This window comes from Nocardia sp. NPDC055321 (assembly GCF_053645575.1).
Genome location: NZ_JBSHMS010000027.1, coordinates 1 through 57082, shown reverse-complemented (window position 1 = coordinate 57082; position 57082 = coordinate 1). Strand labels below are relative to the sequence as shown.

54 protein-coding genes and 1 pseudogene (1 of these 55 cut by a window edge) are annotated in these 57082 nt (G+C 67.8%); 15 read left to right on the top strand and 40 right to left on the bottom strand.

Annotated elements, in window-relative coordinates:
• The 6 genes from ACWIGI_RS33295 to ACWIGI_RS33270 form a co-directional block, all read right to left on the bottom strand.
• A protein-coding gene (locus ACWIGI_RS33295) for an MlaD family protein (protein WP_454207114.1) crosses the window boundary here: on the bottom strand, positions 1 to 323 show its beginning. 676 nt of this gene lie to the left of the window's left edge; 323 of the gene's 999 nt are visible here — the first part of the coding sequence; it begins with the start codon at positions 321 to 323; its stop codon lies beyond the left edge, outside the window.
• A complete protein-coding gene (locus tag ACWIGI_RS33290; RefSeq protein WP_454207112.1) occupies positions 320 to 1324 on the bottom strand; it encodes an MlaD family protein in 1005 nt (334 codons plus the stop codon). Before ACWIGI_RS33290 ends, ACWIGI_RS33295 begins: the two co-directional genes overlap by 4 nt.
• Complete coding sequence (locus tag ACWIGI_RS33285) at positions 1321 to 2376, bottom strand: MlaD family protein (protein ID WP_454207110.1); 1056 nt, start codon at positions 2374 to 2376, stop codon at positions 1321 to 1323. Before ACWIGI_RS33285 ends, ACWIGI_RS33290 begins: the two co-directional genes overlap by 4 nt.
• Positions 2373 to 3233 (bottom strand): ABC transporter permease, encoded by an 861-nt coding sequence (locus tag ACWIGI_RS33280; RefSeq protein WP_454207109.1) that lies wholly within the window; start codon positions 3231 to 3233, stop codon positions 2373 to 2375. The genes ACWIGI_RS33285 and ACWIGI_RS33280 overlap by 4 nt, the downstream gene beginning before the upstream one ends.
• The gene (locus ACWIGI_RS33275; protein ID WP_454207108.1) at positions 3233 to 4066 is read right to left on the bottom strand and encodes an MlaE family ABC transporter permease; all 834 of its coding nucleotides are present in this window, start codon (positions 4064 to 4066) and stop codon (positions 3233 to 3235) included. The genes ACWIGI_RS33280 and ACWIGI_RS33275 overlap by 1 nt, the downstream gene beginning before the upstream one ends.
• A 99-nt stretch (positions 4067 to 4165) precedes the next feature.
• Complete coding sequence (locus ACWIGI_RS33270; protein WP_454207193.1) at positions 4166 to 5818, bottom strand: AMP-binding protein; 1653 nt, start codon at positions 5816 to 5818, stop codon at positions 4166 to 4168.
• A 191-nt stretch (positions 5819 to 6009) separates the two neighbouring features.
• Between ACWIGI_RS33270 and ACWIGI_RS33265 the strand changes: the two genes are divergently transcribed.
• Positions 6010 to 6618, top strand: a complete 609-nt coding sequence (locus ACWIGI_RS33265) for a TetR/AcrR family transcriptional regulator (protein ID WP_454207106.1) — start codon at positions 6010 to 6012, stop codon at positions 6616 to 6618.
• Between the two features lie 108 nt (positions 6619 to 6726).
• On the opposite strand, the gene ACWIGI_RS33260 is transcribed toward ACWIGI_RS33265, so the two are convergent.
• The 3 genes from ACWIGI_RS33260 to ACWIGI_RS33250 all read right to left on the bottom strand — a co-directional run bounded on the left by ACWIGI_RS33260 (position 6727) and on the right by ACWIGI_RS33250 (position 10668).
• Positions 6727 to 8151 (bottom strand): aldehyde dehydrogenase family protein, encoded by a 1425-nt coding sequence (locus tag ACWIGI_RS33260; RefSeq protein ID WP_454207104.1) that lies wholly within the window; start codon positions 8149 to 8151, stop codon positions 6727 to 6729.
• Complete coding sequence (locus ACWIGI_RS33255; protein ID WP_454207102.1) at positions 8148 to 9692, bottom strand: flavin-containing monooxygenase; 1545 nt, start codon at positions 9690 to 9692, stop codon at positions 8148 to 8150. The genes ACWIGI_RS33260 and ACWIGI_RS33255 overlap by 4 nt, the downstream gene beginning before the upstream one ends.
• An 85-nt stretch (positions 9693 to 9777) precedes the next feature.
• The gene (locus tag ACWIGI_RS33250) at positions 9778 to 10668 is read right to left on the bottom strand and encodes a short-chain dehydrogenase/reductase (protein ID WP_454207100.1); all 891 of its coding nucleotides are present in this window, start codon (positions 10666 to 10668) and stop codon (positions 9778 to 9780) included.
• A gap of 368 nt (positions 10669 to 11036) precedes the next feature.
• Here ACWIGI_RS33250 and ACWIGI_RS33245 point away from each other — a divergent pair, with 368 nt between their 5' ends.
• From ACWIGI_RS33245 to ACWIGI_RS33225, 5 genes are all read left to right on the top strand, one after another.
• Positions 11037 to 11645: a TetR/AcrR family transcriptional regulator gene (locus tag ACWIGI_RS33245; protein WP_454207098.1), complete on the top strand. Its 609-nt coding sequence runs from the start codon at positions 11037 to 11039 to the stop codon at positions 11643 to 11645.
• A 205-nt stretch (positions 11646 to 11850) separates the two neighbouring features.
• Entirely contained in the window at positions 11851 to 13383 is a 1533-nt protein-coding gene (locus ACWIGI_RS33240) for a MorD protein (protein ID WP_454207096.1), read from the top strand.
• Complete coding sequence (locus ACWIGI_RS33235; RefSeq protein WP_454207094.1) at positions 13380 to 14186, top strand: AAA family ATPase; 807 nt, start codon at positions 13380 to 13382, stop codon at positions 14184 to 14186. The genes ACWIGI_RS33240 and ACWIGI_RS33235 overlap by 4 nt, the downstream gene beginning before the upstream one ends.
• A 136-nt stretch (positions 14187 to 14322) precedes the next feature.
• On the top strand, positions 14323 to 15066 hold the full coding sequence (locus ACWIGI_RS33230; protein ID WP_454207092.1) for a hypothetical protein: 744 nt from the start codon (positions 14323 to 14325) through the stop codon (positions 15064 to 15066).
• Positions 15067 to 15103: 37 nt separating this feature from the next.
• Positions 15104 to 15526, top strand: a complete 423-nt coding sequence (locus ACWIGI_RS33225) for a hypothetical protein (protein WP_454207090.1) — start codon at positions 15104 to 15106, stop codon at positions 15524 to 15526.
• 48 nt (positions 15527 to 15574) lie between these two features.
• On the opposite strand, the gene ACWIGI_RS33220 is transcribed toward ACWIGI_RS33225, so the two are convergent.
• Both ACWIGI_RS33220 and ACWIGI_RS33215 read right to left on the bottom strand, forming a co-directional pair.
• The gene (locus ACWIGI_RS33220; RefSeq protein WP_454207088.1) at positions 15575 to 16150 is read right to left on the bottom strand and encodes a TetR/AcrR family transcriptional regulator; all 576 of its coding nucleotides are present in this window, start codon (positions 16148 to 16150) and stop codon (positions 15575 to 15577) included.
• 66 nt (positions 16151 to 16216) lie between these two features.
• Positions 16217 to 17044: an SDR family oxidoreductase gene (locus ACWIGI_RS33215; protein ID WP_454207086.1), complete on the bottom strand. Its 828-nt coding sequence runs from the start codon at positions 17042 to 17044 to the stop codon at positions 16217 to 16219.
• Positions 17045 to 17153: 109 nt separating this feature from the next.
• Between ACWIGI_RS33215 and ACWIGI_RS33210 the strand changes: the two genes are divergently transcribed.
• The gene (locus tag ACWIGI_RS33210; protein WP_454207084.1) at positions 17154 to 17699 is read left to right on the top strand and encodes a helix-turn-helix domain-containing protein; all 546 of its coding nucleotides are present in this window, start codon (positions 17154 to 17156) and stop codon (positions 17697 to 17699) included.
• 133 nt (positions 17700 to 17832) lie between these two features.
• Here ACWIGI_RS33210 and ACWIGI_RS33205 read toward each other — a convergent pair whose 3' ends face one another.
• The 7 genes from ACWIGI_RS33205 to ACWIGI_RS33175 all read right to left on the bottom strand — a co-directional run bounded on the left by ACWIGI_RS33205 (position 17833) and on the right by ACWIGI_RS33175 (position 25293).
• Positions 17833 to 19455, bottom strand: coding sequence for an acyl-CoA synthetase (locus tag ACWIGI_RS33205; protein WP_454207082.1), 1623 nt, complete (start codon positions 19453 to 19455; stop codon positions 17833 to 17835).
• Between the two features lie 24 nt (positions 19456 to 19479).
• Positions 19480 to 20739 (bottom strand): hypothetical protein, encoded by a 1260-nt coding sequence (locus ACWIGI_RS33200; protein ID WP_454207080.1) that lies wholly within the window; start codon positions 20737 to 20739, stop codon positions 19480 to 19482.
• Complete coding sequence (locus ACWIGI_RS33195) at positions 20736 to 21287, bottom strand: nuclear transport factor 2 family protein (protein WP_454207078.1); 552 nt, start codon at positions 21285 to 21287, stop codon at positions 20736 to 20738. Before ACWIGI_RS33195 ends, ACWIGI_RS33200 begins: the two co-directional genes overlap by 4 nt.
• Positions 21288 to 21320: 33 nt before the next feature.
• Complete coding sequence (locus ACWIGI_RS33190; protein WP_454207077.1) at positions 21321 to 21521, bottom strand: ferredoxin; 201 nt, start codon at positions 21519 to 21521, stop codon at positions 21321 to 21323.
• On the bottom strand, positions 21518 to 22315 hold the full coding sequence (locus ACWIGI_RS33185) for an SDR family oxidoreductase (RefSeq protein ID WP_454207076.1): 798 nt from the start codon (positions 22313 to 22315) through the stop codon (positions 21518 to 21520). The genes ACWIGI_RS33190 and ACWIGI_RS33185 overlap by 4 nt, the downstream gene beginning before the upstream one ends.
• Positions 22315 to 23520: a cytochrome P450 gene (locus ACWIGI_RS33180; RefSeq protein WP_454207075.1), complete on the bottom strand. Its 1206-nt coding sequence runs from the start codon at positions 23518 to 23520 to the stop codon at positions 22315 to 22317. The genes ACWIGI_RS33185 and ACWIGI_RS33180 overlap by 1 nt, the downstream gene beginning before the upstream one ends.
• Positions 23521 to 23637: 117 nt before the next feature.
• Positions 23638 to 25293, bottom strand: coding sequence for an FAD-dependent oxidoreductase (locus ACWIGI_RS33175; RefSeq protein WP_454207074.1), 1656 nt, complete (start codon positions 25291 to 25293; stop codon positions 23638 to 23640).
• Between the two features lie 265 nt (positions 25294 to 25558).
• Between ACWIGI_RS33175 and ACWIGI_RS33170 the strand changes: the two genes are divergently transcribed.
• Complete coding sequence (locus ACWIGI_RS33170; protein ID WP_454207072.1) at positions 25559 to 26554, top strand: alpha/beta hydrolase; 996 nt, start codon at positions 25559 to 25561, stop codon at positions 26552 to 26554.
• A gap of 20 nt (positions 26555 to 26574) precedes the next feature.
• On the opposite strand, the gene ACWIGI_RS33165 is transcribed toward ACWIGI_RS33170, so the two are convergent.
• From ACWIGI_RS33165 to ACWIGI_RS33150, 4 genes are all read right to left on the bottom strand, one after another.
• A complete protein-coding gene (locus tag ACWIGI_RS33165) occupies positions 26575 to 27246 on the bottom strand; it encodes a hypothetical protein (RefSeq protein ID WP_454207070.1) in 672 nt (223 codons plus the stop codon).
• 126 nt (positions 27247 to 27372) lie between these two features.
• A complete protein-coding gene (locus tag ACWIGI_RS33160) occupies positions 27373 to 28089 on the bottom strand; it encodes an alpha/beta fold hydrolase (RefSeq protein WP_454207068.1) in 717 nt (238 codons plus the stop codon).
• A gap of 30 nt (positions 28090 to 28119) precedes the next feature.
• Complete coding sequence (locus tag ACWIGI_RS33155; RefSeq protein WP_454207066.1) at positions 28120 to 29085, bottom strand: alpha/beta hydrolase; 966 nt, start codon at positions 29083 to 29085, stop codon at positions 28120 to 28122.
• Positions 29086 to 29187: 102 nt separating this feature from the next.
• The gene (locus ACWIGI_RS33150; RefSeq protein ID WP_454207064.1) at positions 29188 to 30210 is read right to left on the bottom strand and encodes a GlxA family transcriptional regulator; all 1023 of its coding nucleotides are present in this window, start codon (positions 30208 to 30210) and stop codon (positions 29188 to 29190) included.
• Positions 30211 to 30287: 77 nt separating this feature from the next.
• Between ACWIGI_RS33150 and ACWIGI_RS33145 the strand changes: the two genes are divergently transcribed.
• A complete protein-coding gene (locus tag ACWIGI_RS33145; protein WP_454207063.1) occupies positions 30288 to 30884 on the top strand; it encodes a TetR/AcrR family transcriptional regulator in 597 nt (198 codons plus the stop codon).
• A 65-nt stretch (positions 30885 to 30949) separates the two neighbouring features.
• Here the strand turns inward: ACWIGI_RS33145 and ACWIGI_RS33140 are convergent, their stop codons facing one another.
• The 14 genes from ACWIGI_RS33140 to ACWIGI_RS33075 form a co-directional block, all read right to left on the bottom strand.
• Positions 30950 to 31810 carry an alpha/beta fold hydrolase gene (locus tag ACWIGI_RS33140; protein WP_454207061.1) on the bottom strand — a complete coding sequence of 287 codons (861 nt, stop codon included), beginning with the start codon at positions 31808 to 31810 and terminating at the stop codon, positions 30950 to 30952.
• Positions 31807 to 32592, bottom strand: a complete 786-nt coding sequence (locus tag ACWIGI_RS33135) for a hypothetical protein (protein WP_454207059.1) — start codon at positions 32590 to 32592, stop codon at positions 31807 to 31809. The genes ACWIGI_RS33140 and ACWIGI_RS33135 overlap by 4 nt, the downstream gene beginning before the upstream one ends.
• 41 nt (positions 32593 to 32633) lie before the next feature.
• Positions 32634 to 33590, bottom strand: a complete 957-nt coding sequence (locus tag ACWIGI_RS33130) for an MlaD family protein (protein WP_454207057.1) — start codon at positions 33588 to 33590, stop codon at positions 32634 to 32636.
• Positions 33587 to 34675: an MlaD family protein gene (locus ACWIGI_RS33125; protein WP_454207055.1), complete on the bottom strand. Its 1089-nt coding sequence runs from the start codon at positions 34673 to 34675 to the stop codon at positions 33587 to 33589. Before ACWIGI_RS33125 ends, ACWIGI_RS33130 begins: the two co-directional genes overlap by 4 nt.
• The gene (locus ACWIGI_RS33120; protein ID WP_454207053.1) at positions 34672 to 35775 is read right to left on the bottom strand and encodes an MlaD family protein; all 1104 of its coding nucleotides are present in this window, start codon (positions 35773 to 35775) and stop codon (positions 34672 to 34674) included. The genes ACWIGI_RS33125 and ACWIGI_RS33120 overlap by 4 nt, the downstream gene beginning before the upstream one ends.
• The gene (locus ACWIGI_RS33115; RefSeq protein ID WP_454207051.1) at positions 35775 to 36779 is read right to left on the bottom strand and encodes an MlaD family protein; all 1005 of its coding nucleotides are present in this window, start codon (positions 36777 to 36779) and stop codon (positions 35775 to 35777) included. Before ACWIGI_RS33115 ends, ACWIGI_RS33120 begins: the two co-directional genes overlap by 1 nt.
• On the bottom strand, positions 36767 to 37771 hold the full coding sequence (locus ACWIGI_RS33110) for an MlaD family protein (RefSeq protein ID WP_454207049.1): 1005 nt from the start codon (positions 37769 to 37771) through the stop codon (positions 36767 to 36769). Before ACWIGI_RS33110 ends, ACWIGI_RS33115 begins: the two co-directional genes overlap by 13 nt.
• Entirely contained in the window at positions 37768 to 38826 is a 1059-nt protein-coding gene (locus ACWIGI_RS33105; protein ID WP_454207047.1) for an MlaD family protein, read from the bottom strand. Before ACWIGI_RS33105 ends, ACWIGI_RS33110 begins: the two co-directional genes overlap by 4 nt.
• A 4-nt stretch (positions 38827 to 38830) precedes the next feature.
• Entirely contained in the window at positions 38831 to 39694 is an 864-nt protein-coding gene (locus ACWIGI_RS33100) for an ABC transporter permease (protein ID WP_454207045.1), read from the bottom strand.
• Positions 39691 to 40584: an MlaE family ABC transporter permease gene (locus ACWIGI_RS33095; RefSeq protein WP_454207043.1), complete on the bottom strand. Its 894-nt coding sequence runs from the start codon at positions 40582 to 40584 to the stop codon at positions 39691 to 39693. The genes ACWIGI_RS33100 and ACWIGI_RS33095 overlap by 4 nt, the downstream gene beginning before the upstream one ends.
• A 295-nt stretch (positions 40585 to 40879) precedes the next feature.
• Entirely contained in the window at positions 40880 to 41026 is a 147-nt protein-coding gene (locus ACWIGI_RS33090; protein ID WP_454207041.1) for a DUF1059 domain-containing protein, read from the bottom strand.
• Positions 41027 to 41404: 378 nt separating this feature from the next.
• Entirely contained in the window at positions 41405 to 42694 is a 1290-nt protein-coding gene (locus ACWIGI_RS33085) for a lipase family protein (RefSeq protein WP_454207039.1), read from the bottom strand.
• Between the two features lie 244 nt (positions 42695 to 42938).
• A complete protein-coding gene (locus ACWIGI_RS33080) occupies positions 42939 to 43496 on the bottom strand; it encodes a TetR/AcrR family transcriptional regulator (protein WP_454207037.1) in 558 nt (185 codons plus the stop codon).
• 108 nt (positions 43497 to 43604) lie between these two features.
• The gene (locus tag ACWIGI_RS33075) at positions 43605 to 44237 is read right to left on the bottom strand and encodes a TetR/AcrR family transcriptional regulator (RefSeq protein WP_454207035.1); all 633 of its coding nucleotides are present in this window, start codon (positions 44235 to 44237) and stop codon (positions 43605 to 43607) included.
• Between the two features lie 142 nt (positions 44238 to 44379).
• Between ACWIGI_RS33075 and ACWIGI_RS33070 the strand changes: the two genes are divergently transcribed.
• On the top strand, positions 44380 to 45921 hold the full coding sequence (locus tag ACWIGI_RS33070) for an MFS transporter (protein ID WP_454207033.1): 1542 nt from the start codon (positions 44380 to 44382) through the stop codon (positions 45919 to 45921).
• Positions 45922 to 45962: 41 nt separating this feature from the next.
• Here ACWIGI_RS33070 and ACWIGI_RS33065 read toward each other — a convergent pair whose 3' ends face one another.
• Positions 45963 to 46613, bottom strand: coding sequence for a winged helix-turn-helix transcriptional regulator (locus ACWIGI_RS33065; RefSeq protein WP_454207031.1), 651 nt, complete (start codon positions 46611 to 46613; stop codon positions 45963 to 45965).
• Between the two features lie 118 nt (positions 46614 to 46731).
• Here ACWIGI_RS33065 and ACWIGI_RS33060 point away from each other — a divergent pair, with 118 nt between their 5' ends.
• Both ACWIGI_RS33060 and ACWIGI_RS33055 read left to right on the top strand, forming a co-directional pair.
• Positions 46732 to 47211, top strand: a complete 480-nt coding sequence (locus tag ACWIGI_RS33060) for a hypothetical protein (RefSeq protein ID WP_454207029.1) — start codon at positions 46732 to 46734, stop codon at positions 47209 to 47211.
• Positions 47212 to 47491: 280 nt separating this feature from the next.
• The gene (locus tag ACWIGI_RS33055; RefSeq protein WP_454207027.1) at positions 47492 to 49084 is read left to right on the top strand and encodes a GMC oxidoreductase; all 1593 of its coding nucleotides are present in this window, start codon (positions 47492 to 47494) and stop codon (positions 49082 to 49084) included.
• A gap of 3 nt (positions 49085 to 49087) precedes the next feature.
• Here ACWIGI_RS33055 and ACWIGI_RS33050 read toward each other — a convergent pair whose 3' ends face one another.
• A complete protein-coding gene (locus ACWIGI_RS33050; protein WP_454207025.1) occupies positions 49088 to 49645 on the bottom strand; it encodes a TetR/AcrR family transcriptional regulator in 558 nt (185 codons plus the stop codon).
• Between the two features lie 185 nt (positions 49646 to 49830).
• Between ACWIGI_RS33050 and ACWIGI_RS33045 the strand changes: the two genes are divergently transcribed.
• Positions 49831 to 51171, top strand: coding sequence for a GDSL-type esterase/lipase family protein (locus ACWIGI_RS33045; protein ID WP_454207023.1), 1341 nt, complete (start codon positions 49831 to 49833; stop codon positions 51169 to 51171).
• 76 nt (positions 51172 to 51247) lie between these two features.
• On the opposite strand, the gene ACWIGI_RS33040 is transcribed toward ACWIGI_RS33045, so the two are convergent.
• Positions 51248 to 52168 carry a replication protein RepA gene (locus ACWIGI_RS33040; protein WP_454207021.1) on the bottom strand — a complete coding sequence of 307 codons (921 nt, stop codon included), beginning with the start codon at positions 52166 to 52168 and terminating at the stop codon, positions 51248 to 51250.
• A 1514-nt stretch (positions 52169 to 53682) separates the two neighbouring features.
• On the opposite strand from ACWIGI_RS33040, the gene ACWIGI_RS33035 reads away from it, so the two are divergent.
• Together ACWIGI_RS33035 and ACWIGI_RS33030 are read left to right on the top strand one after the other, a co-directional pair.
• Positions 53683 to 53931, top strand: coding sequence for a hypothetical protein (locus ACWIGI_RS33035; protein WP_454207020.1), 249 nt, complete (start codon positions 53683 to 53685; stop codon positions 53929 to 53931).
• A 980-nt stretch (positions 53932 to 54911) separates the two neighbouring features.
• Positions 54912 to 56609, top strand: coding sequence for a hypothetical protein (locus tag ACWIGI_RS33030; protein ID WP_454207018.1), 1698 nt, complete (start codon positions 54912 to 54914; stop codon positions 56607 to 56609).
• Between the two features lie 51 nt (positions 56610 to 56660).
• Here ACWIGI_RS33030 and ACWIGI_RS33025 read toward each other — a convergent pair.
• Positions 56661 to 57082 (bottom strand): annotated as a pseudogene (locus tag ACWIGI_RS33025) (hypothetical protein); the annotation flags it as partial.

Here is a 57082-nt window from a genome sequence, read left to right as displayed (position 1 = left end):
ACGGTGAGCATCCGTACCTGCATGCTCGACTCGCGGCCCACGAATACCGAGTCCTGGACGGTGAACCGCACGCGCACATGGTCCGGTTCGAGTTCGAGCGAGGTGACTTCCCCGACCGGGAGGCCGGCCACTCTGACCCCGTCACCGATCGACAGCGATTGTGCGTCGGTGACCAGCGCGGTGTAGGTTCGGCTGCCGATCGGCAGCACCGAGACCAGCCCGGCCGCGCCGAGCACGACCGCGATCACGACGATGCCCAGCAGGCCGTGACGCAACTGCAGGCGTGCTTGCCGCTCGGCCGATCCGATTCCGGTGGCGTTCATCGGCACACCGCCACACGCTGTCCGGCGACCAGCACCGAGAACGGCAGGGGCAGTTCGGCGTTCCCGCGCGAGCATCCCAGATCCAACGCCGAGGCCGTGCTGGGTTGATGGGCGGTGAGCGACTGCAACAATCCCGGTAGCCGTTCCAGCGTCCGGGCGGCGTCCTGGGGGTTGGGGAACAGGGTGCGCACCAGGTTGTCGAGGTCGGTGTTGGCGTTGGGTGTGAGTCCGAGGGTCTGCAGCAGACTGTCCAGCGGTGCCATGATCGCCGGTGCTGTCATCGCGAAGTCCACGACGCCTTCGACTTTGCGTTGGAGTTCGTCGAAAAGGTTGGCCAGCTGGGTCATCAGGACCACGGTCTGCGGTGACTTCCCCGACAGGTGCTCCGAGACCTGGGCGAGGTTGCCGATCAGGGTCGAGAGCACCGCTTGGCGATCGGCGGCGTAGCCGCTCAACTCCGCCAGCGAATCCAGGGCCGGTCCGATGCCGGCGCCGTCACCTTCGATGACCGCGATCAGGCTCTGGCTCAGGTGGTTGAGCGCGTCCGGGGAGAACTCGGCCAGGACCGGCCGCAAACCGTTGAACAAGATCGTGACGTCGAACGAGGGGACCGTGTGGGTGGGGTCGATCGTCGTGTCGGGTGCGATCGGAGTCCCGGCGGTGTCCGGTTGCTGGATATCGAGATATCGCTGGCCGGTGAGGTTCTTGTAGCGGATCGCGACCCGGGAGTTGTCGAACAGGGTGCGGTCGGTTTGGACGGTGAACCCGACCCGCGCGAGATACCCGTCGAGTGCGACGGATTCGACCTTGCCGATCTCGACACCGAACATGCGGACATCGTCACCGGTTTTGAGTCCGCTGGCATCGGTGAACAACGACACGTATCGCTCTGTACTGTCACGGACCGGCCGCTCGATAGCGGTCACGATCCCCGCGAGCAGGGCAACGATCACGACCGCGAAGGCACCGAATTTCACTGCGAGTTTGAGCACTTCGTTCACCGGCCTTCCGGTACTGCGGGCAGGGCGGAGAACAACGACTGCGCCAGGACCGGCACACCTCGGACCGCGACCGACGCCTGCAGGACCGGCCCGGTCGGACCGTCGGCGAACACGCGGTGCAACCGGGTCAGGAGCTCGTGCAGTTCCGCCGCGGACTGGGCCGGGTGCGGCACGGTCGCGGACACGGTGGCCAGCGCCGGTACCAGCGCGGCGATGTAGTGGTCGAGGTATCGCTCGCCGGAGGTGCCCAGTGCCACCGCGGCGGGGAGCAGGTCGTTGACGACGGCGTTGACGGTCGCGTCGAAGTGCGGGCGGTCCTGGCGCAGTGGCTGGTTGGAGCGGATGGAATCGAACACCTCGACCGTGGCCGAGGCGAATACGCCTGTGCCGGTGAGCATGTGTCCGAATTGGTTGGCCAGCAACGACGCCGGCAGCCGCTGGGTGTCGGACATGGTGCGCGCGAGCGTGATGACGGTGCGCAGCAGCGGTGTGAGCGCGCCGACCCCGTACGAGAGCTGGTGCAGCATGCTGCTCAGCTGGGGTGTGAGCACCTGGCCGGTGGCCTCGGAGAACTCCCGCAGCAGCGCACTCAGCGTCGCGTCGTACACGCGGGTCGCGTGCTCACCGGTCAGGTCGACGACGGCGCCCGATGTCAACGGGGACCCACCGTGTCCCGGTGCGAGTTCGACTTCGCTGATACCGAACAGGTTCGCCGGGGCGAACTCGACGCTGAGACTGTCGTCCAGTTCGACCAGAGCCGAGCGTTCCAACGCCAAGTCCAGCCGCAACTGACCGGACGAGGACGGTTCGATATCGATGACCTCGCCGATGGCCACTCCGCGGGTCCGCACGGTCGTTCCCGCGGCCAAGCCGTCGGCGAGTTGTTCGGTGTGCACCGTGATGCGCATCCGCTCATTGGCGGTCGAGGCGTTCACACTCGTCCATGCCGCGACGAGCACCACGACCACGGTGAGCGCTATCGCTCCGGTCGTCACCGATTTCTTGCGGGTCATCACGACCCCGGGCATCAGGTACTGGGGCATCTTCCTCATCCGGTGAATTCGATACCTGACTCGAACCCCCAGAACAGCAGGCTCAAAGCCATGTTCAGCGCGATGATCGCGACGAAGCTGGCTCGCACCGCTCGCCCCGAGGCCGCGCCGACTCCTTCGGGCCCGCCACTGGCGAAATACCCCTGGTAGCAATGGATCATGATCACGGCGATGCCGAAGATCAGTGTTTTGACCACGGCCGCGACGATGTCCGAACCGCTGACGAACTGCAGGAAATAGTGGTCGTACACCCCGGCCGATTGCGAATGGACCGTGGTGATCAGCAGCCGGCACGCGAAGTAGCTCAGGATCAGGGTGATCAGGAACGTGGGCACGATCGCGACCGCGCCCGCCAGCACGCGGGTGGTGACCACGAACGGGACCGACCGGATACCCATCGACTCGAGGGCATCGATCTCTTCGGAGATCCGCTGCGCGCCGATCTCGGCGGTCATCCGGCACCCGGCTTGGGCGGCGAACCCGATCGCTGCCGCGATGGGTGCCAGTTCCCGGGTGCTGGCGAACGAGGACACGATGCCGGTCAGGGGACCCAGCCCCACCATGTTCAAGGTGGTGAACGATTCGACCGCGGTGAGCGCGCCCATCGCCAGTCCCAGTACCGCCAGTAGCGGCACGGTTCCGCCGCCGACGAACACCGATCCCCGCCCCCAGGTCAGGTCGGTGATCACGCGCAGGGTTTGGTCGCGGTAGTGGGTCACGGTGAACGGGACCGAACTCAGCACCTGCCAGCAGAACCCGAGAACGAACCCGAACGATTCGATCGGACGCACCAGCAGCGCCTGGTTCATCGACAGTGCCGGGCCCGCCAGACGGGGGCGGTACGGGGCGGCGGCCATCACGCGATCCTCTGTGGCAGAAACTGATTCAAGATCTGGGTGACCGCGAGGTTCGTCAGCACGATCGAGGCCACCGACAGCACGACCGCGGCATTGACCGCGTCGGCCACCCCGCGGGGCCCGCCCTTGGCTTCGAGTCCGCGCTGGCTGGCCACCAGCACGACCAGAAAACCGAAGACCATGGCCTTGCCCATCGATATCCAGACGTCGGTGGTGGTGACGAAGGCACCGAAAGTGCCCCAGTAGCTGCCCGGTGTGACACCACGACCCGCCACCGCAGCGAGGTATCCCGCGGCGATACCGACGGCCATGATCAGAATGTTCAGCAGCGGCGCGACCAGCAGCATCGCGACCACACGCGGAATGACCAGCCGGTGGACCGGGTCCACGCCGAGAGTGATCATTGCGTCGATCTCTTCACGGATTGTCCTGGCGCCCAGGTCGGCGGCGATCGCGGCCGCCCCGGCGCCACCAAGCAGGAACCCGGTGGCCATCGGAGCGCCCTGTTTGATCACGCCCAGCCCGCCCGCGGCGCCCAGGAGCGCATCGGCGCCGAGTTGTTCGATCAGGTTGCCGACCTGGACCGAGACGATGACACCGAACGGGATCGCCATCAGGATCGCGGGAACCGCGGTGACCGTCACCAGATACCAACTCTGGCGCAAGGTTTCACGCCACGGCAGTCGACCGCGGACGGTGTCGAGTACCGCGCCGGCCAGCACACCGCAGGCGAGTTCGACCGAACGGCCGAGCGTGCGGACAGCTGAGAACAGCACATTCTCGATGTTGTCCCGCAGTACACGCGCGGGCCGGTGAGTGGTCGGCGTGCTCATCGATCGATCACCTGGATTCGGGTTCGAGGGTTGTGGAACGCAGCGCTGACAGAGCGCGAATGTCACCCCTCGCCTGTGTGGTGGGGCGATGGCATGTGGTCAGGGCCGGGGACCGTGGTCGGCGGCCAGCCGTGTCAGCGCCGACCGGACGACCTTGCCGGTGGCGTTGCGCGGGATCTCCGGCACGAGACTCACCTCGCGCGGCACCTTGTAGCGGGCGAGGTTCTCCTTGACGTACGCCTTGATCTCCGCCGGCTCGATCCGCGCACCCGGCACGGGTACGACCAGCGCGTGCAGGCGGGTACCGAACTCCTCGTCGTCCACACCGATGACCACGACATCGTCGACGTCCTCGCGGGTGGCGATCAGATTCTCGATCTCGGCGGGGTAGATGTTCTCCCCACCCGAGACGATCATGTCGTCGTCGCGGCCGTCGATGTGCAGGAGGCCGTGGTCGTCGAAGTGCCCCATGTCGCCGGTAGACATGTAGCAGTCGATGAACTGTTTGTGCCTGCCGTCGGTGTAGCCCTCGAACGGGGCACCGCTGCGCACGAACACTCGCCCCGACACCCGGTGGCCGGTGACCGGCCGGTCCTGGTCGTCGAACAGCGCGATCTTCGAGGTCACCGGCGCCCGGCCGACCGTGCCCGGTGCGATCCGCAGCTCGTGTGGTTGTGCGACCGCCGCGATCGCCACTTCGGTGGATCCGTAGAGGTTGTACAGCACGTCCCCGAAGGTGTCCTGGACTCTGGTGGCCAGTTCCGGGGACAGGGCCGAGCCGGCGACCACGATCGCGCGCAGCGCCGAAAGGTCGTAGCGGGCACGGATTTCCGGCGCCAGGCTCACCATCCGGTGCAGCATCGTCGGCACGGCCACCAGCAGCTGCGCGCGATGTTCGGCAAGCGCGCGCAGGGTTGCTTCGGCGTCGAAACGTCGCGTCAGCACGACCTGGTTGGCCAGCGCGGTCGCGACGGTCCAGGCCGCGAAGCCGGTCGAGTGGAAGATCGGCGAGACGATGACCGCGGTGCCCTTGCGTGGGAACGGGATACGGTCGACGACCAAGGCGCTGACCAGCGGGGTGACCTTGGTTCGCGGCGCGCCTTTGGGCAGGCCGGTCGTTCCGCTGGTCAGGATGATGAACCCGCCGACCTTCGCCGGCGGTGGCGGGCACCGGCGGTCGCCGGTCGCGATCAGCTGGTCGATGGTCTGCGCGGGTGCACTGGACGGGAGCCGCGGGTCGGACCAGGTGATGAATCGTGGCAGGTCGGCCGGCAGCGCGTCGAGCAGGTCACCGAACTCCGCGTCGTGCAGCATCGCCCGCACGTTCTCTCGCACAGCCACTTCGGCGAACTGCGGCTTGGCGAAGCCGGTGTTCATCATCGCCAGCCGCAGCCCGGCCCGGCCCGCGGCGCTGATCGCCAGCACGAGACCCCGGTGATCGCGCGCCAGGACCCCGATCACCGACCCCGGTTCCAGGCCCGCGCCCAGGAACGCGTTGGCCAATGCGTTGGATTGCTCGTCGAGTTCGCGGTAAGTCAGCGTGCCGCGCTCATCGCACAGCGCGGGCGACTCGGGATGCTCCTCGGCCGCCTTCATGATCATTGTCGCGGCCGGGCCGTAGCTGTTGTTGCGACGGGCCGTGGTCAGCACCCGGTCGGGCCGGGTCAGATCGATGACACCGGTCCGATGAAGTCTGCCGACCGCGCGCAGCGTCTCGATGGTGGTGTCGATCCGCTCATGGATCGCGGGCAGGCTCAGCACGGGGTGATTCCTTTTGTCCGTTGAATGCGGGCTCGATCGAGGTGATAGGCAGCAGCTCCGCGGAAGGGCGCCACTAACAAGAATCAACTGATTCACATAAAGCAGATGATTCCTATGACACTGCGCGATGTCAACCCCCTTCGAGGCGATGCACCGAGTCGGTGAAGTGCCATGATGGCCACGTGAGTTCCCCACCAGTCGTCTGGCGCGGCAGCACCATGGCCAGCCGTAGCGCCGAACGCCGCGAACAGCTGATCGACGCCGCCTACGACCTCCTCGCCACCGAGGGCGCGGCGGCGACGACGATGCGCGCCGTATGCAGAAAAGCATCGCTGAGCCTGCGCTATTTCTATGAAAGCTTCTCCGACAGAGACGAATTGGTGATCGAGGTCCACAACCGAATCACCAACGATCTCCTCGACGCGGTCACCACCGCCCTGTCCGGACCGGACACCGATCACCCACGCGCCTGGATCGCGTTCGACGCCGCGACCCGCTTCCTCGAACAGGACCCTCGCCGAGGGCACATTCTGTTCCGGGAAACACTCGCCGACGAGGCGCTACGCGATCACGGCGCGACCGCTGTGCCGGCGTTCGTCGCACTCGTCGCCGCTCAGTTGGACGAGCCCGGTGCGGCGATGACCGGACCCAACATGCACCTGGCCGTCAGCTCGCTCTCGGGCGCACTGGTCGCGTTGTTCATGGACTGGCTCGACGGCACCACCGAACACACCCGCGAGGACATCGTGGACTACACGACCGTGCTGGCCACGACGATCCTGCAGCTGTGAGCAACGCGCACTGACCTGTTCTTGCGCAACAGCTTTCATCCGCCCTCTCCGCGCCGCAGGACAGTCGGGTGACCCGTACCGGCGCTCGCGACGCGGCGAGTGCGCGGCCTACCAGCGAAAGCGTCTGGTGCCGGTCGCGGCGAGTGCGCGCATGGTGCGCCCGAGAATCTCCGTAGCCGGTCCCTGGTACGGGAACCACAGCAGGTGCTGCTGGTATCGGAGCGGGAATCGGGATTCGGTGACCGTTTGCGCGCGGCAGTAGCGCAGCACGGCTTCGCGGGTTCCGAATCGACCGCCGATTCCCGATTGCTTCCAGCCGTCCATGGGCGCGGACAGGAAGAACACGTTGGCATGAGCGTCGTTGATGTTGACCGCACCGGCGTGCAGTTGGGCGGCCACCTCCCGGGCGCGTGTGTGGTTTCTGCTCCACACCGTGGCAGAGAGCCCGTACACACTGTCGTTGGCCAGTGTGACCGCGTGGGCGGTGTCACGGACCTTGATGATCGGAATGAGCGGTCCGAAGGTTTCCTCGCGAACACAGGCCATGTCCTGGGAAACATCAACGAGCACTGTCGGTTCCACCCACCGGGTGGCCGGGTCCGTGCCGCCGCCGCTGACCACGCGCGCCCCGGCTTCGATCGCCTGCTCGAGGTGGGCATTGACGATGTCGAACTGCGCGGTCGTGACCAGCGCGGCGATATCGATGTCGCGGCGCAGGGTGTTCACGTGCTCGACCAGGCGCGCGACGAAGGCATCGTGTACATCGGCATCGACGTAGACACGTTCGATCGAGGTGCACATCTGTCCGGCGTTCGTCAGCGCGCCCCAGGCGATACCTCGTGCGGCCCAATCGAGGTCGGCGTCGGACAGCACCAGGGCCGGGTCCTTGCCACCCAGTTCGAGCCCGCACGGAATGAGCCGTTCCGCGCAGCGCGCGGCGATCGCCTTACCGGTGGCGGTCGAGCCGGTGAACTGCACGAAGTCCACCAACTCCACCAGTTCGGCACCGGCCGCGTTGTCGCCGGTGATGGCGGTGAACACCGCGGGCGCGCCGATCTCGTTCCAGCCGGCCACCGCGGCAGCGACCGCACACGGCGTGGCCGGGGCGGGTTTGATCGTTACCGCCGCACCCGCCAGCAGTGCCGGGATCGCGTCGCACAGCGACAGTCCCAGGGGGAAGTTCCACGGCGTGATGACCGCGATCACCGGATACGGCCGGTGGGTCACCGACACGGTCTTGAACGCGTTGAGCAGATTCGGCGGTGTGCGCTGCTCGGTCGAGAGGATGTTCTCGGCGTGCCGGGTGAGATGCTTGATCAGGTCGATCACGACGGTGAACTCGATCCGGCCTTCCACGAGGGGTTTGCCGACCTCGGCGCACAGCAATCGCACCAGGTGTTCCTGGTTGTCCAGGAGCCAATCCGCGTATCGGCGTAGCCATTCCGCGCGCGCGGCCACCCCGGATTGCTCCCAGGCCGGTTGTCTGCGCCGCAGGTCCTGGACAATCCACGGAACCGTGACGGTGGAGGTCATCGTGTCACTTCCTCGGCGCGATCGAGTAGGGGTTCACCGGCGTGGATCGCGACGTGTCCGCGTCTGGTCAGACGAAAATCACGCAAATCCACACGGGCGGTGCGGCGTTGGAATTGCCAGGCGAACCCCGGCCAGAAAGTGAAGTTCCGGCCGGTGGGTGAGAGGTAGTAGGACGAACAGCCGCCGCTGTTCCAGACACTTCCCGCGAGTTTACGATCGACCTCGCCGATGAACCGTTCCTGCACCCGCGGATCGACATCGATCGTGTCCGCGTGGGCGGCGAGTGTGGAAACGATCGCGTCGACGAGGTAGCGGACCTGGGCTTCGATGGTGACCACCTGGGAGGTGTAGAGCGCCGAGTTCGGGCCCAGCAGCACGAACATGTTCGGAAAGCCCGAAACCATCGTTCCCAGATAGGCGTTGGCGTCCGAACCCCAATGGCCGGCCAGATCGGCGCCGTCGCGTCCGTGGATCCGGGCCAGGCCGGGATGGCCGGTCATGGTGAACCCCGTGCCGAACACGATCGCGTCGACCTCGTGTTCGCCGCCATCAGCGGTCCGGATCCACTGGGGGCCGACCTCGGTGATCGAATCGGTGATCACCGAGGTGTTGGGTGCGGCCAGTGCCGGGTAGTAGGCGTTGGAGAACGTGGGCCGTTTGCAGCCGAATCGGTAGGCCGGGGTCAGTTTCGCGCGTAGCTCGGGGTCGCGGATCTGGCGGCGAAGATGTGCGCGCGCAACAGCCTCCATCGCTTTGAGCAGCGCGGGCTTGTATACGAATCCGGGAACCAGGGCCTCTTGAACGAGGTTGAATCCCGCTCGGGCCGCTCGCTGTGTCGCCGGAGCGACGGCGAACATCTTGCGCTGCGTGCCGCCGATCGGCCGGTCGGGATGCGGCATGATCCAGGTCGGGGTGCGCTGAAACACCTTCAGCTGCTCAGCATTCGGTTGCAGCCGCGGAATGAACTGCACCGCCGAGGCTCCGGTGCCGATGACCGCGATCCTCTTTCCCTCGGGGTCGAAGGTGTGATCCCATCGCGCGGAATGGAACTGGGGGCCCTCGAAGGTGGCGAGCCCGGGAATCGCGGGTACCGACGGTTCGGAGAACGGTCCCAGCGCGGCAACCAGGAACCGGGCCCGCACGCGTCGGCCACCGGCCTCGATCACCCATATCCCGGCGTCGTCGTCCCAGCTCGCGTCGGTGACTTCGGTGGAGAATCGGATGTGCGGGGTGATGTCGAAGCGGTCGGCGACCGTGCGCAGGTAGGACTGGATCTCGGGCTGTAGCGGGTACAGGCGCGACCATTCGGGGTTGGACGCGAAGGAGAACGAGTACAGGATCGAGGGGATGTCGCATTGGGCGCCGGGGTAGGTGTTGGCCTGCCATGTTCCGCCGACATCGGCGGCGCGTTCGAACACGACGAAATCGTCGATCCCGGTCTTCTTCAGCGCGGCGGCGGTGCCCAATCCGCCGAACCCGGCGCCGATGACAGCGACGGTGAAGAATTCGTCCGGGCTCGTTGCGGGGGTTGGGTTTTGCATGTACGGAGTCGTCCTCATTCGTCAAAAGTTGGGGCGTGGTGGATGCCCGAGTCGCGCGGCCGTCGTGACAGGGCCGCACCGTCATCTACGGCTGCTTGCCGGTGATCGCAGCGCGGTTCTCGATGCGCGCGAGGAGATCGGCCACGCGCGGATCGTGGGCGAGGATGCGATCCAGCGCCACGTTGGCGGTGCCGCGCAGCCACGAGTACGGCGCCCAGATCGCCGGGGCGATCGTCCTGGGTGCTCTGCGAGTAATGCCCTCGGCGATCGATTCCGCCGCTTCGGTGGCGGAGATCCTGCGCCGCAACGGCCACGGCAGCATGTTCTCGATCTCCCTGCCCAGAGGATCCGCCTCGAACATGTTCGTGGTCATCTCTGTATCAACGACGCCGAAGTAGGCAACCCCCGCGCTGGCTCCGACCGAGCTGAGTTCAACGCGCAGTGCACGCCCCAATTGTTCGACCGCCGCCTTGCTCACCATGTATGCCGCACCGCCCATTCCGGGTGCGAAGGCGGCGGCAGAGGACACGACCACGACGTGCCCGCCCGCCTCGATGATGTGGTCCAGGCTCGGCCGGACGGTATTGAACACGCCGAGCAGGTTGATGTCGATGACCCGGCCGAACTCCTCCGGCACCGTCGTCCGGACGGTAGCCGGCACCGGTGTCACCCCCGCGTTGGCGACGACGACATCGAGGCGGGAAGACCAGCGAACTGCCGCGCTGACCGCCGCGGACATCGCTTCGCGGTCGCGGACATCGGCCTCGATGGCCAAGGCCCGATCACCGAATTGGTCGGCAACCGCTGTTACTGCGGATAGATCCCGGTCGGTGAGGACGACGCGAGCTCCGCGCGTGATCAGCGCGGTGGCAAGTTCACGCCCGATACCCGCTCCAGCGCCCGTGATCAACGCGGTCTTTCCTTCGACGTCATAGCGCGAGCCGCAGCCGCCGAAGACCCTCGACAGTGTTGCCATCAGCCACTCCTTGCCAGCCGTCCTCGCGCCCGGTCGAGCCGGACCCGGGGATCGCCAATACAGGAATCATGCGATTCCAATGGAAGCAGATGATTCCCATGAAAGAGGGTGGTGTCAATACCGAGCTGTCGAGGCGGGTGGCACAGGCCCCGAGGCCGAGGACAGCCTTCGCAGGACCAGTCCGAGATACTGGAATATAAACAGTACAGGTATTGACGTTCGTCACTGACATCCGTCAACATGATCCAGGACGGACGTGGCGCAGACAGCGCCCCACACCCCCACGATCCACCCGGCCAATCCGGGACCCACTCTCCCCGTAACGGATTCGTTGACAATCGGCGACCGCGATCGTAGAAGTCGAGCCCATGAGCCAGACTCGAGACAAACCTCAGGGACGCGAGGCCCAGCGCCTGCAGACCCGCCAGCGCGTACTGGACGCCGCGGTCGCCGAATTCAAGCGGACCGGGGCAACCGACGCGGACGTCGCCGCAATCGTCAGCGCTGCGGGCATTGCCCGGGGCACCTTCTACTTCCATTTCCCCACCAAAGAGCATGTGCTCCTCGAACTGGAGCGGCAGGAGGAGGCGCGCATCGCGGGCGAGCTGGTCCGCTTCCTCGCTACGCCGCACGACCTGCGGTCCGCGCTGCGCAAGACGATCGACCTGGTCGTCGATCTGGAAGACCGGCTGGGCAGGCTGCTCTTCAAAGACCTTCTCGCCCTGCACTTCTCACCGACCCGACCGCTGACCGACGAGTGGCGTGAGCACGAAGTGATCGGGCTCGTGGCATCGATGATCGAAACGGCCGCCGGCGAGGGGCACGTGGAGATCGTCGTCGATCCCTATCACAGCGCGGTGTTCTTCCTGCTGGGCTTCTACGGCCTGCTCACGACCACGGCGGACGCCAAGGAACTGCGTGCTGCGGTCCTGGACAGCTACCTGATCACGGTGCTGCGCAGTTTGGAGCCCCGATGACCCGGAATCCGCACACCCCCGGCCGATTCGACATATCGGCCCACCCGAGAAGACGGAGACGAACTCATGTGGCAAGACCTGCTTCGACTGGCACTGGCCTGGGGCGTAATCCTGCTGGTCATCGCGTTCTGGTACTGGGTCATGAAGAACATCGGCACCTTCTGACCCGCGCGAGGGCACGAAGACCCGGGCGAACGGAACCTCGATGAGCACCGGTGAGCTGTCGAATCCGCAGGCGGTGGAACGCGGATGCGCGGTGACCGCCGTGGCGTTCTCCGAACGGCGCCGTGCGGGCGTGCGGCTCATCACCGGCCGCCACCGCGGCTTCGGCTTGAATCCGGCCCGCGACATGGTCCATGTCCCGTTCCCGGCGATCAGCCCGGAATGGAACCGGATAACGCTGACATGCGGTGTCGCACTGCAGTGTTCACCGTCCAAGGACCGTATCGCTCGATTCGCACTGCACGAGCTCTCACCACGCCAGCTCGGTGCGCTGTCCCTGGTCGAGGGTGGCGTCGCGGCGGGCTGGATCGCGGACCGGCTGCCGGGTCTGCTGCCGGAACTCCGGCGTGCCCTGCCCGAGCTCGACATCGACGACCACAGCCTGCCGGGCGAGGAGATCCTCGGTCGCGCAATCGATCTGGCACGCTCACGGCAACCACTCGCACCACATCCGCTGCTGGGCCGCCCGCCGCTGGCGGCCCCCGGGCGCGGAGCCTTCGCGGCCGCGATCCGCCGGGTGCACGCGCGCATGCCGTGGACCTCCCCGCGCAGTGACACACCCCGGCTCATGTCGGTCCCGGTCGGAGGCGACGGCGGAGACCGCAATTCGAATCTGCCGCCGCCGAGCCGGCCCGAGAACGACGAGATCGAGATCCGGGCGCACGAGCGCGCCGGAATCCCCTACCCGGAATGGAATCTGTGGACCGGCGCGTTCCTGCCCGACCACGTCGCGGTCCTGGAACGCAAACACGCCACCCGGCAATCCCCGGTCGCGAACGTCTCGCCGGACATCCGCCGCTGGTTCGCCGAGCACACACACCGTGCCATGCGCACGGGCCTCGAGGACGGGTCCGACCTCGACATCGACCGCTACGTGAACCATTTCGTCGATCTGAGAACGGGAGTGGGTCAGCAACCACGCTTCTTCCGCGACCTGCTGCCCAGTTCGCGCGATGTCACCACGGCCCTGCTGCTGGACGGCAGTTCCTCCCTCGGAATCCATGGGGGCCGGCTGTTCCGCTTGGAACTCGAGTGCGCGGACGCCCTCTCCCGGGCCATGACCCTTGCCCGGGAGCGACACGGCATCTTCGTCTTCACCGGCAACACCCGCCATCGCGTAGAGGTCGGCTGCCTCAAGGACTTCGACGACCCGCACTTCGTCGATCCCGGCACCCTGGGCTTGCTGACCGGCGGCTACACCCGGCTCGGCGCGCCCCTTCGACATCTGACCCGGCGCCTGCTCGAGCAGCCTTCGCAACGCCGCCTGGCCATCGTCATCGGCGACGGCCTCATGTCGGACGAAGGCTACGAGGGCCGCTACGCGTGGGCCGACGTCGCCCATGCCGTCGAGGAAGCCGAGGACGCGGGCGTCTTCCTCTATTACATCGGTGTCGGCCCCACCCGCGTGGACCCACTTCCCGAGGTCTTCGGCGTACGCCGATCGACACGAATCCGCCGGGTGGACGAACTCCCCCGGGTCCTTGCCCATATCCATCGCGAGTTGGTGGCCCAATGACATCCGATCCGTATTTCTCCAGCGGCACCGAAGTGCGGCTGTTCGAACGCGCGCACCGGCAGCGTCTGCCGGTGATCCTCACCGGGCCGACCGGTTGCGGCAAAACCAGATTCGTCGAGTTCATGGGCCGCCAACTCGGACGGCCCGTGGTCACCATCAGCTGCCACGACGATCTCACCAGCTCCGATCTGGTGGGGCGCTTCATCGTGGCCGGCGGTGACGTCGTCTGGACCGACGGCCCACTGACCCGAGCCGTCAAATCCGGCGCGATCTGCTATCTCGACGAGGTCGTCGAGGCACGCCACGATTCCCTCGCGATCCTGCACTCGCTCACCGATCATCGACGGACGCTCTACCTGGACCGCGCCGGCGAAATCGTCGTCGCCCCGGAGCCGTTCATGCTCGTCTGCTCGTACAACCCGGCCTACCGCAGTTCCCTCAAAGAACTCAAACCGTCCTTCCGCCAACGGTTCCTGACCATCGCGATGAACTATCTGCCGCCGGAGCGCGAGGCCGAGGTCGTCGCCGCCGAAGCGGGAGTCGAGATTTCCGTCGCACGGCGACTCGTCCACTGCGCCACCAGCATTCGACAGGCCGATCAAGCCTTTCACTTCGAACCCCCGTCCACCCGCGTATTGGTCGCCGCCGCCCGCCTGATCGCCGACGGCGCCGACGAGCTCGAAGCCGCACAGGTGTGCGTCCTGGCGCCGCTGAGCAGCGACGGCGCCATCCACGACGGCCTGCGCGAGATCGCGGCCGCGCACCTGTTCGCATCCACCGACCGGCCCGTGCCCGCACCGTAGGAGAAGCAGTGAACGAACAAGACCGACAACGTAAACGCGCACTGATCGTCTTCCAGATCGTCATCTACGGCTATCTGCTGGCCATGTTCCTCATCCAGGTGAACATGTACTTCACCCGCGACTGGTAGGAGTCGTCGTGAACCTCCCGAAACTCAACCTTCGCCGCGCGCCCGCGGGTGCGGCCGTTCCGAGCGAGCGAACCGCACCGGGATCGGTGTCCTTCGATCAGCACGAAGAGGAAAGCCGACTCGCGCAGCGCCGGGCCGATTTCTGGCTGACCGGCGGCACCCTGCTCATGGGAACGTTCGTGCTCGGCATCTTCGGCCTGCCGCTGTTCCTGCGCGGTGTCTGGCTCCAGCGGCAGGCGCAGCGCGACGGACTGTCGGTCCGCCCGATCATCGTCACGCTGATCGGCTACCTCGTCATCCTGGATGCCTTCCTCAACAGCATCGGCTGGGTGCTGGACCTGCTCGCCAACCACACCCTCGTCACCCGCGTGTTCTTCACCGCGTGGGGCAATTTCGTCGACAACGGATACTTCTGGCACTACAACGAATTGTGGATCGGCGGCTCCAGCGCGCCCGGTGAGAAGGGCTGGGAGATCGCGCTGATCTTCGTGGTGTTCCCCATGCGCGTCGCCGCGGCGATCGCGTTCCTGCAGATGAAGCGCTGGGGTCACCAGTGGCTGACCGTGACCTGCTGGTTCGGCGTTGTCATCTGGGTCGGCTACGTCGCGAACATGACCATGTACGCCGATATTCGGTTCGAGGGCACGGTACTCCCGGTCTTCGGCTGGTGGTTGTACGACATCTTCTACATCACCCCGTTCCTGGCCATCCCCTATCTGCACACGGTCAACCGCGAGATCTTCTCCGATTGACCGGCCACGAATCATCGACGGCCACAGGAGTTCACCCATGAGTACCGCACCATCCGGTTCCGCTGCCTCCCCCGAGGCGGAATTGCCACCCGGCACCACTCCCGCTTTCGCGCGCATGCACAAATGGCTCAAACGCGGCATCTTCGTCTGCCTTTTCGCACTGGTCATCGAAGGCGCGTTCACCGTCCCCGCGCTGGCCCTGTGGTACGGCTGGCCCACCCTGTCACTCACCGAGATATGCAGCGAGATGATGAAAGTCCGCTACTCCGACGACACCCTGGAGTGTGACCAGCCCTATCCGATCGGCAAACCGTCGGAAGGAACCGATCAGCGGACCGCGAAAGACGAGTGGGGCGTGCAACCCAAGCCCGGCTACGACCGAATCGGATTCCGGGAACTCGTCCGCAATCGCGACGAACGCGTCGCACGCGAACAAGCCCAGAATCCGGCACAGCGCTGAAATAGCCGACTGGACCGCGTGATTGCGATGGAGTCGTGAGCTCGCGGCTCAGCCGAGCAGGCGGCGGGTCGCCTTCTCCATGCGTTCGGCCACCTCCGAGTAGGACAGATGCCCCATGCCCGCCTGCAGCATCGCGCCGTAGTACAGCATCTCGAGGTACTCCAGATCGTCGCTGCTGTCCGAACCCAGGGCCTCGACCAGGCGGGAGTGGAGCTCGCCGCCGATCCGCAGGCGCAGGTGGGCCACGTCGGCGTCGTTGCCGAGCAGGGCCTGGCTGATCGCGGCGGCCAGGGCGGGCTCGTCGGCCACCAGCATCGCGGCCTGGCCCAGGACCGCTACCGCGCGACCCGCGGGGTCGGTGTCGGACAGCTCGACCGCGGGGGCGGCGATCAGGCGGCGCCAGTACACCTCGGCGATCAGGTGTTCCTTGGAGGAGAAGTAGGTATACGCGGTTGCGGTGCCGATCCCGGCCTCGGCGGCGATCAGGCGAATCGTGGTGGCCGCGTAGCCTTCTCGGGCCAGGACGGTCACGGCGGCCTTGGTCAGGCGGTCCACGGTCGCGGCCTGCTTCCCGCTCAGGCGACGCCGGGTGGCCTCCAGATTGTTCGGTACAGGAGCAGACATATGTCCAAAACTACTACCGACACGTGTCCAGAACAATTCGTCCTCCGGCTGACCGGCCGATTCGCGCTAGTGACGCGTGCGCACCCGCTCGTCGTAGGACGCCCGCGCGGTCCGATCGACCTCGTCCAGGAAGATCCGATCGACGCCCAGACGGCGGGTGATGGCGTCGCCGACCGGGCGCGGAGTCAGCTTGTCCAGGGCCGCGAGCCAGCCGGCGCGGCGGGTCACCGTCACGCGCCGGCGGGGACGGGAGAGCAGGCGCGCGACCGCGCGGGCGACATCGGCCGGCTCGGCCAGCAGACCGAGCGGCGCGCGGGTGCCCGCGATCATCTCGGTGCGGGTGAAGGTCGGCAGCACCGCCGAGAACCGCACGCCGCTGCCGTGCTGCTCCCGGCGCATGGTCTCGGTGAAACTCAGCACCGCCTGCTTGCTCGCACAGTAGGTCGCCATGCCCGGGGTCGGGTTCTCCCCGGCCAGCGAGGAGATGTTCACGACGTGCCCGCGTCCGCGCGAAAGCATGCCCGGCAGGACGAGTTTGGTGCCGAGCATGACCCCGTAGACGTTGATGTCGAGGATCCCGCGGGTCAGCGCGTCCGGCTCCTCGGTGAAGCGCCCGACCGGCATCACGCCGGCGTTGTTGATCAGCACGTCGATCGCGCCGACGTCGCGTTCGGCCCGGCGCAGGAACTCCGCGAAGGAGTCGGCATCGGTGACATCGAGGGCGAACGCGCCCGCGAGCCCGAGCGCGGCGGCGGTATCCGCGGCCGCGCTCGCGTCGAGGTCTCCGATGACGACGAGGGCGCCGCGGGCGGTCAGTTCCGCCGCGATCGCCCGGCCGATCCCGCGGGCTCCCCCGGTGACCGCGACGATGCGGCCGGTGATCGATGCGCTCATCGGCGTGCGCTACCTCCTACGTGTGAACGGACTCGAACCAGGCGATATGGCGGTCGTCTCAGCCTCGATCCATTGCCTTGTAATGATGTCCAGAATAGCATCTAGACTTGTGTCCGAAAAACTGTCCAGTGTGGCCGGGGGTGCCCGGCGGTCCCAGCACGACAAGTCCGAAATGTTCGAGCGCATAGTCGATGCCGCGGTCCGGGTGCTGGCCCGCGGTGGTTTCGACGGATTGACCCTGCGGATCGTCGCCCGGGAGGCCGGCATCGGCACCGCGACGGTCTACAGCTACTTCGATTCCCGCGAACAACTGCTCGCGGAGGTGGTGTGGCGCGCGCTGTCGCTACCGACCCTGCGACGCACGATCGCACCCGGCGGCGAGGCCGAGCAGACTCCGCTGACCATGGCCACCGCCGCCACGATGCTCACCCCGGCGGTCGCCGAACCCGATCTGATCGACATGCAGCAGCGGCTGACCGATCGAATCCGCGGCCGCATCGACGCGGCGATCGGCACCGGCAGCGATCCCTTCACGTCCCGGCGGCTGGAGAAGATCTACGTCGAGTCCCTGATCGACGCCGCGATGGGTTACTCGACCCGTATGCGCGGCGAAAACGCCACGCCCACCATCGAACCGGTGCCCGAGGACCGCTGAAGCGGGAGCTTCCGGCGATGCCTGCCGTGGTCATTCGGCATCGCCGGCACTCGCGGCCCGGCACGGAAACGACACTGCCGCGCAACCGGGCACCGAATCCGGTGCGGTTGCGCGGCAGCGACTTTCGCTCTTCTCAGGAGCGGGCGGCGGCCCCGACCTCGTGATCGGGCGCGCGACTCCCGATGAACTCCTTGGCCCATCGATAGTCCGGCTTTCCGCTGGGCGAGCGCGTCACCGTGGTCGCGATCCACAGCGTGCGCGGGGTCTTGTACCCCGCCAGATGGGCGCGCACGTGCCCGGTGAGCGCCTCGAAATCGAGCACGGCTCCCTCGGTCGTGGCGATCACCGCCGCGACCTGCTGACCCCAGCGCTCGTGCGGCACACCGACGACCACCGCGTCGAAGACACTCGGGTGCGCCTTGAGCACGCTCTCGACCTCTTCGACGAACACCTTCTCCCCGCCGGTGTTGATCACCATGTTGCCGCGCCCGATGAGGGTGATCGAGCCGTCGCTCTCGACCCGGGCACGATCGTCGGTGACAACCATCCGGGCGCCGTCCACGGTCTTGAACAGCCGGCGCGACTTCTCCTCGTCCTTGTAGTAGCCGAGCGGGACCGCCCCGGTCTTGGCCAGCCAGCCCTGCTCGCCCGGCGGCACCGGGATACCGGAGTCGTCGACCACCACCGCGCCGCGCCCGACCTGCACGCGCGGGCCGCGTCCGGGATCGTCGTCCTTGGTGGCGAATCCGATACCGCCGAAACCGGTTTCGGACGAACCGATGGAGTCGGAGACCAACGCGTTCGGGAACTGCTCGAGCAGCCGGTTCTTCACCGGCTGGGACAGCAGCGCCGCCCCGGAAGCGATGACCACCAGCGAGCTCGCGTCCACCGGCGACGCGGCGAGCTCGTCCAGCAGCGGGCGCGCCATGGCGTCGCCGGTGATGACCATGACCGCGGGCCGTTCCCGCTCGATCGTCGCCCAGATCGTGGCCGGGTCGAAGCGGGATTCGTAGATCAGGGTGTTGCCGCTCCACAGGGCGTTGAAGGTCGGCATCATCGCCGCGGCGTGAATGAGCGGAGGCAGGATCAGCCACGTCATCGGTTCGTTCTTCGCGCCGACCTGCGACTGCTGGAACTCGTCGGCCACCGGTTCGCCGGTGTAGAAGTCGATCCCGCCGCCGAGCACCCGCCACATGTCCTCCTGACGCCACATGACGCCCTTGGGCATGCCGGTGGTGCCGCCGGTGTACATCATGAACAGGTCGTCGGAGGTGCGCTCGGCCGCGGGCCGGGTCGTCACCGGCGACAGTACCGATTCATAGTGTGCCGCTGTGGTTTCGATGTTCCCGCTGTCGAGGTCGTCCTCGACCACGATGGCGCGCCGGACCCGCGGCGAGCGGCTCAGCGCGGCGCCGACTGCGCTCGCGTAGCTGCGGTGGAACACCAGGGTGTGCAGGTCGGCGTTGTCGTAGATGTAGGTCAGCTCTTCGGCGCCGTACCGGTAGTTGATATTGATCGGCACCGCGCGCACCTTGAAGCACGCGATGAGCGTTTCCATGGTCTCGATGCTGTTGTGCATCTGGAACCCGACGTGGGTGCCGGGCGCCACGCCGATCGAGGTCAGGTGGTGCGCGAGCCGGTTGGCTCGAATGTCGAGCTCGCGGTATGTGATTCGCCGGTCACGGTGGATCAGCGCGATGCGTTCGGGCATCGCGTCGACCGCGTGCTCGAACAGGTCAGCGAAGTTGCACGCCATGGCAATTCATCTTTCATCGGGGTGTCAGACCACGGTCAGCGGCAGCGGGATGCCGCGATCGGCGAAGCGGAAGTCGGCGCCGGTGCTGAAGCGGGTGATGGCCACCTCGCCGGATTCGCGGAAGGGCTGTTCCGCGAGCAGGAATCCGAGGGCGAGTTCGTCGTCGGTGTCGGCGGTGACGTGGACGGTGTAGCGCGGGTTGACCCCGCGGGCCATGGCCTCGATCGCCGCCAGGTGCTCGGCGTCCAGCAGGGACGGCCAGACGCGGTCGCTGACGGCTCCGCTGCGCTTGGGCAGGCGCAGCCGCACCCCGATGTCGGCGTGATCGACCTGAACACCGGTGTAGCACAGCGGATTCCACGCCGGGTGCAGGCGCAGGACCTGCGCCAGCGCGGTATCGTCGTCGCCGAGTTCGAGTGCGTCGCGCAGGCGTTCGGAGGTCAGGCCCGCGATTCCGGCGAACTGTTTGCGCCCGATGTCCGCGGCGGCGTCGACGTCGGTACGCGAGCCGATCGCGATGAGGAAGCCCAGGGCCAGCAGATGATGCTGCAGGCACACCTCGTCGGCCATGCGGATCAGCGCCGACCGGGAGAAGTCGCTGAACCGCAGGTCACTCAGCAGCGGGCCGGTGTAGTCGCCCTGCCCGGGGTCGTCCGGGTCGATCGGATCCAGAACCACATGCGCGGCATGCGATTCCGAGACGATGTCGAAGTTCGCCGGAATCGGCGGCGGAACGTGGGACTCGTCGATGATCACGGTCCACGCGCACACCGGGGTCCGGTCGGCCGGCACCCGGGGCGGGCGGTGGATCGGGCGGACCTGGGCGCGCGGATTGGTGGCCAGGGCGGTGGCGTCGAAGGTCGGGTCCTCGATGTCGTGGCACATCGATCGGACGTAGTCCGGTCCCATGGGTTCCACGTCCGCCAGCGCGCCACAGTGATCGAGCCAGAACTCCCCGTGGTCGCGGTCCTGGATCCGGTAGCGGAAGTCCATGAACTGCGGGGGCGCGCCGATGTCGAGTTGCAGTCCCTTGAAGATGGTTTCGACGCTGTCGCCGGTGTATCCGAGCGCGCGCTGCATGCGCCGGGTGTAGACCGGGCTGGCGACCTGCCATTCCTCGATCGCCACCTGGGCCATGCCCTCGCGCCCGAAGGCGCCGATGGTGTGCGCCATGCCCGAGCGGTCGATGAGGTGACCGCTGAGCAGCAACTCCGGAACCAGGACGGCCAATTGTTCCCGGGTCAGGTCCGCGAACGCGCTGCGCCGATCGGGCGCGTCACTCACCACAGCGGCACCGGACCTTTGCCGATCTTGTACCAGCCGGGCAGCGGGTCGCCGGAGGTGGCGCGGGTGATGCGCTTGTTCATGCCGTCGGACAGCGCGTTGGCGGTCATCATCTCGAGGAACAGCGCGCTCACGTTGCCGAAGTCGAAGAAGTCACGCTGCCAGGACCATTGGAAGTTGCCGCCGTAGCGGAACCAGCTGCCGCCGATGCCCTCGGGCGAATAGTGGGTGCCGTCGGCACGTTTCGCGTCGGCGACCTGCTTCCACAGCCCGATCACGTTGCCACTGCGGTCGTCGATCACCACGTCCTGGTACGGGTAGGTCCAGCCCTCGAGGCCGTCCATCTCCAAACCGATGGCGATGTCGCGGATCTCGTCGCGGCCCACGGCCATGAACTCGTCCTTGGGCCCGTAGTTCCAGCCGTAGGTGGCGTCCTCGGTGTAGTACTCCGCGAGCGGCCGCCAGTCGCCGGCGGCCTCGCACTCCTTGTTGGCCTGCAACCAGCGGCGCACCATCTCGTCGAGTTCGGCGCGATCGAAATCAGGCATTTCCGTTGACCTTTCGTTCTACGTGACCGGCGGTCACGCGTCGTTGTCGATGATCGACAGTGCTTGGGTGGGGCAGTAGCGGACCGCGTCCAGGACCTGGGCGCGAACCTCGGGGCCGGGCTCGGCGTCGAGGAGCTCGACCGGGCCGCGGCGGGGGACGGAGAACACCTCGGGGGCCTCGGCCGCGCACACCGCGTGGCCCTGGCACAGATCCCGGTCGACCACGATCCTCATGACGCACCGCCGTTCTCACGGGGCGTGACCCGGGCTTCGGGCTGAACCTCGGTGAGCTGGATGTGCGCGCCGCGCGGCGCCGAGACCACCGCGACCACGGCCGAGGCCAGGTTCGCCGGCTTGAGCATTTCCGAATGCCGGGCGAATCCCCACTTGTCCCAGTCCGCGAGCAGCGGCCCGATGACCTCGGCGGTGGAGTCGGTGCCCATGGCGGTCAGGGTCGGACCGGGGCGAACGAGCGAGGCGCGCACGCCGGTGCCCTCGAGTTCCATCCAGAGCTGGCGGACCATCGACTCGAGGCCGGACTTGGCCGCGGGGTAGGCGCCCGATCGCGGGCGCGGCGCGGTGGCGGTGTCGGAACTGATGAGCACGAAGTCGCCGCGCTCGCGCTCGAGCATGCCGGGCAACACCCGATGGGCCAGGCGCTGCGGGCCGACCAGGTGCAGATTCACCTGCTGCAGGTACTGCTCCGGGGTGAGTTCGTGGACCAGGCCGAACACCAGGTGCCCGGCGGCGGACACCACGATCTCGGTCGGGCCGAACTCGGCCTCGGCGCCGGTGACGAACTCGTCGACCGACGCGGTATCGGTGACATCGACCCGAAGTGCCTGCGCCGCACCGCCGTCGGCACGGATCTTCTCCGCCAGCAGTTGGCATTCGTCGAGGCGGCGGGCGCCGAGCACGACCGGGTGGCCGAGTTCGGCCAGGGCGATGGCGGTGGCGGCGCCGATTCCCGAGGAGGCGCCGGTGACGATGGCGGGGCGGCGTTCGGGCTGGGGTGCGAAGCGGGGCATCAGGCGTTCTCCGTGGTGATGGGCAGGGTGGCGAAGCCGCGCACATTGGTCGAATGCACGCGCACGATTCCGGATTCGTCGAGGGTGTAGTCGCGCACGCGGGACACGAACGCGCGCAGCGCGACGATCGCTTCCAGCCGGGCCAGGTGCGCGCCGAGGCAGAAGTGCACGCCCGCACCGAAACTGGAGATCGCGCCCTTCTCGGGGCGGTCGATCCGGAAGACGTCGCCGTCGGGGAAGACCTCGGAGTCCCGGTTGGCGGATCCCATGAGCAGCAGCACTTTCGAGCCGGCGGGGATGGTGCGGCCGTACATCTCGAGGTCGACCGCCGCGCTGCGGGCCACGATCTGGCTCGAGGTGTCGAAGCGCAGGGTTTCCTCCACCCAGTCCGGGACCAGGTCGGGGTCGGCGACGACCTTGGCGTACTCGCCGGGTGTGCGCCCGGCCCAGTACAGGGCGTTGCCGAGCAGTTTGGTGGTGGTCTCGTTCCCGGCGACGACCATCAGGAACATGAACCCGATGATCTCCTCGTCGGTCAGGCGATCACCCTCGATCTCCGCGTCCAGGAGGGCCGAGGTGAGGTCGTCGGTACGTTCGGCGCGGCGGGCGGTGACCATCTCGCTGTAGTAGACGATCAGCTGCAGCGAGGCGTCGATCGCGCTGTGCGGCACGTCCATGACGCCGTCGTCGCGATGCACGACCAGGTCCGCGAGCCGGCGGATCTCCGCGCGGTCCGAGACCGGCACGCCCATGAGTTCGGAGATGACGTCCATGGGGAGCTTGCCCGCGAAATCCTCGATCCAGTCGAAGGTTCCGCGTTCCAGGGCGGGTTCGAGGTGTTCGCGGGTCAGCTCCTCGATCCGCGCCTCCATCTCGGTGACCCGGCGCGGGGTGAAGCCCTTGAAGACCAGTCGCCGCATGCGCATGTGCCGGGGGTCGTCCATGGCCAGGAAGGACATCGTCCGGTGTGCGTGCGGGCCCCAGGCGGCGGGATCGAGGGAGACGCCCATCGCGCTCGAGAGCCGCACGTTGTCGCGGAATCCGGCGATGACGTCCGCGTGCCGCGACAGTGCCCAGAAGTCGAGGTCCGGGTTGTAGTACAGCGGCGCCTCGGTGCGCAGGCGCTCGTAGGTCGGGTACGGATCGTCGTGGAACCCGTAGTCGTAGGGGTCGAAAGTGAACGGCTCCAGTGAGGCCGAAGTCATCACGGGCACCTCGAATTCGCTAGTTCGTGCTTCCGGTTCCGGGGCTGCCCCGTCCGGACGGACTGAAGACTGGACATGTGTCTGGACAGTATCACCGACATAGGTCCATAACAATGGTCATCGGGCAGCCACCGCGCCCCGGGCCAGATCCACCATGTCGCGGGCGCGCACGAACTTCACGCGCGGACGCCCCGCGGCGGCACCGGCGGCCTTCTCGGCGGCGTCCACGGTCATCCAGCCCGCGCGATCCACATGATCCGGGCAGCGGCCGGTGAGCAACTCCTCGAACGAATCCCGTTCGCGCACCGGGCGATCCAGCTCCCCGGCCAGGAAGTCCGCGATCAGCTGGGTCACCGTCTCCTCGGCGTCGCCGCGGTTGGTACCGATCACCCCGCGCGGCCCGCGTTTGATCCAGCCCGCGGTGTAGACCCCGGGCACGGTCGCGCCCAGGGCGTCCACGACCCGGCCCAGCCGGTTGGGAATCACGGCGGCCCCCGGATCGAAGGGCACGTCGGGTACCGGGACCCCGCGATAGCCGACCGCGCGCACGATCAAGCGCGCGTCCAGGGTCTCGGTGGGCGGTGAATCGGCCGCGGCGCCGGTGCGCTCGACGCGAATACCGGTGGCGCACTGATCGCCCGCGACCTCGCGCGGAGTGGCCAGGAACCGGAAGACGATGCGTTTGTTCCCGCTCGTGCGCGGGCGGGCCGCGTACTCGGCGGCCAGGCTCAGTTTCAGGCGCAGTGCCGGATCGGTGTCGGGATCGGCGAGGGCGGCGGTGACCTCGGCGTCGATGTCGGCCGGATCGATGATCACGTCCACGCCCTCGAGGTGCCCCAGGGCCAGGAACTCGGGACCGGTGAACGCTGCGTGGACGAGCCCCCGCCTGCCCAGCAGCACAACCTCTCGAACGGCGCTGTGCCGCAACGCTTCCAGGGCGTGGTCGGCGATGTCGGTGCGCCCCAGCCGGTCCGGGTCGACCGTCAGCACGCGGGCCACGTCCAAGGCGACGTTGCCGTTGCCGACGACGACCGCGCGCTCACCCGCGAGGTCGAATACGCGGTCCGCGCGGTCCGGATGCCCGTTGTACCAGGCGACGAACTCGGTGGCGGAATGACTTCCGGGCAGATCCTCACCGGCGATGCCGAGCCGGCGATCGCCGGGGGCGCCGACCGCGTAGATCACCGCGTGGAAGTGCTCGAGCAGTTCGGCGTGGGTGATGTCGCGCCCGATGTCGACGTTGAGGTGCATGCGGACCGCGTCGCGTTTGAACGCGGCGTTGAATTGATCGATCACGCCGCGGGTTTCGGGATGGTCGGGCGCTACGCCGTAGCGCGCCAGCCCCCAGGGCGCGGGGGATTTGTCGAACAGGTCGACCTCGACCCGCCCGCGCCCGAGCAGCTGTTCGGCGGCGTAACAGGCCGCGGGTCCGGTGCCGACGATCGCGACCCGCAGGGGTGCGGCCTCGCGCGGCAGGCGCAGCGGAGTCGCGGCCGCGGTGATGTCGGTTTCGAGTGGATTGTGCGCGAAGTAGTCGGCATTGATCTCGGCATACCGGGACAGCGCGTCGGGGAGTTCGTCCGCGGCGAAGATCGCGTCCACCGGGCACGCTTCCACGCAGGCGCCGCAGTCGATGCACGTGTCGGGGTCGATGTGCAGCAGCTCGGCGGTGGCGAACGCGGCCTCGTCCGGGCGCGGTCGGATGCAGTCGACCGGGCATTCGACCACGCAACTGGCGTCGTTGCAGCATCGTTGGGTGATCACGTAGGCCATGGATGTCCTCACAGGTACGGAACCGAGGAAGCGATTCGGGGACGGGGCGCCGACGGCGGCCGAGTGCCGCGCGGGACATCTCGACTAACTCGGACAGCTATACGGACATATGTCCGGATACTATTTCCGACAGCGTTCCAACGCAAGGGTGGCCGGTCCGATCGCGGCGCAGAGCCGGGCGCGACGGTCCGCCGCCCCGCCTGTACAGCTGTCCATAGAACCGTCCATAATCGCTGTAGCGTCGACGAGGACCGGAGAGGAAGACATGAGAATCACCGCTGACATGATCGATCCGCAGCTACGCCGGACAGGGCTCGTGCTGCGCCGCTTCGGTTCCCGGATCGGCGATGCCCGGCTGCGCCGGGGCAGCCTCGCGCTGGGGCGGGTCACGGCGGTCGCGTATCGACGCAGGCCGCGCACCATGCGCGTGCGGGAGTTCCATATTCCGCGCGCCGACGGCTCACGGTTGCGCGTGATGGTCTACTCCCCGCTGACGCCGGCGCGCGACGCGACCGGGCTGCTGTGGTTCCACGGGGGCGGCTACGCCCTGGGCTCCCCCGAGCAAGACGCCGCGTTCTACCGCCGGATGATCACCGCCACCGGCTGCGTGATCGTGGCCCCCGCCTATCGCCTGAGCACCGCGCTCCCCTACCCCGCGGCATTGGACGACGCCTACGACGCCCTGATCTGGTTGCGCGACAACGCGGCTCGCCTCGGCGTCCGCGACGATCAGATCGCGGTGGGCGGGGAGAGCGCGGGCGGCGGCCTGACCGCCGCGCTGACCCTGCTCGCCCGCGACCGCGGCGAGGTGAACGTCGCGTTCCAGCTGCCGATCTACCCGATGCTCGACGACCGGGTGACGACCCCGTCTGCGGTGAACAACGACGCTCCCCTACTGGACAGCACGACACTGCGCTCGGCCTGGCGGCTGTACCTGGGCCGCGGGCACCTGCGCGACGACGTGCCGATCTACGCCGCGCCGGCCCGGGCCACCGATTTACGCGGTCTGCCACCGACTTTCACCTATGTCGGGGATCTGGAACCGTTTCTGGACGAGACCGCCGCCTACGTCAACAAGCTGCGGGACGCGGGCGTCCCCGTCGATTTCGAGATCTATCCGGGGTGCTGGCACGGGTTCGACCGGATCGTTCCCACCGCGGAGGTGAGCCGGCGCGCGTTGCGCTCGCGCGAGCGCTGGTTCCGGCACGCGGTGGCGTCGTACTTCGCACCCCAGCCGACACGGTCGACCGGGCTGGTCTGAGTGCCGGCGGGGTCCGGACGCTAGGTCGCGAAGTCGGGAACTCGGCGGTGGTGGAGCGCGTGGCTTGCGTCGAAGTCGAACGGCAGGTTGCCGAGGTCGTCGCCCGCGCGGTGGCGCTCGACCGCGTCGATGTTCGCGAAGAACTTGTCGAGGGTGCGCACCTGCCACTCCCCGGTCTCCCACGTCTGCCCCGTGACCATGATCGAGAACTCACAGTCGTCGAAGTACTCCGCGTCCGACGTGCATGCCTGGAAGGTCGTCATCGGCTCGATGTGGCCCTCGTCCGACGAATACGTGGACGGCGGATACACCCAGCACAGGACGTCCGGACCGGAGAAGTCGCTGCTGAAACACCATCCGCGTCGGAACAACCGCTCGGACAACGTCTCCGCGTCGAGGACGAACCCACGTTGACGGGCGTCGAAACCCTCGAACGAGGTGAAACCTCCGAGCAGGAACTCACGCACACTGTCGGTCGGGGCTGGGGAAACCGGTACCCCACACGGACCTTCCCACGCTGTCCATCGGGCCACGTCCCGCTCGAAAGCTTCGATGTCCCACAACCACTCGGGTGGCTCGAACGGCAGGACCTCCGCGGGAATCTCCCATCGCGGCAGATAGACGTCCCCGTGGAGGCTCTTGGCTTGACGGGTCTTTCGTCGAGCCTTTTTCTTGGCTGTCAGCTTACCCATCACGCGGTTCTATCAGCCACGATGCACACCTGCTGCTGAATGGCCGAGGTCGTCCGTTTCCGCACGATCGACCTCGGGGACGCGCCCGTGCCGCCGGCAGCGGAGCGCGTCCGCGATCCGCCGCGTCTATCCGCCGGCGGCCGAGATGATCAACTCGCTCACGGCGTCGGGTTCCGACACGCTCACCGCGTGCGACGCCACGATCTCGGTGGTCTTCGCGGACGCCCGTTCGGCCATGAACTGCTGAGCCTGGACGGGGATGTTCTTGTCGTTGGTGGTGAGCAGCGCGTAGGCGGGGATGGTCCGCCACGCGGCCGCTGCGGCGGGTTCCTGCAGGGCGGCCAGGGCGACGGGGCGCTGGGTTGCGGCCATCAGGGCGGCGGTCTCGGGTGCCACGTCGGCGGCGAACTGGGCGGGGAACTCGGCCTGGCGGATGTAGAGCTCGGTACCGGACTCGCCGTCGGGCAGCGGGTACCGGGCCGGGCTCGTGGTCGGGCCGAGCGTCGAGCCGGGGAACTTGTCGGTCAGCTCGAGCGCGCTCTCACCCTCGGCGGGGATGAACGCCGCGATGTAGACCAGCGCGGTGACGTTCGTCTTCCCGGCCGCGGCGACGGTGATGACACTGCCGCCGTAGGAGTGCCCGGCCAGCACCACCGGACCCTCGATCGAGTCCAGGACCGAGCCGACGTACGCGGCGTCGGAACTCAGCCCGCGCAGCGGATTGGCCGCGGCGACAACGGAATATCCCCGCTCACGCAGGTTCGCCACCACACCGTTCCAGCTGGAGGAATCGGCGAACGCCCCGTGCACGAGCACGATGGTCGGATTGTTTTCGGAGCTCACGGCTACCTTCCCTTTGGGGTGTCGTGCGGATCAGGACTCGTGCAGCGCGGCCCGCAGCACCGAGACCGCCTGTGCCACAGCGGCCTTCGCGGCGTGGGTGTCGTGCATCGAATTCACCATGACGAAGTCGTGGATGATGCCGCCGTAGCGCACCTGCGTCACCGGCACACCGGCGGCGCGCAGCTTGGCGGCGTACGCCTCGCCCTCGTCGCGCAGCACGTCGGCTTCACCGGTGATCACCAGGGCGGGCGGCAGACCCGCCAGCTGCTCGGTGGTGGCCCGCAGCGGCGACGCGGTGATCTCGGCGCGCTCGTCCGCGCTGGTGGTGTACTGGTCCCAGAACCACTGCATGCCTTCGCGAGTCAGGAAGTATCCCTCGGCGAACTGCCGGTAGGACTCGGTGTCGAAGTTCGCGTCGGTGACCGGATAGAACAGCACCTGCTGCACGAACGACAGGTCGCCGCGCTCCTTGGCCATGAGGGTCAGCGCGATGGCCATGTTGCCGCCGACCGAATCGCCCGCGATCGCGATCCGCGCGGGATCCAGGCCCTTGGTCGCGCCCTCGGTCGAAACCCACTGCGCGACACGGTAGGACTGTTCGTTGGCGACCGGGTAGCGCACCTCCGGGGAGCGGTCGTACTCCGGGAACACCACGGCCGCGTGGGCGCCGACGGCCAGATCCCGCACGAGGCGGTCGTGGGTGTGCGCGTCGCCGAACACCCAACCGGCGCCGTGCGTGTAGACGATGACGGGCAGCGTCTCGTCCGTGCCGCGTGGTTTGACGATCCGAGCCCGCACCGCACCGGTCGGACCGCCCTCGACGGTGATCCACTCCTCGTCGATGTCCGGCTTGTCGATCGGCGAATCCTGCACCGAGTCGACGGCCTTGCGGCCCTCCTCGGGAGGCAGCTGATAGAGGAAGGGCGGCTGCGAGGTCGCGTCCACGAATTCCTGCGCCGCCTGCTCGAGCGCGATTCCGAGCGGATTGCCTGCCATCTGAATTCCTCCGAAGCTGTTGTGCGGATGAAGAACGCCCCATCCAGCTTCCTCCGGGCAAACGGTTTCGCACCCCTCTCCAGCGGCCGTGAAAACCTCCGATCAGGACACGGCGGCCGGGAACTCCTCGGCCGGGTGCGGCGCGGCGACGGCCCCGGTGGACCGGAATCGCTGCTGGTACTTGCGCGGTGAGATCCCCAATCGCGCGACGAACGCGCGCCGCAGCGCCTCGGCGCTGCCGTATCCCGCCTCCATCGCGGCCTCGGTGACGCTGTGCCCGGCGTGCAGCATGTCCCGGGCGACGCCGAAGCGGATGAACGCGAGATATTCGGCGGGTGTGCGTTCGAGTTCGGAGCGGAAGAGCCGGGCCAGATGCCGCACGCTGACGCAGGCGTGATCGGCCAGGGTCTGCACGGTGTGCGGGAACGCGGGGTCCGCACAGATCAGATCGACGACCTTGCGCACGAGCGGACTACGGGGCGCGGGCCCGGTCAGCGAGGCGGAGAACTGCGACTGCCCACCCGAGCGCTGCATGTAGACCACCAGCAGTTGCGCCACCCGGCGCGCGGTGTCGGCTCCGAAGTCCTCCTCCACCAGCGCCAGCGCGAGATCGACGCCCGCCGCGACACCCGCTGAGCTGTACAGGTTTCCGTCGCGTACGAAGATCGCGTCCGGTTCGACCGTCACCGCCGGATACCGTCGCGCGAGCCCGGCGGCGAACTTCCAGTGCGTGGTCGCACGCCGCCCGTCCAGCAGGCCCAGTTCGGCCAGGATCGCCGCGCCGCTGCAGATCGAGGCGAGCCGGCGGGTGTTCCAGGACAGCTGCCGCGCCGCGGCGAGCACCTCCGGCGTGGCGAAGGTGGAGGGCGGCAGTTCGCTGCCCGGGATGATGACCGTATCGAACCGTCCGGCGTCCGCCGCCTTGCAGCTCACCTCCATCCGCGCGCCGATGGAGGTCTGCACGCTGTTCCCGTCCGCGGAGACGAGCACCACGTCGTAACCGGATACGGCCTGGTTCGCTTCCACGAAAACCTCGGCGGGCCCGGCGAAGTCCAGCATCTTGACGCCGTCGAACAGCAGGATGCCGACGCGGCGGCGAGTCTGGTCGGTGCTGTTGGTGGCCATGTCATCCATTGTTCTGGAGGCGCGGCTCCAGAACAAGCGGTGTGGTTCAGCGCACGCCGGTTGGTACGGTGACCGCTATGGGACGGCCACGACAGTTCGACGAATCGGAGCTGCTGGACGCCGCCACGGAGCTGTTCTGGACACGCGGTTTCGACGGCACGTCGGTGCAGGACGTCTCCCGCGCGAGCGGCGTCGGCAACGGCAGCATCTACTCGGCCTACGGCACCAAGCGCGGCCTGTTCCTGGCCGCCTTCGACCGCTACTGCGATCAGCGGGCAGCGTTCGTCCGCGATGTCGTGTCCCGCGCACCCGGCTCGGCGCGCGACGCGGTGCGAGCGCTTTTCGAGGCGGTCATCGCCGACTGCGCCGCACACCCCGACCAGCGCGGGTGCCTGATGATTAACAGCGTGGCCGAACTCGCCACCCGCGTCCCCGAGATTCGCCCGATCGGGGCGCGCACCATCGCGGCCATGGAACAGGGTGTCGCCGAACGTCTGCGCCGCACAGACCATTTCGGCGATGACGCGGCCGGCGCTTCCGCACACGGGGCCACCATCGTCGTGGTCGCCCAGGGCCTCATCCAGCTGAGCCGCCTGGGCGCACCGGGGCCACGGCTGCACGAGGTGGCCCGGGCTTCATGGCAGTCCCTGCCCGCCTCCTGGGCCGACGCGTAACCCGCCGCGATCGCGTCGCGACGTTGCCGCACAGGTGAGTTCGGACCCCACCCCGCCGGTCGGGGTCAGTGGCCGTGGGCTCCCACGATGCGGTGGATGACCGCGGTGCTCAAGCGAGCGGGTTCCGCTTCGGGGACCCAGTGGCCGACACCGGGAAGTTCCACGAACTCGTAGGGCCCGGTGACGTGGGCGGCGCAGGCGTGGGCGGCTGCCGGCGACACCGCCATGTCGTGGGTGCCCCACACGTAGGTGGTGGGCACGTGCACCGGAGGCACGTCGCTCCAGTCGGTGTCGCGGGCACGGTACCAGTTCAGGGCGGCCCCCATCGCGCCCGGTTCCGAGAGCAGCCGAATGTGTGCGTCGGCGATGTCGGGGGCGACGGCCTCGCCGTAGCCCAGGCGCAGGGCGGCGCCGTCGTCCATCAGGAGCGCGTCGGCGGTGCCGTCACGTTCCAGGAGACCGAAATACGCTGACATCTCCCGCTGTTCGGGATCGATGCGGATCGCGTGATCGAAGGCCGCGGGGTGCGGGACCGACACCGCTGTCAGGGACCTCACGCGATCGGGGTGCCGGGCGGCGACCGCCCAGGCCACGATCGCGCCCCAGTCGTGGCCGACCAGATGGACGGTGTCGAGTTCGAGTGCGTCGCACAGGGACACGACGTCCGCGACCAGTTCGCTCAGGCGGTACGCCTCGACCGTGTCGTGTCTGGCGCCGGCGGAATAGCCGCGCTGATTCGGCGCGTAACTGGTGATCCCGAACGCGCTCAGGTGCTCGGCCACCGCGCGCCAGGAGGCCGCGCTCTGCGGAAACCCGTGCAGCAGCACGGCCGAGTTGCGCTGGGCCGTGGAGACGGGGCCTGCGCGGTGAACCTCGAAGTTCGAGCCGCCAACCGGGACGAGCAGTGTCGGTGTCGCGGTGGTCATTTCGCCGGGAAGGCGTTCTGCAGGCCGCCGACCTCGGTGATCTTCCAGTCCGCGTTGCGGTCGATCGTCAGCGAGTAGGTGACCGTGGTGGTCGCGCCGTCGGGGGTCTGGGCGCTGGTCGAGCTCACCTCGAGGTAGGCGTTGACCTTGTAGATGCCGCCCGCCTCGGAGATGACAGCGGCCGAGAGCGGGGTGGCCTTGGAGGTCCACTGCAGCGGCAGCAGAATCTGTTCCAGTTGCGGGGCGGTGGCTTCGAACTTCGCGGCCAGCTGCGGGGTCGTGTCCGCCTGCAGGCGCGTGAGCCAGGCCTTGGTGTCACGGAAGTCGATGGTCGAGGCTCCCACCGCGTAGTCCGTCGCGACCTGCTGGGCGCGGCGGTCGTCGGCGGCCTTGGCGTCGCGGTCGGCCAGTTCGGATCGCGCGGAGTTGTAGAGCGCCCCGAGCACGATGATCACCACCAGCGGCAGTACGAGGACCAGCGCTTTCCGTAACGTGGCCAGCGAGATGGAGATCGAGCGCGGGCCGTCGTCCGGGGCGGGCGCGGACGCCGATCGGGCCGGGGTGGTACGCGTCGGCGCGGCCTTCGCCAGCACCGGCGGGGTCGCGGCGCTGTCCGCCACCGGCACCGTTCCCGCAGCGGGGGCCGGATCCGTCTTGCCCGCAGCGGCTTCCGAAGCGGTTCCCACCCCCGCCTCCGCCGGGCCGGACTCCGGCGTCGAAGGTCCCGGGCCGGCCTCGGTATCCGTGGGCGTCGCGGCGTCCGAATCGGTGGGTGTTGTCATCGCTGTGGTCCTCTCACCGGAAAGTGCTGTGTCCGAGTGGGTTACTTGACGCCGAGCCGGAAGTGCAGGGTGCCGTCGGCATCGACGCCCTGCAGCGCCTGCCCGAGCAGCGCGCCGATATCCAGGGGCGGCGCCCGGTTCACCGCGTCGGCGACCACCGGCTGCAGCATCGGGCCCAGGCGCGCGGCGTCGGGCCCGATGCGGGCGAGCACCTCGGTCAGCTCCCGCAGGAACGGCACCAGGCCGCCGTCGGTGAAATACGCCGTGACCGGACGGCTCTCGGCCAGCGCCGAACCCGACTCCACGATCTTGTTCAGGGTGGTGCCGAACGCGCCGAACTCCGGTCCCGCGGTGGCGAGCGAGGGCCCCAGCCAGTCGATGTCGCCACCGAGGGTCTGGATGTCCTCGAACAGTTGGCGCACCGGCGCCGTCCGGCTCAGCAGCGCCGCGGCCAACAGGGACGTCGACCGCTGCAGGGTCTGCACGGAAGACTCGGTGCCGGTGAACGCGGTGTCGAACGTACCGACCAGATTCGAGATGACCGCCGGATCGAACTGCGCGAGCAGGCGCACCAGCTTCGCCGAGAGCGCGGTGATGGTCATCGGCATGCGGACGCGATCGGCCGGAATACGTTGCCCGTCCTGCAGATACGGCGCGTCGGTGGTGGCCGGCGCGAACTGCACGTACGGTTCGCCGAGCGCGGAGAGCTGCTCGATCCGCACCGTGCTCGACAGCGGGATCCGGTAGCGGTCCTCGATACGCAGGCGCACGAGCACTCCGGCGGCGTCCTTGCTGACCGATTCCGTGCGCCCGACCTGCACCCCGGCCAGCAGGATCGGCGCGTTCGGCCCGAGTCCGCCCGAATCGTCGAGCAGCAGTTCGGCGTCGAAGTAGCCGCGCCGCGGATCGATGTGCAGCACGCCGAAGGCCATGTAGGCCACCCCGGCGATCAGCACGGCGACGATCGCCGACAACGACACTGCCGCACGAACATTCATCGCACCGCTCCGATCATCCGCAGGGTGTCCAGGATTCGAGCGGTCTGCTCCTCGGGTGACACCGCTCCGACCGCAGGGGTGGTGTTCACGCCCACGATGTTCACCTTCGGGCCGCGCTCGGTGAACGGAATGATCTTGTTCTGAATGAGGTCGACGAGCTTCTTCACCGTGGAAGGCGAATCGGTGTCCAGCGGATGGGCACCGAAGAGCATGGGCACGATCGCGCGCGCGGTGCCGTCCAGCGATTGCACCATCGGCGCGAGCCAGGTCAGGCTCGGCGCGACCGGTCCCAGCGCGGTGAGCACGAAAATGATCCCGATCTCGGCGTTGATGGTGTCCACGGTGTGCTGCACCCCGTAGGGGGTCAGCAGGACGTCGAACATCGGCAGGTTCTGCACGAGCCCCTGATCACCGGTGGCGGCGAGCCCGTCCAGGAGCACGTCGACCGAGTTCAGGTTCTCCCCCAGACCGGTCAGATCCGCGCCGAGCAGTCCCGCCAATCGCGCGGTGTCCGAGGGGTTCTCGGGCATGACGCCGTTCATGGTGGTGACGATGGTCTGAATGTCGGTCACCGCGCCGCTGCCGACGAAGGCGGACAGCCCGGCGAAGATGTCCTCGATGGGCAGCGCCGCGACGGTCTGGGCGAGGGGAATCGTGGCCCCGGGCTCGAGCACCGCGCCCGCCGCGTCGGCGGGCACGCTGAGCGCGATGTGCACATCGCCCAGCGGAGTCTCTTGGCGCAGTGCGGCTTTCGTGTCGGCGGGCAGGCGCACCGAGGTGCGCAGCTCGATCTCGGCGACCACGTATCCCCGCCGGCCGGTCTCGGTGGACGCGGCCGGATCCGGATCGACGAGCGTGAGTCCGGTCAGCTCGCCGACCCGCACCCCGTCGGCGAACACCTTGGCCCCCGGCGGCAGGTTGAGCACATCGGCGAACTCGATCCGCAGGGCGTAGGTCGGGCCGTCGACGCCCGCACCGGGAACGGTGATTTCCGAAGGCCGCCAGCCACATCCGGTGAGCACCACGGCCAGGATCGAGATCAGCGCCGCGCCGATACGGTGGCGGGTCACGGTACCCCGGGTCATCGCGCGCTCACCGCGCTCAGCAGGGCGGGCAGCATCGGCACCGTGATGTCTCCGTTCGAGCTCGCTTGGCACTGCTGCCCGGTGATCGCCTGCACCGCGGCGCACACCGCGGCCGAATCCGACTGACCGAGAGCGATATTCGGTGGTGCGTAACCGATACGCGGCTGCCCGGTCGCAGGGTCGGCGGCCGTGGCGAAACCCCCGGCGATGGCCGGAACCATCGCGATGAGATCGCGCAGCGAACCGACGCCCGCGGAGATCAGGCCCGCCAGGTTCTGCACCGAATCCAGGGCGCGCAGCGTGGGCGAGCCGAACATCACGATGACGTCGTTGATCTGGGGCAGCGTCTTGCTCAGCGCCTCGACCAGATCGATGATTGGCGGGAACGCGATGACGTTGATGTCGTTGAAGGTCTGCGGCAGACCGGTGATCGTCTCGCGCACCTGGGACCAGCCCCCGCGTGCCCGATGGGTGAGTTCGGCCAGCGCGTCCAGCAGTGCGCCGATGTGCCCGATGGCGGCATCCGGCGCGGCCAGCGCGACGCCCAGTTGCCGGATGATCGCGTTGAGTTGATCGCCGGTTCCGTCGGTGGCCCGGTCGAGCGCGCTCAACCCCGCCCCCAGCGCGTCCCGTTCGGCGGGATCGCCGGCGCCCTCGAGTTCGTCGGCCAGGTTGGCCAGCGCGTCGAAGGTCTCGGACATGCTTTTCGGCGTCAGTGTTCTGGTGATGCAGTGCCCCGGGTTCCAGCCCTCGCCCGTCGGCTCGTCACCGACCAGGGTGAGGGTGCGGTCCGCGAGCAGGGTGTCGCTCACGGTGACCGCGCCGACGTCCACCGGCAGGGTGCGGTCGGCGCGGACGGTGAATCGCACCCGCGCCACGGCGCCCTCGAGGTCGATGCCCGTCACCTCGCCGACGCGCACGCCGAGCACGGTGACCGCGCTGCCCTCGTACAGTCCGATGCTGTCGGGCATATCGGCGCAATAGGAACGGGTCGGCGGGGACTGCCGCCCGGCGGTCAGGGCGATCGTGCCCGCGGCGATCACGACGAGCACGACCGCGGCGGACATCACCGCGCGGGAGCCGAGAATCTTGTGCAGCATCAACACGCCCCTCCCGGGATCGGGACGCAGACGCCCCGCAGAGTCGTCGCGGAGTGATCGACGGTGATTCCGTCACCGGTGGGCATGAGCGGTAACAGCTTGTCGCCCATCGCTTTCAACGATTCGACCAGCTCCCCCAGCCGGGTGACGAGCTGTTCCAGCGGCGGGATCGCGTCGGCGAGCGGTTGGGCGCGCTCCTTCAATCCCCGGTCCCAGGCGGTGCCGAGCGGCGCGAGATCCAGCAGCACCGCCGCCAGATCGTTGAGCGCGTTGGCGACCTGGGTTTTGTTGTTCTGGATGATGTTCACCATCGTGCCCAGGGTGACGATCAGCCGCGCCAGCACATCGGAGTTCTGGCGCATGGCCGTGAGGTATTCGTCGGCGAAGGTCAGGGTGCGCGAGATGTCGCTATTCTGTCGGTCGAGGAGGCCGACCAGATCCTGTGCGGCCTGCACCACCGAGCGCACCGCCTCCGGGCTCTTGTCCAGTGAGGCCGAGAGCTGCGCCAGATTCTGGCGCAGCACCGTGCCGTCGACCTCGCGCACCGGGCGCACCGCGTCCTGGAACGCCGCGGTGAGGTTGTAGGGGATGCCGACCCGCTCGCGCGGGATGACCCCGGAACCGAGGGATTCGGTTCCGGCGGGCTCGACGGCGAGGTAGTAGCCGCCCACGACGGTGAGCATGCGGATATCCAGCACGCTCTGATCGCCGATGAAAGCCTCACTGCGCGCGGTGAATTCCATGGCGACGCGATCGGTGAGCAGGGTCAGCGAGGTCACCTTCCCCACCGGGATGCCCGCGATGCGCACGTCATCGCCGACGCGGATCGTTCCGGCCTGGGTGAGTTCGGCGCGGTACGTGCGCTCGGGGGTCGTGCCGGTGAGGTAGACGACGCCGATGGCGGCCACCAGCACGACCACCGCGCACAGTCCGCCGATTCCCCAGCGCAGGTCGGTGTTTCGCGGTTCGCCGCCGGTGCGGGCGCGACGTTTCAGGAATTGCACAGCACGATCCTCTGGCCGGCGATCAGGACTCGGAGCGGCTCGGGCGCCACGGCGTCACCGTGCGAGCACGCCGGTTGCGCGCCCGGCCCGGTCGCGGGCAGCGCGGCGGTGACGGACTGGATCAGCCCGGGCATCCGCTCGAACACCGCGACCGCGTCGTACGGGTCGGGGAAAGCCTGTTTGAGCAGGGCGTCCAGATCCCGGTCCTGGGCTCCGGTGAGCCCGAGGACGGTCAGCATGCTGCGCAGCGGTTGCAGTACGGGGGGAATCTGATTCGAGAAGTCCACCAGCCCGGGAAGTTTCTCGGCGATGACGACGAACAGGTCGGTGAGGCTGCTCAGCAGTTTGACCGCGTTGCCGGAGTCCCCGCCGATGTGCTCGGAGACGCGGGACAGGTTGGCCACCAGCGTGCTCAGGATCGTCTGCCGATCCGAGGCGTACCGACTGAGCTTGTCGATCGCGCCCAGCGCGGGACCCAGTCCTGTGCCGTTGCCCTCGACTACCGCCAGCAGGCTGGTGGTGAACTGGTTCAGATCCGCCGGTGAGAGTTCGCGCAGCACCGGCTGCAGGCCGTTGAACAGGGTGGTGATGTCGAAGGCCGAGATGGTCTCGTCGACACCGAAAGTGGTTGCCGTGCCGCGTCGTTCGCCGGGTTGCTCGGGCTGGTCGATCTCGAGGTACCGGAAGCCGGTGAGGTTCTGATAGCGGACCGCGACCTTGGTGTTGGTGAACAGCGGACGATCCGCGACGACGGTGAACCGCACCCGAGCCAGCGCCCCGGCCAGATCCACGCCGACCACCTTGCCGACCTGCACTCCATACAGGCGCACGTCGTCGCCGGGCCGCAGCCCGTTCGCATCGGTGAACATGGCTGTGTGCGTGTCTGTTTCGCCGTCGACCGGCCGGGTGATCAGACTGAATACCCCCGCCATGACGAGGACCATCGCCGCGACCACGAGCAGGACGCGCACGAACAGCGCGCGGGTACTCACGGCTGTCCCCCGTTCAGGCCCGGCAGCCCCGTGGCCGCCAGCGGCGCGGCCAGTCCGGGCACGAGGTCGAGGTCGACCCGCACGTCCAGCACCGGTCCCTCCGGCCCGGGCCGGAAGGCGCGCGCGAGGCGCTCCACCAGCTCGCCGGACTGCGCCGCGGCGCCCTGGGGATCGGGTACCGAGCCGGCGACGCGGTCCAGGACCATCGTCAGTACGGGCAGCAATCCGCTGAAATACGGTCGGGCCGTACCGAACAGCGCGGTCACCGCGGGCAGCAGTTCGTTCTGCACGCTCGGCCACATGTAGGCGAACTTGGCGATGTGCTCCTCCTCGCGCAGGTAGCCGTTGTCGTAGCTGGCGTGCAGCACGGTCAGACCGCCGGTGATCATGGGCGGCACCCCGGCCAGGGCGGCGCCGTAGCGTTCGAACAGTTCCGCGGACGGACGCTGGGCGGTCTCGACATACGAACGCGCGGTGGTGCCGATCGCCTGCAGCAGCGGGGTGAACGCGCCCAGATCGCGCGCGAACTTGTGCAGCAGTTCGGTGAGCTGCGGGGTCAGCACCTGCTGGGTCAGATCGCCCGTGGAGTTCAACAGCGCCGCCAGGGTCGCGTCGCGTAGACGGTCCGCGCCCGCCCCGGTCAGATCGACGATCGAACCGTCCTCGAGCACGGTTCCGGCGCCCTCGGGGTGCAATTCCAGCGTGCTGATGCCGAACAGATTGCCCGGCACGTAGTCGACCGACATCGCATCGGTGAGCCCGAACAGCTGAGATCGCTTCAGGTTCAATTCGATTCGGCGCTGACCCTGGCGGGCGAACTCGATCGTGGTGACCGAGCCGACCCGCACGCCGTCGAGCCGGACGTCGGTGCCGGGGCCGATGCCCTCACCGACGTAGCCGACCATCAGCGCGATGTCGATGCCGTCGGCCGGCGCGGATTCCGGTGTCGCCCACCAGCTCGCGCCCGCGACCAGCGCGATGGCGACCGCGCACACGCCCAGGATGCGGGCGCGCCGAGGTCCGACTTCGGTTCCGGGAAGGGTGTATTCGGGCATGGGCTCACCCCGTGAATGTGATGGGGGACTGGAAGCCCCACAGCAGGATCGTGGCGACCATGTCCAGGGCGATGATCGAGACCAGGCTCGCGCGGATGGCGCGCCCGGATCCGATGCCGACGCCCTCGGGACCACCGGTCGCGAAAAAGCCTTGGTAGCAATGGATCAGTACGACGGCGACCGCGAAGATCATGACCTTCACCGTCGCGGCGAACACGTCCCAGGTCAGTACGAACTGGTCGAAGTAGTGGTCGTAGGTGCCCGACGGCGTGCCGTGCACGACGGTGACGATCACCTCGCAGGAGAAGTAGCTCAGGATCAGCGCGACGACGAAAGCCGGTGCCACCGCGATGATTCCGGCGATCACGCGGGTGGTGACCACGAACGGCACCGACCGGATGCCGAGCGATTCGAGGGCGTCGATCTCCTCGGAGATGCGCATCGAGCCGATCTCGGCGGTCATCCGGCAGCCCGCCTGGGCGGCGAAGCCGACGCCCGCGGCGATGGGCGCCAGTTCGCGGGTGACGCCGAAGGCGGAGATGAGACCGCTGAGCTGCCCCAGCGACAGCAGGTTGAGCGCGCTGTAGGCCTCGATACCGATCGAGGCGCCCATCGCCGCGCCCATGAGCAGCATCAGCGGCACGACGCCGCCGCCGATGATGATCGAGCCCCGGCCCCAGGTCATGTCGGTGATGACCGAGATCGTCTGGCGCCGATAGTGCATCAGCGTGTACGGCACCGAGGACAGCACCTGCCAGCAGAATCCGAGGACGAAGCCCAGTGCGTCGATCGGGCGCATGGGTTGCAGGCGGCGTTCGAAGCGGATGGCCCAGCGCAGTCCGGCGGGCCGGTACGGCGCGGCCATCACGCCATCCTCACGGGCAGGAACATCGTAACCACCTGGGTGATAGCGGTATTGAGCACCACGACCGCGGCCACCGACATCACGACCGCGGCGTTGACGCCGTCTGCGACCCCGCGCGGTCCGCCCTTGGCCTCGAGGCCGCGCTGGCAGGCGACGATCACCACCAGAAATCCGAACAGGGTGGCCTTGACGAGCGAGACCCACACGTCGATCGGGGTGGTGAAGGACCCGAACGACTGCCAGTAGCTGCCCGGGGTCACCTCGAGCGCGGTGACCGCCACCGCGAAACCCGAAGCGATGCCGACGAATACGATGAGAATGTTGAGCAGCGGCGCCACCAGCATCATGGCCGCGATGCGCGGCACGACCAGCCGCTGCACCGGATCCACGCCCATCACGCGCATGGCGTCGATCTCCTCGCGCACGGTGCGCGCGCCCAGATCGGCGGCGATGGCCGCGGCGCCGGCGCCACCGAGCAACATCGCCGTCGCCATGGGCGCACCCTGTTTGATCACCCCGAGTCCGCCGGCCGCGCCGATCATCGAGTCGGCGCCGAGCTGGGTGACGATATTGCCGACCTGGGCCGACACGATGACCCCGAACGGGATGGCCATCAGGATGCTCGGGATCGCGGTGACCCGGATGAGAAACCAGGCCTGCACCAGGGTTTCGCGGACCTGGAATCGGCCGTGTGCGAGGTCGGAGGCTCCGATCGCAACCGCGTGCGCGCCCATGCGGAGTGCGCGTCCGAGGGTGGCGATGCTCGAGAGCACGGTGTCGGCGAAATTCCGCCGCAGTACCTCCGCCGGTTTCGGCGGGCCGGCGGGCATATCGCCGGATTCGGTTTCGAGCACGGTCCGGAGCCGGGAATTGGCGTCATTGCTCTGTGTCATGGATTCCGGCGTCGCTGTTCTACTTCGAGGTTCACACGGGGCGAATTCGGATTCTCACCGGCCGCCTCGCCGAACCACGTGGACGAGGAAACGAACTTCGCGCGGGCGGCGTTCGCGGGCTACGCCGTGACGCTACCATATGAGTTGGACCACATTCCAGACATCATTCCAGATTAGTGAGCAGTTTTCCGCCGGGGAACCGAACCCGCGATCAACCCGCACGAACCGAACCGCGGAACGTACGTAATATGTTGCGCAACAACCGATATGAGTGCTATCAGCGCTCGAGCGGAACTCAGTACGCGATGAACAGGATCTCGTCGCGTGAGTAGTCGTGGGTGGGATGCGCCTCGGCCAGGTGCTTACGGGTCTTGGTCACGAGATCTTCCTCGTCGACGCCCCGGATGTACTCGCCACAGGGGCAGTTGAGCCGTGTCTTCATCGAATTCCCTTCCATCGCACAATGAGAGAGGCCGCGGCGGCGGTTCGCCGACTTACCCTCCGACACCAAAGCATAGCGGTGTCCAGACATATGTCCATAAGAATGGTTCGAGATGTCCCACGAGGATTCGCGACTACCGCGACCGGCCATTCATTCGACATGAGAAATAGTGAACGGCGTTTATTTCGATGATCGCCTGGATGCGGACATCGGACCGTGTCGCCGGCCGAAGCCGATCATCCACGCCCCCGCGCATAGATCGTCACAGTGACGGTTCATCCTGCGACACCCATCCCGGGTCGAACACCGTGTCCCGGATACACCGAGTGCCGCAACAGCCCGAATACTGTTGCGGCACTCGCGGTGTGAACGAACGGACTACAGGTCCGCCGTCATCGGGTTGCCCGGGGCGACTCCGGCGCAATTCGATCCGGCGGGCAGACCGGCGAATCGCGCGTCGATCCAGGCCATGGCCCCCGTCGTCCACACGGCCAGGGTGGGGATATGGCTGAGATCGGCGTACTCGTGGTACTCCACGACGGTGTTCCCGGTGGCGCAGTACTGGCGAACCAGGCCGCGGACATCGCCGGCGACCATGACACCGTCACCCCGTCCGACCGTCGGATTGTTGCCGGGCGTGCCCTCGATGTCGCCGCCGGCACCCTGGGCGATGTACAGCGGAATGGTCGGCGTCGCCGCGGATCCGAGGTTGACCTTGTCGACGGTGTCGACCAGGACCTGCACGCTGTTGGGATCCGCGTACTCGGGCTTGACCATCTGCGCCCAGGTCAGGCCCGGGTACTGGAACAGCACGTTGGCGATGGACGCGTCGTGCATGGCCGCGACGACCTGGCGGCCGCGATCGTTCAGGTACGGCGCGAGATCGATGTCGTAGGAACGCCCGATGCCGATGATCGCCATACCGGCCACGCCGGCCCAGCCCAGACTGCCGCCGACGTACCGCAGGTTGTGCGCCGGATTGACCAGCAGCCCGCCCTGGGTGGCGCCGACGAGCTTGTCGTTGACGTCCGGTGCGTACTCGGGGGCGAGCGCGGCGGCCCAGTTGGTGGCGATCGCACCGCCGGAGTAGCCGACGAGTCCGACGCGGGTCTCGGCGTTGAGCCCGGTCTCGAGCGAGCGGGTCGCGGCGCGAATCGAATCCAGGGTGGTCATGCCGTATTCGGGCCCGGCCGCGAAGTCGGCCGAGGGGCCCTCGGTGTCGGCGACGATCGCGACGTAGCCGCGCGCGAGGATGTCCGCGAGCAGGATGCTCTCGGACCCCAGCACCATGTTGCCCAGGCTCAGATCACCGGCGATCGACCGCGACGGGCCGTGTTCGGGGCTTAGCGAATCGTAGAACGACTGGTAGGCAACGGCTTTGGCAGGATCGACACCGCCGGGCGGCAACAGCACCGAGGTGACGTTGGCGATGGGCCGGAGCATGGCGTCGGTGGTGCGGTACAGCAGCTGGATCGCGGTGATCGGGGTGGGGATGGCCGCGATGTGATAGCTCAGGGTCCGGGTCGCCAGCACGGTGCCCGGGGCGAGATCGCCCAGGGGCGTGGCGCCGCGGTAGGTGTAGAACGAATCGACGGCCGCGTGCGCCGGGGGCGCGGGCACCGTCGTGGACGCGAAGGCGACCGACAGCGCCGCGATCGCCGACAGCATCGGGGCGATCGTACGTGCTCTTCTCAACTTTTTCCCCTCGAAAGGCACTGCGCCGGGCCATGATCCGACAGGATCGAGCGACCGGTGACGAGCCGGTCGCGGCGGCGAGTGTTCCTGCCCACAACCGGACGGGCATGTCCGGTTACCGGACAGTAGTGTGTCCGCCCTCACCGCCTCGCGTCAAGAGCGAAATCGCGGGGAAAATGAAAATCTGCCGTTTCGACTACGCGCGCGCCACTGCAGGTCAGTGCCGCAGCGAGCGCAACAGCAGCTGCCAGGATTTGCCGGCGATCGACTCCCGCTGATCCTCGGGCGTCCGGTTCAGCAGCGCCCCGAGCATGCCGACCGCGAGAAAGATCTCCTCCGCGGTCGCGTCGGCGCGGATGCTGCCGCGCCGGGTCTCGTCGGCGAGCTTGTCACCCAGCAGGCCGTAGAGCCGCGCGATCGACTCGGCCAGTCGCGAATCGTTGAGATCGGCCCCGGCGAGCGAGTCGAAAAGCGGTGTGACCGCGGTCATTTGCTCGAAGATCTGGTCCAGGAGCTCGTCGAGCGTGGCATCCACGTCGGCGGCGATCGCCTCGAGTTGCTCGATGTTCTCCCGAAAGACCGCCAGGATGATCGCCTCGCGATTGGGGAAGTGCCGGTACAGACTGCCCTGCCCCACGCCCGCGGCCCGCGCGATCAGACTGAGCGGCACGTTCAGCCCGTGCGCGGCGAAGGCGCCGCGTGCGGCCTCCAACAGCGCGGCGCGGTTCTCCGCGGCGGCGGCCGGACCCTTGTTGACACGTCTAGGCGAACTCACGCCCTTGACGTTATCGGGTGGCGATCCGGCCCGAACATCGGTCCCACTCACCGGGAACGGCGGGTGCGCGAACTCGTTCGCTGATCGATTGCGGTCATTCCGTTCTCGTTACCCACCGGCGGTGCGGGCGGTCAGGAAGTCGTCGACCAACCGGACGCAGTCGGCTTCGGTCGCTTCGCCGCCGATGAGCCGCTGGAAGACGATCGGCCCGACCAGCTGGGCCAGGGCCAGCGACCGGTCCTCGTCGCGAACCAGCTCGCGTGCCTCCGGACAGTCGAGCACCTCGTCGAAGGAGCGTCGGAACTGCTCGATGATCCGCTCCCGCAGCGAGGTGAAAGCCGGGGCCGCACCGTAATCTGCGTGATCGGCGGTGGCGAGCCACGCCAGAGTCGTGAGCTGGATGGGTACGTCGTTGATGACCGCGGCCTGGCGGGTGATCAAGTCGACGAGGCGAGTGCGCAGGGTTCCGTCGTCGCGGGCGCGGATCACCGGCGGCATCAGTTCCCGCAGGGCGGTGGCGCGCAGGTGGGCGGCACTGTCGAAATGCCGGTACAGCGTCGTGCGCGCGACCTTCGAGATCCGGGTCACCGCTTCGATCGTCACCGCCTCGATGCCGCCGGTGCTCAGCAGCGTGGTGGCCGCCCGCAGCAGGAGGGCACGTGATCGCGCTTTCCGCGGATCGCCGTCGATATCGATCGAGTCCGTGAAACCGGCTTCTGCTGGCAAGCTTTCGGCCTTCACCCTGACACTGTCGCCATTACCGGTTGCGTTACTGGTAATTCTACCGTCACCTCTCCCAACTGTGCTACTGGTAGTAGCGTAACGCTACCTTCGGTACCACTGGGAGACGCCGATGAACTCCGGCCAGGCCCGACTGTCGACAATGCAACGCTGGACACTCGTACTGTCCTGTCTGGCAATCGTTCTCATCATCGCGTCGATGGCCGCGCTGTACACCGCGCTGCCACAGATCGCATCCACCACCGGTGCGACCCAGCAGCACCTGACCTGGATCGTCGACAGCTACACGCTGGCACTGGCCTGCCTGGTACTGCCCTGCGGCGCGCTCGGCGATCGATACGGCCGGCGCGCCGCACTGGTGATCGGCCTGGCGTTCTTCGCAGCTGCCTCGCTGGTACCGGTGTTCCTGGACGGGGTGGGCTGGCTCATCGCCACCCGTGCCCTGGCCGGCGTCGGCGCGGCGCTGGTGATGCCCTCGACCCTGTCGCTGCTGACCGCGACTTTCCCCGAATCACGGCGCGGGGTGGGGGTGGGCATCTGGGCCGGAATGGCCGGTGCGGGCGCGGTGGTGGGCATCATCGGGTCCGGGGTGCTGATGGAATACTGGTCGTGGCAGTCGATTCCGCTGGCGATGGCCATCGCCGGTGCGGTGCTGACGGTGGCGGCGTGCACACTGCCCGAGTCCGCGGACAGCGCGCGACCGCCGTTCGATCTGCTCGGTTCGGCCCTGTCGAGTATCGCGGTCGGCCTCCTCGTGTTGGCCATGGTCGAGGTTCCCGCGCGCGGGTGGACACATCCGGTGCCGTGGGTCGCGCTCACGGGTTCGGTGCTGATGGGCTGCGCATTCGTGGTGGTCGAGACGCGTACTCGGCACCCGCTGTTGGATGTGCGGCTGTTCCTGCGACGCGGATTCGGCAGCGGCGCACTGTCTGTCGCGATCCAGTTCCTGGTCTCCTTCGGATTGTTCCTGATCGTCGTGCAGTACATGCAGCTGATTCTGGGATACCGGCCGCTGTGGTCGGCGGTGGCATTGGCGCCCATGGTGGTGCCCATGATGCTGCTCTCGCCCATCGCGCCCCGGCTGGCCGAGCGGTTCGGTCTGCGCGTGCCCAGCGTGCTGGGGCTGATCACGATCGGCATCGGATTGCTGTCGATCGCGCGATTGTCCACCGACAGCGGCTACGCGGATCTGATGGTGCCCTTGCTGATCATCAGCACCGGGATCGGGCTGGCCACCGCGCCCGCGACCGCCGCGATCGTGTCCGGGGTGCCGACCGGAAACCACGGTGTGGCCGCCGCGGTCAACGACGTCGTCCGCGAAGTCGGCGCCGCCGTGGGCATCGCGCTGGCGGGCAGCATTCTCGCGGCCGGGTACAGCGACCGCATCGCGGCGACCGTGGCGGCTTTGCCCGAGCAACTGCGTGATCCGGTCTCGGATTCGCTCGCGGCCGCACTGGAAGTGACCGCACACCTGGGGCCGCAGGCCGATCCGCTCGCCGAGGCCGCCTCGGCTGCCTTCGTGCACGGCGTCGGCCAGGCGGCGATCGCCCTCGGTGCGCTGACCCTGGTGGGCGCGGTCGCGATCGGGTTCTGCGCCCCCGGCCGGGTGCGCGTCGACGAACCCGAGACCGTAGTGGAGGACGCCGGGGACGAAGTCGAGGCGATGGCACCGGTTCGCGAATAGCTCTGCCGCCTATGGGAAGCGACAGCCCTACCGGCGTCGGGTCAGGCGGTGCCGAAGAGCGCGGCCAGCGTAGGCAGTACCTCGAGATCACCGGTTGCGGTGAGCGTGCCTTCCGCCACCGCTTCGACCAGCGTGCGTGATCCGGCGTTCAGGGCGGCGAGGGTGCGGGCGTCGGTCGACAGCCGGGTGCGCGGCGACGCGGCGGCGGTGGCTCGAATGTCGATGGTGGCGCCGGAGATCGTGAAGACGAAGGTATGGCCGTCGACGGCGAGTTCGTAACTGCCGTCGGCGGTTCCGTCGGCACGGCTCGAATCGAAGTGCGCTTCGAGTGCGAGCGCGACGAGCTCCGGGTCCAGGTACTGCTCGTCGGTGAGATCGCCCAGACGACTCAGGCCCCAGCGGGACAGCTCGTACAAGACCGGACGCAGGGATTCTCCGTCGGCGGTGAGGCGGTAGACGGCCGAGGCGGCGGGCGGGGGCAGGGTGTCGCGAGTGATCAGACCCGCGGCGTCGAGTTCCTTGAGCCGCTGGCTCAGCAGGCCGGTGCCGATGCCGGGGAGGCCGTCGAGCAGATCCTTGAATCGCTTGGGCCCCACCAGCAGATTGCGCACGATCAGCAGCGACCACCGCTCCCCGAGCAGATCCAGGGCGGTGGCGATGCCGCAGTACTGGTTGTACGAACGCTTGGCCATGGTTTGGAAGTTTAGTCTCCTACAGCTGGTGCTTCAGTATTGTGAAGTAGTAAGTTCACTTTTAGGAAGCACGGCCAATGTGACGGCGTGCGCCAACCTCAAGCCGGGAGGCTCCGACATGACCACATCCGTCATCGACTCGAACTCCGCACCCCACTCCCCCGCATCGACCGGTCGCCCGGCCACCGCCCCGGCCCCGGGCCCCGCACTCCGGGTACTGGCCGGAGGCCGCCTGCTCCTGGCGGCCGCGGCCCTGACCGCCCCACGACGATTCGCGGCAGTCGTCGGCGTCGCGAGCTCCCCCGAACTCACCTACATGACAAGGATTTACGGAGCCCGGGCTTTGGCGATGGGCCTGGGCTACCTCACCGCCCCCACGCCCGAGCGCCTGCGCTGGCAGCGTCTCGGGCTGATGGTGGACATCGCCGACACCGGGACCGGGCTCGTTCACCTGGCCCGCCGGGACGTTCCGGCCCGAGCCGCGATCGCCATGGTCGCGCTCACCGGGTCGTACGCCGTCGCGGCTGCGGCGGACGCGATAAAGCGCCGGAACAAGTCCGTCCAGTACGCTCGACGAGCAGCCGATACAGTCGCGTAGACCCAGTTCAAGCGCGGCTTCGGGTTAGTGTCGTATGTAAGACAGTAGATACGACCTTATCTACGACACTAGCCTCGACATAACTGCACACGGCGGCACACCAGGGCGATTCGGGACCCCGTGTGCCGCACCGGCGAGAGCCCCGACATCCACCCTCGAGAACGCACGCCGAAAACCGGCCCTTTATCCGGACAACACTGTCCGGTATCGTCCTCGCTCGACAGGCCCCCTTGTGGCGGCCGTCACGCCCTCGTCTCCCCCCTCCGAAGGGTCTCTCCCGATGACAGCACTCTCGCGCCGGTCGATGATGACCGGTGTCGCCGCCGGCGCCGCACTCCTGGCCACCGGTGCCCTCACCCGGCCCGCCCCGGCGGCGGCCCGGGTCAACCGGGTCGAACTCACCCGCGAGGACCACCGCGTCGTGGTGATCGGTTCGGGCTTCGGCGGCGGCGTCACCGCGCTGCGACTGGCTCAGGCCGGCGTGCAGGTCACGGTGCTCGAACGCGGATTGCGCTGGCGCACCGGCCCGAACGCCGAGACCTTCCCGCGCGCGTCCGCGCCCGACAAGCGCATCCTGTGGTATCGATCGAGCCCCAACCTCTTCGGTACCCCGATGGTGTTCGAGCCCTACACCGGGTTGGTCGAGGCCGTGGCCGGAACGAACATGACCGCGCTGTGCGCCTCCGGTGTCGGCGGCGGTTCGCTGGTGTACCAGGGCATGTCGCTGCAACCCACCGAAGAGCTGTTCAACACCTGGTTCCCGCAGGAGCTGGACTGGGCGACCCTGAACCGGGTGCACTACCCGCGCGTGGCCCGCATGCTCGGACTCGCCGAAGCCCCCGACGAACTGATCGCCACCGAGAACTACCGCGTCGCCAGGATTTTCGCCGACCGCGTCCGGCAGGCCGGCATGCCGCTGTCGAAGATTCCCATGCCCATCGACTGGAACTACGCGCTCGCCGAACTGCGCGGGGAGATGAAGCCCTCCTACACCAACGGCGACGGCGCGATGGGCGTGAACAACGGCGGCAAGCATTCGGTCGACGTCACCTACATCGAACAGGCCGAGGCCACCGGCCGGGTCCGTGTCGAAACCCTGCACGAGGTCACCGACATCGAGCGCGCGAGCGACGGACGCTGGGTGGTGCACGTACAACGCCTGGACACCACCGGCGCGGTCGTGGAGAACAAGATCCTCACCACCGGGGCCCTGGTCCTGGCGGCGGGCAGCCTCAACACCACGCGGCTCTTGGTGCGCGCGAGCGCCAAGGGCCAGATCACGGACCTGCCCGACGGCCTCGGCCAGGGCTGGGGCACCAACGCCGACCGCATCTACCTCTGGAACGACCCGGCGGCGAATTTCGGCGCCGCACAGGGTGGTCCGGTCGTGTACGGCAGCAAGAACTGGTCCGACCCGAAGTCGGCGCACACCCTGATCCAGGCGTCGATCCCGCCGATGGGCGTGGACGCGGGCAGCACGATGATGGTCGGTTTCGGCGTCAGCGCCGACCGCGGCCACTTCAGCTACGACGCCGCCCGCGACGACGCCGCGCTCTACTGGCCGGCGAACGGCGACGCCTACATCCAGAACAACCACATCGGCCCGGCGGCGCATCGCATCGCGGCTCCCACCGGCACGCTGGTCGACACCAACCTCGCGTTCAACTCGACCTGGCACGCGCTGGGCGGGGCGAACATGGGGGTGGTCTGCGACCTCGACGGGCGGGTACAGGGCCAGCCCGGCCTGTACGTGGTCGACGGCGCGCTGATCCCCGGCACCACCGCGGCCTGCAATCCCTCGATGACCATCGCGGCGCTCGCCGAGCGGGCCCTGGACAACATCGTGGCCCGCGACATCGGCTCCCTCATCTGAGGGTCAGCGAAAAAGGCCGTGCGACAAGATGTTCCACGCCTGCCGGGAGACCTGCTCCCGGCAGGACGGGTCCGTCTTGGTCAGCAGGGCCGCCAGCATGGACAACGCCATGATCACATCGGCGCCCGTCGCCTCGGCGCGCACCGCGCCACGCTGATCGGGATCGTCGAGCTTTCCCGAGATCAGGACGAACAACCGGGTCGCCGGGTCGGTGAGCCGCGCGTCGAACGTGTTCTCGGGATCGATGAGCGCGATGAGCGCCGCCGAGGCGGTGAGCTGCTCGACGATCATGTTCAGCAGTTCGTCCAGGGTGCGCCCGGGGTCGGCGGCGCGCGCCTCGATCTCGGCGATGTTGTCGTCGAATACCGCCAGGGCGATGGCTTCCCGGTTCGGGAAGTGCCGGTACAGCACGCCCTGCCCCACCCCGGCGGTCCGGGCGATCGCCGACATCGGCGCGTCGAAACCGTTCTGGGCGAAGATCGTTCGCGCCGCGGCGAGAATCGCCGCCCGATTTCCGGCCGCCGCGCTCGGGCCCCGGTTGGTTCGGCGTGCGGTGGTCATCGCCCCGAGATTACCGGAGCCGGGTGCCGCCGACCCAGACCTTCCCGCCGGTCGCCGCACGAGAGCGACCGTTCGACATCCCATTCCGACCTCCGGGCGCAACCGCCACGGGCACCCGTTCCCTGGGTGCCAGGGTCGAACCCGCACACCCGCCGCGACGACGCGGCTACAGAAGGATTCTCATCATGCGAACAGGCCGAAGACGTCCTCGCTCCCGAGCTCCGCGCCGGGCCTCGATGCTCACCTGCGCGATACTCGGCGCGGTCTCGATACTGGTCCCGGCCGCCTCGGCGACCGCCGACCCCGCCGAAACCAGCTGCGGCACCGAGCATTTCGTCGCCAGTTGGACCGCGAGCGCGACCGACGCGATCACACCCCTCGACCCGACCGGAACCGTCGTCCCGTCGGTGGTCGCGGACCAGACCTTCCGGATGATGATCACCCCGCACCTGGGCGGTTCGAGCCTGCGTATCCGGTTGAGCAACCGGTTCGGGTTGACGCCGGTGACCTTCGGAGCGGTCACCGTCGGGCCGCAGGGCACCGGCGCCGCCGTGCGCGATCCGCGTCCGGTGACCTTCGGCGCGGATCGCTCGGTGACGGTGCCGGCGGGTGCGGAGATCCTGAGCGATCCGGTCGAGCTGAGCTTCACGGCCTTCACGCGCCTGGCGGTCAGCATCCATGTCGCCGGGAACGCCGGACCGCCGACCAAGCACTGGAACGCCAACGCCACCTCGTACTACTCCCCCACGGGCAGTGGCGATCTGACCGGCGACGACAGCGGGGCGGGATTCTCCGAGACCACCTACTCGTGGCTGTACGTCGACGCGCTCGAGGTCGCCGCCCCGGCCACGACCCGATCCATCGTGGCGTTCGGCGACTCGATCACCGACGGCATGATCACCAACTCGCCGGTGGGCGTACCGGCCGAGATCGCCCTGGCCGACACCGACGGCCGCTACCCGGACGCGCTGCAGCGCCGGCTCGACGCGGCCGGAATCCCTTTGTCCGTGGTCAACGCAGGCATCGGCAGCAATCGACTGGTCACCGACGGGCAGCCATTGATGCTCGGCCCCAGCGGAGTTCAGCGCTTCCGGCGGGACGCGCTCGAGCAGGCCGGGGTCGCGGGCGTGCTCGTCCTCGAGGGCATCAACGACCTGGGACTCCCGCCGCAGGCGAACGCCGATCAGCTGATCTCGGGCCTGCGGCAACTCGTGGCCGAAGCCCGCGGCGCGGGGGTGAAGATCTGGCTGGGCACGATCATGCCCGCCGCCGACGCCTTGGTCGACGGCCTGGCCACCGCGCCCGCGAGCGAGGACGCGCGGCAGCGCATCAACGAGTGGATCCGCACCCAGAGCATCGCCGACGGCGTGGTCGATTTCGATGCCGCCCTGCGCGATCCCGGCAATCCCTCCGTGCTGACCCCCGGCTACAGCGGCCCGGACCGGTTGCATCCCAATCTCGCCGGCTATCGGGCGATGGCCGACGCGGTGGATCTGACCATGCTCGCCGGCGCACTCCGGTGCTGAGCGATCACCGCGTGTAAACCATTTCCCTGCTCTGAGCGGGGGATGTCCGCAAGTTATGCGCGGAACGGGAACGCGGTCAGGCGCGGGCCAGGGCCCGGAATCCGGGTGAGGCCGGAATGTGCGGCAGACCCGGTCGCAGCACCACGCCGGCGTCGGTGGTGTCGACGTTGGCCTGCGGGTACACGACCAGCACCTGTTTGAGCGAGGTCGTGAAGTCCCGCCGGAACTGATGCCGGCGGCGGCGATCCCCCGAGTCCGCGCCCGACCCGAACTGGGCCATCAACGATTCCCACGGCACGGTCGTCTCGCGTTTCACCGAGAACATGCGGTAGGTCAGCCACGCGTAGATGTCCAGGCGCAGAGCCGAACCGCCGAGGGCCTTGATGGCGTTCATGTCCAGCGGAACCGGATGGGCGGTGACTTCGCGGAAGAACTCGTCACTGAGCCGGACCGTCGAGGTGAACAACGACGGCTGTTCCTCGTCGGCGTCGGTGCCGCACCAGATGTTGTACGCACTGGCGACATACAGCTTCGCGCCGATCCTGCGATTGGCGTCGCCCTTGTACTCGATGGTCAGGGTGGCGTTGAACAGGCGATGCGACTGGTTGCGCATCCGGGTGAGGGAGCCGTTCTTCCCGCCGGTCGCGGTCAGGCCCATCGCGCCCATGAAGTCGGTGAGGCTGTCCCCCAACACGATTTCGGGCGATCCGGTCCGCACCGCCTCGGTGGAGAGGAAGGTCAATATCAACCGCGGCATGGTCCCGTAGGGATAGCCTATGGACTCGGGTTTGTTGTTCTCGTCGGTGGTCATGCCCGGCTGCACGGTCAGGGATAGGTCACCGTTGCGGCGGCCCCAAGCCGGAACGTCACCGGGATCCCGGTACGGTAGCGACGTCTGGGTGAACACGCGAGCCAGGTATCCGACCTCCTGCTCGCCATCCCATACCTCGGCGGCAGCGCGCACGATGTCCAACGGAGTTCGCTTGGGTCGTGGCATGGCCTCTAGTTTTGCATGATCACGGCAAAATGCCAGTTCCCACCGACCCCGTGTCCGGTTTCTAACGGCTTTTCCCTATCGCCCGCCCCGTCATCGCACGCATAACTCGCGGACACCCGCAGGTCACACGCTGGGCAGAGGGTCGAAAACCGCGCATTCGAGGCACGCATATCTTGCGGACCGAGCGGTGGAGATCTCCCGGTCAAGACCCCCTGCCGCAGCGGGCGTCGCGCATAACTCGCGGACATCGCCACCCCCGACGGTCGGAGGTCCACGCGGATCCGACGTATCGCCTCGCTCCGACCTGCGGTTTCCTGTTCTCATTCGCGCATAACTCGCGGACAGCGAGCAGGTGTCGACACCGTTCCCGACCAGGCGGTTTGCTGCGACGCCGGCGCATACCTTGCGGACATCGCCCCGGTGACAGGCGGTTCCCGGTGCCACGCATGCCTTGCGGACACCGAAACCCCTTGTCGCCCACGCATAAACAGCGGACAACCACGCATAAACGGCGGACATCCGCGCATATCTCGCGGACATCGCCCCCGCGCGCATAACCGGCGGACACCGTGCGCATAACTCGCGGACGCCCGGCGGCCGGTCACGCATACCTTGCGGACGCTGACCGGGCAATCGCGCATACCTTGCGGACGGTGGATAACCGGCGTCCGCAAGGTATGCGCGGGGTGAACGAAAATTCTCGCGAGGCGATGTCGTCGTCACCGCTGGCCGCCGGATATTTTCTCGTATGCCGTGTCCGCGTGTTATGCGCGGCGAAACGCGGGATGTCGCGCATAATAAGCGGACACAAACAGGGGTGAGTTATCCACGCATATCTCGCGGACGTAATACACAGTCCTGTGGACAACTCGGCCGTCGTACCCGGGTTTCCGCGCATATCTTGCGGACATCCGATTCGCCGTTTTCCCAGGACGGCGCGCATAAGTTGCGGACGCCGCACGCATACCTTGCGGACGCGGGCCTCGTATTTCCGCAGGTGACACGCGGAAAACGGTGTCCCCATGTAGTTCTTCCCTGTTAGAAAAATCCTGTAGTAGGCTGGCGTCGGCTGTGAACAGAGACCTCGCACGGCCACTTCCAATGACTCCCAGCAGCTCTCGCTGCCTTTTCGCTGCTCGCACCGGCTCCGGGCGTGATGTCCGCCCTGCTCAGGAAGCGAATCCGGCTCTCGACGTCCTCTCGGCGGCTGTTGAACGGATTGCGTCGCAACGTCATTGACGAATCTCCGGGTGTGTTCCCCGCGCGCATGCGTACACTTCTCGCGAATCCCGCTCCGGCGGTGAAGACTTCGGACTATCCTGGCTCGCTCGTCCAGTGCGGTTTGCGCATAACAGCCTCACCTGCACGAACATTTGGCCTTCGCGAACAGGGGATTCCGGCGGGGTAGCGGGGAACGGCGTGTCGTTGCGTGTCAACTCGACGGGGGATACATTTCAGTGAAAGATACTTGTTGTACCCATAATTCGGTATCCACCCTTGGCAAGGAGGAGCTAATGGCAGCGGGTGACGCACTTCCGGGCAAGAAGCCCATGGGTCGTAAGAGTCTCGGGCCGCGGCACGAGACGAAAGTCCGCTACCCCCAAGAGCTCGACCTCCAGGACCTGGCCCGGACCAACGGCTACACCAGTGTCAACCAGTTCATGTCGGACATGCTGTGCGTCTTGGCCGGCCGACCGGATCTGGCCACCCCGCAGGCGGTTCAGACCGTCCGAAGCTTCGAGGAGTTCGCCCAGGCATCCTGACCGCACCGCACACACAACTGCACAGGTGGGCAGAAAGACCGAAAGCCCCGGCCCTCAGGGCCAGAGCTTCACGGTTTGGTCGTAAGTCAGGGTTGCCGCCCCTTCTCGACCAGCGCCTATCTGCTGGATACCACCCGCACGTCTTGCAAACATCGGGGTGCGTATCCATCGCTCAAGCAAACAGAAATGACTACGCGCAGTTCTGAGGATACCGCATGTCCGTGTACCCACGCACGGCAACAGTGGAGTGTTACCCGTCCTCGGACGGCGTGTCGCTCGAGTGTTCTCGATTTCCGAGCGCGTCGTCGTTGAATTCGCTGGTCTCTGGTAGCAAAGCTGCATCACACAGCTCGCATCTGGAGAACCGGCGAGAGCTGCTGTGCCACACCTAGCTTGCCGTCATCGCACCCATCGGGACCACAGCCCCGCGCGTCGATGAACCGCCCCACGTACCGGTAGCACCGAGTCACGTCTCGTACGCCGGCGCGAGCGGATCATCCCGCACGTCCCCACCGGGTTCGCTGACCGCACCTGTACCGGTTAGCCGTCATGACTTGCGGTGCCCCGCACCGCTTCGAGGAGGAAACCCCCCACAGCCCGTCGACGAACCCACACCCAGACAACATCAGCAACGGGCATCGAATCGAGGCTCGAGACAGACCACTCCCCCGAAGGGGAGGGCCTGAATCGGTATCGAGACAACGGCCGGGCAACCACCCCTGGCCGAAAGATTGCGGAACGAGCGGGAACTCGTGTCCGCCGGTGCCACCGTCTAGCAACGGAGGCTTGCTTTGCCAAGCACCTCTGAGGGTAAAGCATGCCCTCATGAGAGTTCCACCCCGACATCGTGCGACACACCGATGTTGTGTGTCACGAATCGGAAACGCACGCCCCGGGCGTGCGAAGAATGTGACGCACGCCCGTATTCATCCGACATTCGCGACAACTCGGTCGCACGGCTCACCGATCTCGAGGCCGAGTTGTTCGTCGCACCTTGGGTTCTCATCGCCGAGGACAACTCCTCTCCCGCCCGTGCCCGAAGCCTGTCCGCGGCCCGTTCCGATCTGGCGACGGGCACGGCCCGATCGATCGCGGGCCGGGTACGACCCGGTGTCCTGGCCGCCGACATAGATCCACAGCGTGGCTACGCCATCGCGGGTGACGCCTGTGCGGAATCACTGGTGAAATGGTGTGAGCGCGAGCGACTGCCGTATCTGGTGCGCGAATCGGGCCGTCCCGGGGGCAGGCACGTGGTCACGGTGGCGGGCTCGCGGCGCCATCGCCTCCAGTGGCAGCGTCTGTGCGCTCGGCTGTCCCGTCAGTTCGACGTCGAGGTCGACGATCGCACCGGAAAGACGCTGCGGCTGCTCACCTCCCCGCACCGGCAGGGATTGCCGTGCCCGGTCCTGGCATGCACGTTGACGCCTTCCGATGTCACCGATCGCTGGCTCGGCGACGACGACTCCGCACGCGCGGTGCCCGCCGCCAGGTCGCGCCGGACGCGGAGCACCGGATCCCGAGCGGGTGCGCGCGACAACACCCGCTCGGGCAAGGAGTTCGGCCGGGCGTGCGCGATGGTCCGGTCCGAGTACGACGCCGCCGATGCCTGGCGTGCCATCGCGGTTCCGGGATCGAAAGCCTGTGCGCTCGGCCGTCGCTGGTGGCAGCGCTACGAGTGGCTGCCCGCGGTGACCGCGGTGGCGGCCGAGCGGGGCCTTCCCGAACTCGAGGCGTGGGCATTGGCACGCGCGGCCTGTCCCCCGAAATACGGCTATTCCGTCCGGCACAGGTGGTGGCTGGTGCTGTGGCGCAAGGCCCTCGCCGAAGCCGCCACCGACCGTCCCCGGCGAATCCACTGCGGTGACAACATCGTCGAGCCGTCCTCCGATCCCGGCCCGGAAATCGAGGCGCTGCGCGCGGAACTGGAGTCCGTGAGCGAGGAGGTGCTGACGAGCGTTCCGATGCGTCCGCAACGTCGTGCCAATATCGCCCGGATGCTGTTTCATCTGGCAGGGGTGCTCGTCACCCGCGACGGATCCATCAGCGAGCGTGATCTGGCCGAGCGAACCGTGATGGACCGCAAGACGGTTCGGGCCTCGATGGCGGTGTGTTTCCAGGTGGGCTTGCTCGTGGTCACTCGCAGGTACCGCAGGGGTACGAATGACTGCGCGGCCTACGGGGTGGGGCCGGAGGTGGTGTCTCGGCGGGCCGGCCGTGAAACTTCACCCACTAGCTGTAGCACCCCCTCCCCCGGGCGGGCTTCGCTCCTTCGCCTACGCGCCGAGCACGCCGCCGACCGTCTCCGCTGGGCTCTCCGGTGTGACGCGCTGGCTCGTCTGCTGCCAGGTGAGCGTCTGGCCACCAGTAAGGGGCGCTCGGCGAAACTGCTGCGCTCCCTGCACCACCAACGGCAGTGGCTCCGCACGCTGGACGCCGCCCAGCTGGCTGCTCGCCAGGCGCTGCGCCGTCGCCTACTGCGCGGCCTCGACCCCGCCATCCGCAATGCCTGGCTGAACTGGCTGGAATTCCGCAGACAGCTGGTCGAATCCGTTGACCGCCTACACACGAACACTTACGGCGACGACGACCTACGTGTCATCGAATCGGCGGATGACCTGGTCCATCGCGGGCTACGGGATGCCCGGTGGCAGCAGACGGGAGGTTCACGCGCGGCGTGAGACGTCCTCGGCGTGCCAGGACCGAGGACGGCGTGTCAGGGCCCGGCCCGATCAGACGGTGGATTCGGTCGCGAAATCCCCGTCGTCGGCCTTCTCCTCGGCTTCGCTTGCCAGAGCCGCGATCTCGTCGGCGAGGTAGAGACGCAGCGCCTGATCGACCAGGGCGCTGCGGCTGCCCGCATGCCACTCCTCGGCCAGCAGGTCGAGCGATTCCACATCGCCCGAGATGATGCCGGCCAGCGGGATCTTCACCGGCGGTTCGGCATGGCGCCTGCGGCGCGGCCGGGAATGGTCGACGCGCTGGAACAGGCGGCCCTTCGGCTTGGCCTCGACCTGACCGGCGAAGTGCTCGCGCAGTTCGGTTTCGAACTGCTCGATCGCGTCCAGGACCACCTCGCCGTAGCTGCGCCCGCGGCCGCGCTGCTGCTTCTCGGCATGGGTGAGCCGGCGAAGCGCGTCGGCCACAACGGAAC

Coding starts and splice junctions, on each gene's coding strand:
- ACWIGI_RS33085 (WP_454207039.1), bottom strand. CDS start 42,694: ATGCTGTCGGCGATCGCGGCGCTGTCGGTCGCCTTCGCGTCCACGACG.
- ACWIGI_RS33275 (WP_454207108.1), bottom strand. CDS start 4,066: ATGAGCACGCCGACCACTCACCGGCCCGCGCGTGTACTGCGGGACAAC.
- ACWIGI_RS33190 (WP_454207077.1), bottom strand. CDS start 21,521: ATGAGGATCGTGGTCGACCGGGATCTGTGCCAGGGCCACGCGGTGTGC.
- ACWIGI_RS33220 (WP_454207088.1), bottom strand. CDS start 16,150: ATGTCTGCTCCTGTACCGAACAATCTGGAGGCCACCCGGCGTCGCCTG.
- ACWIGI_RS33050 (WP_454207025.1), bottom strand. CDS start 49,645: ATGACCACCGCACGCCGAACCAACCGGGGCCCGAGCGCGGCGGCCGGA.
- ACWIGI_RS33225 (WP_454207090.1), top strand. CDS start 15,104: ATGAGTACCGCACCATCCGGTTCCGCTGCCTCCCCCGAGGCGGAATTG.
- ACWIGI_RS33035 (WP_454207020.1), top strand. CDS start 53,683: ATGGCAGCGGGTGACGCACTTCCGGGCAAGAAGCCCATGGGTCGTAAG.
- ACWIGI_RS33040 (WP_454207021.1), bottom strand. CDS start 52,168: ATGCCACGACCCAAGCGAACTCCGTTGGACATCGTGCGCGCTGCCGCC.
- ACWIGI_RS33135 (WP_454207059.1), bottom strand. CDS start 32,592: ATGACAACACCCACCGATTCGGACGCCGCGACGCCCACGGATACCGAG.
- ACWIGI_RS33260 (WP_454207104.1), bottom strand. CDS start 8,151: ATGACCTCCACCGTCACGGTTCCGTGGATTGTCCAGGACCTGCGGCGC.
- ACWIGI_RS33215 (WP_454207086.1), bottom strand. CDS start 17,044: ATGAGCGCATCGATCACCGGCCGCATCGTCGCGGTCACCGGGGGAGCC.
- ACWIGI_RS33105 (WP_454207047.1), bottom strand. CDS start 38,826: ATGCCCGAATACACCCTTCCCGGAACCGAAGTCGGACCTCGGCGCGCC.
- ACWIGI_RS33055 (WP_454207027.1), top strand. CDS start 47,492: ATGACAGCACTCTCGCGCCGGTCGATGATGACCGGTGTCGCCGCCGGC.
- ACWIGI_RS33245 (WP_454207098.1), top strand. CDS start 11,037: ATGAGCCAGACTCGAGACAAACCTCAGGGACGCGAGGCCCAGCGCCTG.
- ACWIGI_RS33095 (WP_454207043.1), bottom strand. CDS start 40,584: ATGACACAGAGCAATGACGCCAATTCCCGGCTCCGGACCGTGCTCGAA.
- ACWIGI_RS33285 (WP_454207110.1), bottom strand. CDS start 2,376: ATGAGGAAGATGCCCCAGTACCTGATGCCCGGGGTCGTGATGACCCGC.
- ACWIGI_RS33140 (WP_454207061.1), bottom strand. CDS start 31,810: ATGACCACCGCGACACCGACACTGCTCGTCCCGGTTGGCGGCTCGAAC.
- ACWIGI_RS33180 (WP_454207075.1), bottom strand. CDS start 23,520: ATGACTTCGGCCTCACTGGAGCCGTTCACTTTCGACCCCTACGACTAC.
- ACWIGI_RS33060 (WP_454207029.1), top strand. CDS start 46,732: ATGACCACATCCGTCATCGACTCGAACTCCGCACCCCACTCCCCCGCA.
- ACWIGI_RS33195 (WP_454207078.1), bottom strand. CDS start 21,287: ATGCCTGATTTCGATCGCGCCGAACTCGACGAGATGGTGCGCCGCTGG.
- ACWIGI_RS33145 (WP_454207063.1), top strand. CDS start 30,288: ATGGGACGGCCACGACAGTTCGACGAATCGGAGCTGCTGGACGCCGCC.
- ACWIGI_RS33065 (WP_454207031.1), bottom strand. CDS start 46,613: ATGGCCAAGCGTTCGTACAACCAGTACTGCGGCATCGCCACCGCCCTG.
- ACWIGI_RS33175 (WP_454207074.1), bottom strand. CDS start 25,293: ATGGCCTACGTGATCACCCAACGATGCTGCAACGACGCCAGTTGCGTG.
- ACWIGI_RS33125 (WP_454207055.1), bottom strand. CDS start 34,675: ATGACCCGGGGTACCGTGACCCGCCACCGTATCGGCGCGGCGCTGATC.
- ACWIGI_RS33090 (WP_454207041.1), bottom strand. CDS start 41,026: ATGAAGACACGGCTCAACTGCCCCTGTGGCGAGTACATCCGGGGCGTC.
- ACWIGI_RS33130 (WP_454207057.1), bottom strand. CDS start 33,590: ATGAATGTTCGTGCGGCAGTGTCGTTGTCGGCGATCGTCGCCGTGCTG.
- ACWIGI_RS33185 (WP_454207076.1), bottom strand. CDS start 22,315: ATGCCCCGCTTCGCACCCCAGCCCGAACGCCGCCCCGCCATCGTCACC.
- ACWIGI_RS33165 (WP_454207070.1), bottom strand. CDS start 27,246: ATGGGTAAGCTGACAGCCAAGAAAAAGGCTCGACGAAAGACCCGTCAA.
- ACWIGI_RS33240 (WP_454207096.1), top strand. CDS start 11,851: ATGAGCACCGGTGAGCTGTCGAATCCGCAGGCGGTGGAACGCGGATGC.
- ACWIGI_RS33170 (WP_454207072.1), top strand. CDS start 25,559: ATGAGAATCACCGCTGACATGATCGATCCGCAGCTACGCCGGACAGGG.
- ACWIGI_RS33280 (WP_454207109.1), bottom strand. CDS start 3,233: ATGGCCGCCGCCCCGTACCGCCCCCGTCTGGCGGGCCCGGCACTGTCG.
- ACWIGI_RS33155 (WP_454207066.1), bottom strand. CDS start 29,085: ATGGCAGGCAATCCGCTCGGAATCGCGCTCGAGCAGGCGGCGCAGGAA.
- ACWIGI_RS33150 (WP_454207064.1), bottom strand. CDS start 30,210: ATGGCCACCAACAGCACCGACCAGACTCGCCGCCGCGTCGGCATCCTG.
- ACWIGI_RS33235 (WP_454207094.1), top strand. CDS start 13,380: ATGACATCCGATCCGTATTTCTCCAGCGGCACCGAAGTGCGGCTGTTC.
- ACWIGI_RS33250 (WP_454207100.1), bottom strand. CDS start 10,668: ATGGCAACACTGTCGAGGGTCTTCGGCGGCTGCGGCTCGCGCTATGAC.
- ACWIGI_RS33120 (WP_454207053.1), bottom strand. CDS start 35,775: ATGCTGCACAAGATTCTCGGCTCCCGCGCGGTGATGTCCGCCGCGGTC.
- ACWIGI_RS33070 (WP_454207033.1), top strand. CDS start 44,380: ATGCAACGCTGGACACTCGTACTGTCCTGTCTGGCAATCGTTCTCATC.
- ACWIGI_RS33255 (WP_454207102.1), bottom strand. CDS start 9,692: ATGCAAAACCCAACCCCCGCAACGAGCCCGGACGAATTCTTCACCGTC.
- ACWIGI_RS33045 (WP_454207023.1), top strand. CDS start 49,831: ATGCGAACAGGCCGAAGACGTCCTCGCTCCCGAGCTCCGCGCCGGGCC.
- ACWIGI_RS33205 (WP_454207082.1), bottom strand. CDS start 19,455: ATGGCGTGCAACTTCGCTGACCTGTTCGAGCACGCGGTCGACGCGATG.